Genomic DNA, 57671 nt, shown 5'->3' on the forward strand with positions numbered 1-57671 from the left:
GACCTAGTTAAATAAGAGGGCAATTAATTAACGCTCACTTCGCCTTTCAGTAGTAATCAAGCCTCGCAATGATTATAGTGTGCTCAATTGTCCTCGATAGATAAAAGTCAAAATGTTTCAAGATAATCCTCTACTCGCTCAGCTCAAACAGCAAATCCAAGAAACCCTCCCTAAAAAGGAAGGGACAATCAAAGCCACTGAAAAAGGATTTGGTTTTCTCGAAGTCGATAACAAAACCAGCTTCTTTATTCCGCCGCCATACATGAAGAAATGTGTACACGGTGACAAAGTGATTGCCATCATTCGCACCGAGAAAGATCGCGAAGTAGCAGAGCCTGAGGAATTGATTGAACAAGGCCTTACTCGTTTTATTGCACGAGTGAAGTTGTTTAAAGGTCGTTTGAATGTAGTTCCTGATCACCCGCAACTGAAAAAGCTGCAACTTAAAGCGAAAGCCAAAAAGGGGCTAAACCCTGAAACGCTTAAAGAAGGCGACTGGGTTGTTGCTCATATCGTTCAACACCCGTTAAAAGGTGACAACGGCTTCTTGGCTGAGATCTCTGAAAAAATTACAGACGCCGACGACAAGATCGCTCCTTGGTGGGTGACGCTTGCACAAAACGACCTACCAAACAGCGAACCTGAAGGCATCGACGACTGGCAGATCAAAGACGACGCTGATCTTGAACGTATCGACATGACTCACGTCCCTTTTGTGACTATCGATGGCGAAAGCACAAAAGATATGGACGATGCGCTTTACGCTAAGAAGAAAGAGAACGGTGATTTTGAACTGACTATCGCGATTGCTGACCCTACGGCTTACATCTCTCCAGATGATGCTATGGATAAAGTAGCTCGCGAGCGTGGTTTCACTATTTACTTGCCTGGCCGTAACATTCCTATGTTACCTCGCGACTTGGCTGACAACTTATGTTCACTAATTGAGAACGAAGTTCGCCCGGCACTTTGCTGCACAGTAACGGTATCTAAAGATGGTGTTATCGGTGATGACATTAACTTCTTCGCTGCAAACATCAAATCTCACGCTCGTCTTGCTTACGACAATGTATCTGACTGGCTAGAGACAGGTTCATCAAAGAAATGGCAACCATCAGAAGAGATCGCTGCAATTGTTTCTGACCTTCACCAATTTGCTCAAGCGCGTTCAGCGTGGCGTTCAGCGAATGCGGTTGTATTCCCAGATCGCCCTGACTACCGCTTTGAACTTAGCGAAGATAACGATGTTGTCGCTATCCACGCGGACATGCGTCGTAGCGCAAACAAGTTGGTTGAAGAGTCGATGATCAGCGCGAACATCTGTGCGGGCCGAGTACTAAAAGAAAGCTTTAACCAAGGCGTCTTTAACTGTCACTCTGGTTTTAAAGCTGAGAAATTAGCAGACGTCCTGGAGCTGGTTAACCCAGAAGCAGAAACACCGTTTACAGAAGAGCAGATCGTCTCTCTGGAAGGATTCGCTACGCTACGCCGTTGGTTAGGTTCTTTAGACAACAGCTACTACGACAACCGTATTCGTAAGTTCCAAGCGTACAGCGAGATCAGCAATGAACCTGCACCACACTACGCGATGGGACTAGACATTTACGCGACGTGGACTTCACCAATTCGTAAATACGGTGACATGATTAACCACCGTATGCTTAAAGCACACATCTTAGGTAAAGCGCCAATTCAAACACCAGACGAGACTATTGGTGATGAACTTGCCCTGCACCGCCGTCATCACGGTATGGCTGAGCGCAATGTTGGCGATTGGTTGTACGCTCGTACTCTCGCGAATGCTCCAGCTGAAGAAACTCGCTTCCAAGCAGAGATCTTCGACATTAACCGTGCTGGTATGCGCGTGCGTTTACTTGATAATGGTGCAGCAGCGTTTATCCCTGGCTCTCTCATTCTTAATAATAAAGAAAGAATAGAGTGCAACGGTGATATGGGCACTGTATCTATCGATAAAGAAATGGTATACAAACTGGGAGACGTTTTAGAAGTAGTTCTCTTCGAAGTTAATCAGGAAAACCGTAACTTGGTAGCAAAACCTACACAAGTATTTGCGGACTTGCCTAGCGAGCCTGAAACAACAAATGAAACCGAAGTTTAAGAGCTTTAACGGTTACGGCTGTCAAGGTTAAAGCTTTCAAGATTACGGCTTTCAAGGTCAAAAGCTTCAAAGTTTTACTTCTTAAAGGCGCTAATTATTAGCGCCTTTTTTGTAAATGCCTCATGCTTAAACAATACTTAAAAAAGCAATTAATCTACAACGCCAAAGAAGCTCACTATGTCATCAATCACTGTAACTCAATTCAGAAACTTTATTCCCAGGAAACGCGAACGCTACCCCGCCTCTAAAAATGGTATCTTTATGGTATCGAAAGGAAGCATATCTTTTGTGCTACCTAATGGCACTCAAGCCTCGTTAAAAGCGGGTGATTTCACGCTTTATAATTCTGGTCAGATTAAAGACATCATGGTCGACACTGAAAATGGTGAGTTTAGTGCGATCTGCTTAGATTTTGATTTGGCAATTTTCCAAAAGTTCATAAATCAGTTCAGTGATCTAGAACCGATTCGAACTCCAGATAAGTACATTAAGTTCAATCAAACTGATACCGAAATCTACCAATTGAAAGAGCTCATCATATCTCTAACCAATTCATCGACTCAGAATGATTACGCACTCACCCAACTAGGCTTAGGTTTGCTGTCTTTGATGGTCGAGCAGTACCCTGAACTATTAGCCATTATTAACCGAATTTCTAGATTGACCGTGACACAAAAGGTCATCCATTACATTGAACAGAACATAGAAAATAACATCTCACTCGACACCCTAGCCAACTATATGGGGATGTCACCAGCCACACTTAAACGCCGTTTATCGGCAGAAGACCTTTCGTTTTCAAACCTCTTGAAGATAAAGCGAATCGCCCACGCAGCCACACAGCTCAGAACATCGAACAAATCGATTACTCAAATTGCTTATGAATCCGGATTTAAAAGTGCGGCGCATTTTAGTACCGCCTTTAAAACCTATCACGGTAAAACACCAAAAGATTTCCGGTCTTTGGTTGCACAGTCTTATTAGATGCACAATCTTAATGGCATAACTTGAAGTAACATAAATCGTTTATAGTCACGTAGATAAGCTTTTAGTTATGCAGATAAGCGCAGATCTAAGCAAATGAGCTTGTAGTTAAGCAAATAAGCTTTAGTAACATAGACCGTTTTGGTGACGCAGAAGGTTGCAATGTGGTGAGTTTACGAAGGTTATTCGTTTAAGGTGTCAAGCCAATCGCGAACGTCTATCGAGTAGGATAATCACGACCAGAAGTACGATTTAGGGTCTTTTTCTATTTCAGACAAAATAGCATCAAGATCCTTCGATTGTGGTAGATAGGGATAAGGCCCCCAATTTACTGAGTCGGTTTCTACATCGCCTTCAAGCGGCACCATCACCAACCAACATGATAGTGACTCATCAAAGCTAACGCAGGCGATCTCATTTGTGTAATCGCTATGAGATGAGTCGAGTAGATAATGCGCCTGAGAAAACAGCACACCACCCTCACACTCTTCATAAAGGGATTTGCCTAGCTCGACAGGTAAACTGCGATTTCGAGATGTACAGAGCTTCTCAGCTCCAATTAAAAGACGATTCAGTTCGATATGAATGACGGACATAACACCCCTTGTAAATTCATAGAAACTTCTAAGTAGTGAATTCCTCTACTTAGCTTAGGACTCAACCAACATTTTAGCGAACAAGCACAAACAAAATACCCGTCCGGCTCCCAGAAACTAACCCTGATTTTGTAAACCAAGCTCACTTTCACTCATCAAGCTAATCGCGACACATTGAGCGGATAGAATTTCACAAAATTGTCATATAACCGACCTATCATAGCCGGCAAATGTTATTAACTAGGAGTTGTTTATGTTACGAGTCGCGCTTGCCTCTCTTTTATCCTTAGCCCTGTCTTCTCACGCTGCTTTTGCACAAGAAACTAATATTTCGGGCTCCACTTCGGTATCACGAGTGATGGATGTATTAGCAGAGGAGTACAACAAGACTCACCCTGATAACTACATTGCAGTTCAGGGCATTGGTTCTACAGCAGGTATTACCATGGTTAATAAAGGTGTCGCTGATATTGGTATGAGCTCACGTTACTTAACCAACCTAGAGCAGGACGAGAAATTAAAGGTATTTCCAATTGCCTTTGACGGTCTAGCTGTCGTAACCAATCGTTCAAACGGTGTAAGCAACGTTACACGTGAACAGTTATTCGATATTTACAAAGGTAATATTACCAACTGGAAAGCCATAGGCGGTGCAGATCAACCTATCGCAGTTGTCACTCGTGAAGCGTCTTCTGGTTCACGCTATAGCTTCGAAAGCTTGCTTGGTTTAACGAAAATCATTAATGACCGTCTGGTTTCTGACATCAACCCAAATAACTTGGTTGTAAACAGCAACAGCATGGTAAAAACGATTGTGAACCATAACCCACACGCGATTGGATTCATCTCTGTAGGTTCTATCGACCACTCGATTAAGGCAATCACATTTGAAGGTGTAGAACCGACATCTAAGAACATTGCCAACCACAACTATGAACTGGCTCGCCCATTCTTATTGCTGCACAAGACAGACTCTGTTTCTGAGGAAAGCAAAGACTTCATCAAATTCGTGAAGTCAAAACAAGGGCAAGATCTTATTGAAGAGTACGGCTATACGCGTATTAAGTAATTGGCGTACTTTATCGATGTTATTAGCGGTGACGGTGATATCGATTTGAGATGACACAAACAAAAAGAGAGAGCACTTAGCTCTCTCTTTTTTTGAATCTATAATCTTCGCTAAAAAGCAGCTCCACTTACAAGAAGCTCTAGAAGTGAAGTTGGATAACCGAGACAATCACCGCACCAGGACGACGGATGCCTTCGATTTCTACTCGAATTTCGCGTTCAATCTCTAGGCCTTTCTTAATTGGCGTTACTTTTGTTAGCGTACTTTTAGCGCGAACGTTACTGCCTGATTTTACAGGATATGGGAAACGTACTTGGTTAAGACCAATGTTGACAACCATCTTCGCCGTTGGGAATTGAGATTTATCGGGATCAACACTGTCTGTAAGTCGAGGAAGCAGAGACAAAGTCAAAAAACCATGTGCAATGGTTGTTTTGAACGGAGAATCTGTTTCAGCCTTAGAAGGCTCAGTATGAATCCACTGCATGTCTTCAGTCACGAGACCGAACTGGTTAATGCGCTCTTGGCTTACATTGATCCAGTCCCCAGTATGGATGACTTCACCGATCTGCTGTTGAAGCTCATCAAACACAAGTTGTGCTTCTGGCTTAAGTACGATCTGTGGTTCAACAGGCATCTCTGGTGCATCTTCATTGACCGCTGGTTTGTGGTGATCACGAACCCACGCAAAGAAATGACTATTTTGCGTGCGATTCAGAAAGTCTCCCCAGTAATCTCTAAGAGCTGGAGACATCCATTGCATAAACTCTGAGTGTTGCGAAGACACGCTGTCGCCTCGGTGTTTAAATAAATCAATGACTTTCATAAGAACCTCAATGCACAAAATATTTCAATATAACTTGGTAATTTTGAAACACTTCACACTATTGTGCAAATACTTTCGAGCATACAAGTGTTAGCCGAACACTTACATGTCCAATAAAAACAACAACCTAAGAATAAAACACCATTTTATTGGAGAGCTCCAATTGGAGTATTAGCTCTACCTTATAATAAACATTTCATTATATAAACAGATTCTTTATTCACAAGTGGAATAAAAAAAGGCTTAGCACAATGCTAAGCCTTCGTTTTTACAAGAAATTAATTACCAAGGAGAAGCCTTGTAAAGGGCTCATCCTACAAGACACTAACTTCCCTATTCATCATCCAGTGGAATCAGCTTGGTATTGCCTCCGTGTGCCTTCTCACGCTTACGTTGCACGAATGCATAGAAGCCAGGGATTAGGAACGTACCCGCTAACAACACACATAGCAGACCACCAATCAGAGAAATACCCAGAGAGTTCTGGCTCACGTGACCAGCACCCGCAGCGAAGATAAGCGGGAAGATACCCAATATGAATGACCAAGACGTCATGTTCACAGCACGAAAACGGAGCGTACCGCCCTTTACTGCCGCATCTTCGATTGATGCGTCTTTGTCTTCACGCTCCACCTTAGCAAACTCCACAATCAAAATTGCGTTCTTCGCGGCCAAGGCTATCAAGAGAACCAAGCCAATTTGTGCATAGAGGTTCAACGGTGTACCAGTTAAGTTCAACGCTAAGAAGGAACCTAAGGTTGCAACCGGTACCACTAAGATAATCGCGATCGGAATTGTCCAGCTCTCGTACTGAGCCACCATAAACAGGTAGATAAATATCAGCGCCAATGCAAAAGCAAAGATCGCTTGATTGCCTGCCAAGACTTCTTGGTAAGCCATGCCTGTCCATTCGTACTGATACCCCTGAGGTAATACTTCTGCGGCTACACGCTCCATTGCTGCAATCGCATCACCACTTGAGTAACCCGGCGCAGGTTGGCCTTGAATCACGGCACTACGGTACATGTTGTAACGCCATGCTACGTCCGGCTCGAAGATCTGGTCATAAGTCACCAATGTGCTTAACGGGATCATCTCGCCATTAGACGAACGTACGTGGAATCGTTGTAGGTCATCCATGCTGCTACGGTGGTCACTGTCAGCTTGCATGGTGACACGGAAGTTCTTACCAAACATGGTGAAGTCATTCACGTACATTGACCCAAGATTGCCTTGTAGCGTTTGGAATATTTCCGACAGCGGAATACCTAGCTGTTGCGCTTTCTCACGGTCAATATCGACATAGTAGTGAGGTACATTCGCACGGAAGGTACTGAAGGTATGTGAAATCTCAGGCTGTTTGTTCGCCTCAGCAATCACGTCATTCATTACCATCGCCAGATCAGTACGGCTACGACCTAATGTATCTTCAAGAACAAATTCGAAACCAGATGCTGCGCCCATGCCCGGAACGGCTGGTGGTCCCATTGCAAATACAATAGCCTGAGGCAGTTCTGTTGCTGCTCGACCATTAATACGCTGTGAGATAGCTTGCGCTGAATGTTGACCGTCCAATGCGTTACGCATGTCCCAATCATGGAGCTTGATGAACATCGACGCTCCATTCGAAGCTGAAGCGCCCGTCATGAATGCATAGCCGTTAACCAGTGTCACACCATCAACGCCCGGCTCTTGCTCAACCATCTCTAGCAATTGCTCAGTCACATCTTCTGTACGAGACAGTGATGCCGCGTCAGGAAGCTGCACGTTAACCAGCAAGATGCCTTTATCTTCTTGAGGTACGAAAGCCGTAGACGTGGTTTTTGCGAAGTAAGTTACCGCTGCTAACGCCACAACAAAGAAGGTAAATAACAGAACACCCTTTTTCACAAGGAAGCCTGCTATTTGACCATATTTGTTGGTGACAGATTCAAGACCACGGTTAAACGCTTGGTACCAACGTGCTGTGTTACCACCGCCCTGCTTAAGAACCAATGAACACAATGCTGGTGACAGCGTTAGAGCGTTAATAGAAGAGATCACAACCGCAATACAGATGGTCAGAGCGAACTGACGATACATGATGCCGGTAATACCTGGCAGCATCGCTACTGGGATGAATACCGCTAACAGAACCAAGGTTGAGGTAACAATTGGACCCGTTACTTCTTTCATTGCGATAAGCGTTGCTTTTCGCGGTGAAATAGTAGGGTCTTTGGCCATCGTAGTATCGACGTTCTCGATAACCAAAATCGCATCATCTACTACGATACCAATCGCCAAAATCAAACCAAACAAGGTTACCGTATTTACGGTAAAGCCGGTCATCTGCATGACCGCAAAAGTACCAATCAAAGATACCGGAATCGCAACCACAGGAATCAAGGTCGCACGGGCACTGCCCAAGAATAAGTACGTTACCGCGATAACCAATAAAATAGCTTCGATTAGCGTTTTTACTACCCCTTTGATCGATTCAGCAACAAAGAGTGTGGTGTCATAACTCGCTTCATAAGCAACGCCTTCAGGGAAGTTTGTGCTTAGGTTTTCGAGCATCGCCATGACCGCTTTGCCACTTTCCAACGCGTTTGCATCAGATTGAAGGGACAGCGTTACGATTGAAGCGTCTTGACCGCGGTATTTACCGTTACCATCGTAGAACTTTTTACCTAGCTCAACACGTGCAACGTCTTTTAAGTAAACCGTTGAACCATCTTGATTTGCACGAAGCACTACATTCTCAAACTCATCAGCCGTTTCTAATCGGCCTTTTGTTACCAAGTTGAACTGCACTTCTTGCGCGTCATTATAAGGCGCTGCGCCAATACGGCCAGCAGCGACTTGCACGTTCTGTTCCGCCAATGCGCGATTCACGTCAGGGGTAGTTATATTGAGGTTAGCCATTTTTTCAGGATCTAACCAAACACGCATCGCGTATTCACCACCACCCAACACGTTAACTTCACTAATGCCCTTTACACGAGCCAATTGGTCTTTAATGTTCAAGTTCACGTAGTTGATCAGGAATTGGTCGTTGTACTCTCCGTTCGGCGAGTAGAAGTTCAATACCATCAATAGGTCAGGTGAACGCTTCTTGACCGTTACACCCACCATTCTTACTTCTTGTGGAAGTTTCGATTCGATCTGGGCAACGCGGTTCTGAACGTTGACCTGAGCCATATCAGCATCAGTACCGACATCAAAGGTCACGTTAAGGTTGTATGAACCATCATTAGCACTTTTAGAAGACATGTAGATCATATCTTCTACGCCATTCACCGATGTCTCTATGGGGTCGGCTATCGCCTGTTCCACCACTTCAGCACTGGCACCCGTGTAGAATGCCGACACACTGACCGATGGTGGGCTAATTTTTGGATATTCGGCCACTGGTAAGATAGCGAGAGAGATCGCACCCGCCAGCGTTAATATTATGGATATGACAAGGGCAAACTTAGGCCTTTGAATAAAGAAACGACTTAACATAAATAGCCCCCTTACTCAGCTTGTTCAGCAGAAGCTTGAATACGAACAGACATACCATTACGTACACGCTGTAGGCCTTGAGTGATCACCGCGTCGTCCTTCTCTAATCCAGATTGAACAATCACACCACCTTCAACCTGACGCCCCATCACGATGTTTCTGCGTTCAGCAACGGGGGCGGCTTCACCTTCAACCAATACCATCACAAAGTCACCTTCTAGGTCGGTTTGAACTGCACGGCGCGGAATAGTCACAACATCAATAGATTGCTTTTCACGTAGATCCACGCGAACGTGTTGACCCGGAAGCAGTTGTTGATTTGGGTTGTCGGCAATCGCACGCATTGCGATCGTACCTGTATTAAGGTTGATGCGGTTACCCAAGAAATCGAGCTGGCCAAGATGTTCGAACGCTTCGCCATTTTCAAGCATGATCTGAACTTCAACACCTGCAGAGTCGCTGCTGCCGTCACCTTCAATACGATCCATACCTAATTCAATCCGCTCGCGCTCGCTGATACTAAACGAAGCATGGATTGGGTCTAGGCTAACCAACGTAGTTAATACACCTGAAGACGGTGAAACCAGATCACCCGTACTCACTTTGGTGTCGCTGATTCTTCCAGAAAAAGGGGCAATAATTTTGGTATGAGAAAGCTGAACGTTGGCTGCATTTAGCTGAGCTTGGCTTGCTTCAAGCTGTGCTTGAGAACCGAGTAAGTTTGCCGTCAATGCATCAAATTCCGATTGAGAAATGCTGCCCTTAGGGAGAAGATTCTTACCACGATTAAAATCAAGTTCGGCTTTTTTAAGGTTGGCATTCGCTTGAGCAACCGACGCTTTTGCGCTTGCTACTTCAGCTTCAAATGAGGATGGCTCAATTGAGTAAAGCAATTGACCCTTTTCGACCATTTGACCTTCATTGAAATGACGGCTTTGCAGATAGCCCGAAACTTGCGCTGTGATAGCCGTGTCTTCAACGGCTTCAATACGACCGATGTACGACTTACTTTGCTGGTGAGAAACAACGCTAACATCCTGTACAGCTACGAGAGGTAGAGGCGCTTGCTTGGCATTTTGAGCATCTTGCCCACATCCAGCAAGAATAAGAGAGCTTGCAAGAGCCGTAAGGATCAACTTTTTACGCATGGTTATACCGTCACTTGTTAGTATTTGAACAGTATAAAATTTACGTAACACATCCGTCACCATTGTCCGAGGAATATCAATTATAACGAACCAAAGTGTATCAATATGTTAATTGAAACCAAGTGCTTATAAAGTAATTACAAACGCGTTACAATTCTTAAGTAAATCAACCTCTCAGCTTTTGTTCTCTATGGATATTGTCTAACATCATGTATTGTCAGACAGATAAGCATTCACATTTAATTGTTAAGGAATTCTCATGATTTCAAAATGGGCTAAGCGTTTCTATCAAATGGCGGAATTGGTCGGTTCTTGGAGTAAAGATCCTTCAACTCAAGTCGGCGCCGTCATCACTAAGCACAACCGTATTGTTTCCGTTGGTTTTAATGGCTACCCACATGGTGTGTCTGATAGTGCGGATACTGATGACAGAGAAATGAAGTACCTCAAGACACTTCACGCTGAAGAAAATGCAATCTTGTTTGCTAAACGTGATTTAGACAGTTGTGAAGTTTGGGTAACTCACTTCCCTTGCCCGAACTGTGCGGCAAAGATCATCCAAACGGGGATTTCAGCAGTACATTGCCCAGAGCAAAGTGAAGACTTCCTTTCTCGCTGGGGAGACAAGATCAAAATAAGCCAAGATATGTTTGAGCAAGCAGGTGTGGAAATCGATTGGTTACCACTCGCTGACCTAGACTAATATCCAAGCTAAATTTCAAATATAAAAAAGCCGAGAGTCGATGTTATCGTTCTCGGCTTTCTTTTTTTTCTTTTCAGAGCCTTACGTTTCGAACATGAAATGTGTAAACAACATAAAGCTTTAGTTAGGATTAAGCGTTAATTGGGGTTAAACGCTAGTTGGAAAGGCTTCTGCGTACGCTTCCATAAAATCTTTGCGAATATCTTGCTCTAAATGAATCGCTTTTTCTGTCGGGCAGAAGATCATAAAGTGAACTTCTTGCTCACCCGTTGAGCTACTCGTGATATGAATATGCGGTTCAGAGCCAGGAAGGTCAACGCCAGCGTGCTTTTCGATCACACCGTTGTAACGGCGAGCAACATCGATAAACTCTTCACTGTGCTCTTCAATTTTCACGATAAGACCCGGCACCATAGGATATAGGTTTACGAAGTCTTTTACCGTCACAAAAAAGTTATGATAAACGTAGCGTTTCATGAAATTAAGGTTCTTTACCGGGTAAGTGAAGAACATGCTATTGGGCAGCGTAGCGGTCTTGCCTGTGAAATGGTATTGCCCGTGATACAAATCGATTTCTTGAATCACAGTCGCCATCAAATTGTGCTCAATCACCTCGCCGCTGATTTTGCCCACTTCAATCCAGTCACCAATTCTAAATGAGCGAGAACTCGCACGTTGAATAGAACCTGTGAAACACAAAATGATCTCTTTAGATGCGACGACTATAGCAACAGCAATGGCAGTTACAGACAGTGCAAACTCGCTGATTTCGGATTTCCACAGCACAAATAACGTCACAACAATAATCGCGAATGTGCCATTTTTGGTACGTGACATCCAGTTACGTTGATCTTCACTGAGAAAAGCGACGTCACCACGAATTCGAGACAAAGTAATTCGTCGGATTATTAAAATAGTGCAGATGATCAGTACACTAAAAATAAACTTATTAGCGAGTAAGAAATCTATTACTTGCCACACTTTTTCCATTACTTATTCCTTTAGCATTAAAACATTGAGCTCTATAACAATGAGCTTTACAGCGACTAACTCAACCATATTTAGGTCGATACAACACATTATAAAAAAGCGCTCAAAAATAGAGCGCTCCTTTTCATGCCTAAATCAGCTTAGGTAAGGCTATCATTTTATCTTGGCAGAAGTAATAAATTGACCAAAAGTTTCACACCAAATCACAACCGTATTAAATCGATTAAGATCAATACCTTCAGGCAGCTCAACCATAAATCGGTCGAATGTTTTCACATCTCCGACTCTTAGTAACTCGCTCTTGCTGTCATTAAATGCCTGTTCGGTTTCAATAAACTTAGGTGATAGGTAAACTTTATAATCCGGTCCCGGTGCCAGTTCACCTTCAAAAGCTATCGCACTTTCAGAAACAGAAACGATGCCTTCTCCCCAATGCAAAAAGTCACTGTCTTGTCGGTCTTTAGTGAACTCGCCTGTGTAGATAGCCTGCTGACTGATCGCTTCAACAGAACTTGAGGAAGGAGAATCAGGCTCAATCAAGATAGGTAGTGCATAGACACCAAGCCCAAAACCAAAAGCACCCACGGCTAAGTGGGTGCAAAGTAAAACTAACTTTTTCATCGCGTACTCCCTTATGCTTAAAGAGAGTATTAATGAATACTCTCAAAAATACAAAGAGATATCGCGTTGGAAGTCGCTATTTTTGGTAGTGAGTTGCTGTACGTTGAGACAGCTCAACAATCACTTCTACCGCTTGCTCCATACCTTGAATGGTAATGAACTCATGAATACCGTGGAAGTTGTAGCCACCAGTAAAGATATTCGGACATGGTAGCCCCATGAAAGATAAGCGAGCGCCGTCTGTACCACCTCGGATCGGTTTGATCATTGGCTCAACATCGCACTCAATCATCGCTTGCTTGGCCAACTCGATAATGTGCTGATGCGGTTCAACCATCTCTTTCATATTGAAGTAGCTATCGGTTAGCACCAACTCAACACGGCCTTTCTCTAGGCGCTCATTCAGTTCGTCCACTTTCTGTTGCATGAATGTCTTACGCGCTTCTGCACCCTCACGTTCAAAATCACGGATGATGTAACCCAATTCAGACCGCGCAACACCCATTTCAGCCGATTTCAGGTGGTAGAAACCTTCATAACCTTCTGTGCACTCTGGTGTCTCTTGCGCTGGCATCATCAATTGGAATTGCGCCGCGATGTTCATCGAGTTCACCATCTTACCCTTTGCGGTACCCGGGTGAACATTTACGCCATGGCAGATCACATCAGCGCTCGTGGCATTAAAGTTCTCAAATTCCAACTCCCCTACTGGCCCACCATCGATGGTGTACGCCCACTCGGCGCCAAATTTTTCAACGTCAAACAGGTTCGCACCGCGGCCAATCTCTTCATCCGGTGTGAAACCAATGCAGATGTCGCCGTGTTTGATGTCTGGATTCGCTTTCAGGTAAGCAATCGCACTGATGATTTCAGCGATGCCCGCTTTGTTATCGGCACCAAGCAGAGTTGTGCCGTCAGTCGTAATAAGGTCATGGCCATGTAAAGAATCAAGGTCTGGGTATTGGCTTGGGTTCAAACTCTCGCCACTTGTACCCAATTCAATCGTTCCACCTCGGTAATCTTTAATCACCTGAGGTTTCACGTTCGCGCCTGATGCGTCAGGAGCGGTATCCATATGCGCCACAAAGCCAATAGCAGGCACTGGATAATCAACATTCGACGGCAGTTTCGCCATCAAATAGCCATTTTCATCTAAAGAAACATCAACTAAGTCTAATGCGATCAATTCTAACTTTAAGGCTTCAGCAAACGTAATTTGACCCGGTGAACTTGGGCAATGCTGATTAGAAGGATCGGATTTGGTATCAAAAGTAACGTAATTCAGAAAACGTTCTACAAGCTTTTCCATAATTCATCTCACCATGGATTAAGTAATTGATTTACTGACTTTGTTCTTCATGTAGATAAGCGAGGCATTGCTAAGTTAATACGTACGCAGAGTCAGTCGCGAGGCTTTTCATCTTACGCCCCTGACCATGTATGTAATTGCTCTACATCATTATTGTGCGAAATTAGACGAGCTTCCTATACTTGAAAACAGAGGGTTTCGTCAGTTCAATATTGCATACGGATGATAAGCGATCGCTTTGTACGCACTCTACGCCCTTCGCTCTCAGCCTAAAAAAAGTACAAAGCGGATGAGGATCACAATTTATCCTTGATGCAGAATCTGTCATACGTTACATGGAGACACAGTTATGACGATTAATAAGTATTACATTTTCTCTCCTCAAGCCTCTGAGGAAACACTTCAACCAGTATTAACTGAGAAAGAAGTTCAAAGGCAGGAAGCTCTAAGACAGGCGCAATCTCAAGGTGGTTTTGATACCAACGCGACCTCGTAACTCAATGAATACCTAGCAATATTATGAACCCCTATTAAAGGCTCTACTTCTCTCTGATGTAGAGCTTTTTTCCTTAAGCTCTTTTCTTCTCTATTTCTGTGGCGTCCTATTCAAGCGTCGAACCCATTCAAGCGTCGAACCTAGTCACGCTTTGTGCCCCTCAGGCAGCCTCTCTATAATGTTTCGAATATACCGTTAGCTAATTCGCTACGCAGAGAAATCACCCACTAAACTTTCCCCAGCCATACCTTGTCGTGTCATTTTGTGCTAATAATTCATATTCGTTTTCATTCCTCACTCGCCCTCTTTTCAAATACTTTTATGCGAGTACCAGAGAACTTAACCACAGGAATCCCGAATTCAATGGAATATTCAAAGCTAGGAAGTAGTCAAATTCCCGTTTCCCGCATCTGTCTTGGTAGCATGACTTGGGGGCTGCAAAATACGCAACAACAAGCCGACCAACAGATCGAATACTCGCTAAGCCAAGGTATTAACTTTATTGATACGGCAGAAATGTACGCAGTGCCGCCTTCGCCTGATACCTATGGCAAAACAGAAGCAATCATCGGCAACTGGTTGTCTCGCAATCCGCAACGCCGCCAAGAACTGATCATAGCGAGTAAAATTGCAGGGCCCGGGCTTCCTTGGGTTCGAGATGGAGGCCCTATAACAGGTGAAGCCGTAATTTCAGCAGTTGACGCATCATTAATACGTCTACAAACAGACTATATCGATCTTTACCAACTGCATTGGCCAAACCGAACAACGCCTCACTTTGGCAAACATTTCCCGAATCATATTCGATTCAGTGACATCGACCGAAAACAGCATGAAGCGGAGATGCTAGAGATCCTGCAAGCACTGGCAAGCTGTATTAAAGCAGGGAAAATCCGCCATGTGGGTTTGTCTGATGACACCACTTGGGGTATTAACACCTATCTCAAACTGAGCGAAAAACACGATTTGCCGCGAATGGTCTCTATTCAGAATGAATTTAGCCTGCTGCACGCAAAAGACTGGCCATATTTGATTGAGAACTGTGTGCATGAAGATGTCGCTTATCTGCCATGGTCACCTTTAGCTGCAGGCATGTTAAGTGGAAAGTACATCGATGGCGCAAGACCGGAAGGCAGCCGTTGGACTTACATGCAACGCAAAGGCATTTTCCGCGACACTGAGTCTGCCAATGAAGCCGTAAAAGGATATGTCGAAGTGGCGAACGCTCACGGTTTTACACCGAGCCAACTGGCATTAGCTTGGTGTAATCAAGTTGATGGAGTGACCTCCACTATTATTGGCGCAACCACCATGGAACAGTTGAAAGAGAACGTAGCAGCGTTCAGCAAACCGTTGTCAGAAGAGATCCTTACCGATATCAACACAGTGTTTAAGCGCTACCCTGCCCCATATTAAATAATCGGTTTAGCCTAGCTCTTCTCAGTTCGCCTAACCTTCTCGGTTCAGCGAAACTTAGGCAAGTAAATCACATAAGAGCGCACTATTTAGTGCGCTTTTCTTTTTTAAGTGGGTTGCTTTTGCTTTTTATGTGGATCGCATTGAGCCATCACGCTTTTGGTTCTCCAACCTTTGCTCTATAATGCGCGGGCTTATATCTAGGATAAAAACATGATTTCAAAAAACCAATTAAAACTCCTTCGTGCTTTGGGCCAAAAGAAACAACGTAAAGCCCTTGGCTTGTTTCTAGTTCAAGGTGAAAAGAACGTTCTTGAGCTGTTCAATAGTGACTTAGTCGTAAAGAACGTCTTTGCTACGGCTGATTTCCTATCTGAAAATCACGCGTCACTGTTTGAGTTTGATTGTGTTGAAGCCTCGTTGGATGACCTAACCAAAGCAAGTACTTTGGTGAGTAACAACGCGGCGATTGCGGTTGTTGAGATCCCAACATTTGAACTACCAAAAGCTACTGGGTTAATGATTGCACTAGATGGTGTATCTGATCCGGGCAACCTAGGTACGATTATTCGCGTGGCAGACTGGTATGGCATTAAGCATATCGTTGCAAGTAGCGATTGTGCAGACCCATACAACCCGAAAACGATCAGCGCGACCATGGGCAGCTTTGGACGAGTACACGTAAGCCAAACAGACTTACCTGAATACTTAGAGCAAGCGAATCTGCCTGTTTACGGAGCGTTCTTAGAAGGCGAAAGTGTTCATAAGACGGAATTTACTGCCAACGGTATTTTACTGATGGGCAGTGAGTCTCACGGAATTCGTGAACACGCCGCTAAATACGTGACTGATAAGATTACGATTCCAGCATTCGGTGGCGCAGAGTCTCTGAATGTAGCAATGGCGACAGGTATTATTCTCGACAACATGCGTCGTCAGCATAGCTAATCGATTCAAAAGTAAACGACTAAATAGAACTCGCGGATATGAAGAGCAAGATTCCCTATCTTGCTCGTCCCTCGCTGCAGGGAATGACGTAACTTAGAGATAGAGACAAAACCAACCACCAGCTCTCACCGCACAAAGCATCAAGTAGATTTTGAAATATAACGTTGGCAAGTAGGTCAATAATTAACTGAATCATCAGCCGTCATCCTCAAGAAGGAGGGACGACTGAGTTGGGGATCTTTTTTGGGAAAGTTTATTTCAAGTAGCAGAATTACTTTTCTAGCATTGCCAACTTATCAGCGACACCATTCCACTTTTCAGCGTCATCCATCGGTGCTTTTACTTCAGTTTGCACTGGCCAAATCTCAGCAAGTTCGGCATTCACTTCAATAAAGATCTTTTGATCTTCTGGCAGTTCATCTTCTTGGAAGATCGCTTGAGCGTCGCATTCAGGAACACACAAACCACAATCAATGCATTCGATTGGGTTGATTACCATGAAATTAGGGCCTTCATGGAACGCATCTGCGGGGCATACCGCCACACAGTCTGTGTATTTACATTGAATACAGTTATCGCCTACGACAAATGCCATGATGCTCTGCTCTATAAGTTAGTCAAAATTGAAGAATGGAGGATAATACTCATCCCAAGGCAAAATTCAACATCATACGGCTCTAATATCGTGTCTATTTGCTCCATGTTTCCAAATTAGTATGACAGATAAATCAATTTCTCGTAAAATGCGCGCCATTGTGAGCTTATCGCTTCTTTCAACATCAGTGTTTACATAAAGCGCTGCGTTTTGAAGTGGTCTAGCTAAGACACCTATAAAAACGAGACATCAAAATGATACGTTTAACCGAAATTAAACTCCCCCTAGACCACGAAGAGTCTGCCATTCAAGACGCTATTGAAGCGAAGCTTGGTATTAACTCTGATCAGGTACTTTCTTTTAATATCTTTAAACGTGGCTACGATGCTCGTAAGAAATCAAAAATCTTACTTATCTACACGCTTGATGTTCTCGTTGAAAACGAAGCTGAGTTGTTAGAGCAATTCATTAGCGACCCACACGTAAAAGTGACTCCTGACATGGAGTACAAATTCGTGGCTAAAGCGGTTGAGAACCAAACTGAGCGCCCTGTCGTTATCGGCTTTGGCCCTTGTGGTCTGTTCGCTGGCCTAGTGCTTGCTCAAATGGGCTTCAACCCAATCATCGTTGAGCGTGGTAAAGAAGTTCGTGAACGTACTAAAGATACCTTCGGTTTCTGGCGTAAGCGTACTCTGAACACTGAATCAAACGTTCAGTTTGGTGAAGGCGGCGCAGGTACATTCTCTGACGGTAAACTATACAGCCAAGTTAAAGATCCAAAGCACTACGGCCGTAAAGTAATCGAAGAATTCGTAGCTGCTGGCGCACCAGAAGAAATTCTATACGTAAGTAAGCCACACATCGGTACCTTTAAACTGGTTACCATGATCGAAAAAATGCGCGCTTCTATCATTGAACTCGGCGGTGAAATCCGTTTCAGCACTCGCGTAGACGACGTTCATATGGAAGACGGTCAAATCACTGGCCTAACGCTTTCTAACGGTGAAGAGATTAAATCTCGTCACGTAGTACTGGCTGTTGGCCACAGTGCTCGTGATACGTTTGAAATGCTGCACGAACGTGGCGTTTACATGGAAGCTAAGCCCTTCTCTGTTGGTTTCCGTATCGAACACAAGCAAGCAATGATTGATGAAGCTCGCTTCGGTAAGAACGCAGGCAACCCTATCCTAGGTGCTGCGGACTACAAGCTGGTTCACCACTGTAAGAATGGCCGCACTGTATACAGCTTCTGTATGTGCCCAGGTGGCACTGTGGTTGCAGCGACTTCTGAAGAAGGCCGCGTAGTAACCAACGGCATGAGCCAATACTCTCGTGCAGAGCGCAACGCAAACAGTGCAATCGTTGTGGGTATCGACCCAGAGCGTGATTACCCAGGTGACGCACTAGCAGGTATCCGCTTACAACGTGAATTAGAAAGTGCGGCTTATGTTCTAGGTGGCGAGAACTACGACGCCCCTGCACAAAAAATCGGTGACTTCCTGAAAGGTCGCGATCCAAGTGCAATTGGTGAAGTACAGCCGTCTTTCACGCCGGGTATCCACCTGACAGACATTTCAAAAGCGCTGCCTGATTTTGCTATCGAAGCGATTCGTGAAGCAATCCCAGCGTTCGAGAAGAAGATCAAAGGCTTCTCTACGCCAGACGGTCTATTAACAGGCGTTGAGACTCGTACGTCTTCTCCTGTCTGCATCAAACGTGGCAAAGACTACCAAAGCATCAACTTAAAGGGCTTCTTCCCTGCTGGTGAAGGCGCAGGCTACGCGGGTGGTATCCTATCTGCTGGTATCGATGGTATTAAAGTTGCTGAAGCTCTGGCGCTGTCTATGGCAGAACAGAACCAAGCTGAGAAGATTGAAATCGCTTAGGCTCTTTCGATAAACCAAAGCTAAATAACGGTCAGCCAAAACTAAAAATCCAGTGCCTTATAGACACTGGATTTTTTATTGCATACGGATTATCTAGATTTACTCGGTATCGACTCTGGCTTTACTTACAAGTGTCTTTTGACCAGTTAACACCATCATTTGAACACTCCAACAGACTTGTTCCATTCTGGTAGTAATAACCTCTAGTCCAGTTCCCTTGAGAATATTTAGACGTTATCGTCTGAGTATAATCAAACGGTGTATTTTCAATTTGCGCATATTTATGACGAGTCCAGCTATCTGAACCGTGAGAAGTGTTCTCATTGAAATCAACTGATAGATAGTTTAATACATCAAAGTCGCTTCGTGAGATATTAGATAAAGTATCACCTAAATTGACCCACTCAGGGTAAGGAGCATTTGAACCATAATGGTACTTCACCTGAGTTTGAGTAAACTGGTCTTTATAATCACCAACAACATCTGACGTTAAAGTTTGGTTAAATCCATTACCCACACTTTGAGTGGAACAGCTTTCCCAATCAGGCTGTTGAGACCAAACACTATTCTTTACACCAAAGGTGGTTAGTGAATTGGGTTGCACCTGTTGTTTAATTGTTTCCTTAACTGAACACGAGTGCTGCGTTCCATCACTGCTCAATGAAAACCAAGCTTCCTTGTCATATTCCAAACCATTTTTCTTCTGGCTATTACGCTCAATGTGCTTATTTAATTCTAGTTCTGTTTGTAGATCAGCTGACACTTCATGTTCAATAACAATCAGCTTATCAGCGGTCATCACTGTTTTAACTTTATACCACTTATTAATTTCGTTCTTTTTAGAATAGTCCCAATGCTCCCAATAATAATCAACATAGGCTTGCTGAGCTTTGGGGTTTTCTTTTTGAATATCTTTAGTCTCTTGATACGACTTTTTAATGGCTGGCATCATTTTCTGCGCTAATTCATAAAGCTCAGTGTTTTGGGTTTTGACGAAGTCGCCATACAAGTCTTTCACTGCAATGTTATATCGATTCGCAATTCGGAAATCATGTTCCTTCACATTTTGGATAATGCTATTTTGAGTGTTTACAGCTTGCTTCAAAGCGGAACAACTGTTTAAACCACCTTTATATAGGTCGGCTTGGATCTGATTCCATAAAACGGTAGTAAGTGGCGTAGTAGATTTAATTTCTTGGTCAGAACTCACTGTCATTACTGGTGGGAAGACTAATTGATAAGGTTCAGTAATCGGCGAATTAGGGCTATCCGCATCAATAGCACCGACCGGAACGTTCACTACAATTGGGGCATAGTCCATACAGTCAGAGTTAGAACCAGTTAAAGACAATTGATAACTGCCTTCATCGTCCGTGATACTACTTGGCTCTCCCTCATCCAATACACCATTATAATTGATGTCTAGAAACGCGGTCGCACCGGAAATATACCCGTCAATGGCAACACCTTGTAAGGTTTTTGTTTGAGGAGCGGGTGCACTTGTACTGCTGCTACCACCGCCTCCTCCCCCGCCACAAGCAGCAAGACCACCAGCTATAAGTGCGATAGAAATAAGCTTAAGTTTCATTCGATGAGATCCTAATAAAATACATTAATAAGTAGGGTTGCCATTGGGGGGATGACCGAGAATGACTGTGATAGTCATGACCAGCCATAATAACGATTGGTATTCAAAAGAAACATGAAAGAGTGCTAGCCGATTCGTGCATGTTTTCATTTTGACCGAGAAGCTAGAAAGGGGAATACACTTAAAAATGGACTACTTCTCGCTTGAAGAGATCCAAAGCTTATAAAAATCACTATAACCGGTTTGGTTAACCTCTACGCCATGAACCTCAACACTATTAAAAACCTTCTCTTTACCGTGAAATAACGGACAAAGTAACTTCTGTTGATAAAGCGAATCTTCAATCTCTTTCAAGTCGCTCATTAGGTTCTCGCCACTCACAGCGGCTCTAACTCTCTCGCAATGCGCCTTCATCTCAGAACTGTTGAAAATGAATCTAAGCCCAGATGAAGCAAGTAGCCAATCGTAAAGGCCATAATCGGCTGGCTGTTCGATAACTTCTTCAATGAATAACAAGTCTGCCGACTCACTCATGGAGCTAGGGTCACTGATGTTGGGAAGCTCAACAACTTCAATAGCAACACCTGTCTTTACAATAGTTTGTTGTAGCCAATCAGCCATCTCTTGAAGTAAAGGAATCGTCATTCTAGGTCGTGTTAGGACAACAGTGCCCGTCAAATTAGGAATTGGATTACTGGACGCTAGTTCGCTAAGCGAGAAAGACAAGTCATCGGCCACCATATCAGCATCGAACTCTTTACTACTGGACTTAATAAACGATACCAGCCTGTCGAGTTCTTTAGGGGTTATACCTGATTTTTCTCTACGATTAACCGCAAGATACGAAAGTGCATTGATGGTGGTTTCTTCAGCGACGCCAGATTGATTAAAACTCAGAGTGTGGTCATTTAAACCTTCTATGTCGGTAAGCGTTATTTGTTCTAACAAGGCATTTTGAGCAAAGTAACCTCGGTGACGTTTAAGAACCAAGCGCTCTTCGCTCCAATCGTCCAATGAGAAAGGTCCTGTTCCGATATAGGCACTGCGGCCACTCGAAAAATAAGTACGCTTGCGACGATAAATAGACGCGTGTGGACTAGTCAAAGCATGGAGCAACATTGGGTTTGCGTATGTCAGCTCAATAGTCAGTTGTTTATCACCCAACACTTGAACATCACTGACCTGATCAAATAAAGACTGTACCGGACCTTCAATATTTTTTAGCTGCAACAAACATTGAGCAACATCTTTGGCCGTTAAAGTTTCACCGTCATGGAATAACACATTCGGTCTCAACCAAAAATGCAGAAAGCGCCCTTCCATCTTCCAATGGTGCGCGAGGCTCGCTTGGGGATTTCCATCATGATCTTGGACGAGTAGCGTATTGTAGAGGCTTCTTAAGATGTGATGTTCAGCAGTTCGGTATGTTTTTGCTGGCTCAAGGTTATCAACCCACGGATATTGAGTGATCAGTAAATGGTCATGTTGTTGATTGAACAGACTATGTTTTTCAGTCGCTAGCGTCAGTGCCTTTATTGCCGCATCACCATAGCTTTCTAGAAGACGGGGAATAACATTAAAGCCCCCCTGTTCTAACTGAAGCGCTAACACTTGTTCTAATGCTTCGGGAAAGCTGACCAAAATTCTAAATTGGCTAAGCTTCCCTCTTCCTTTAGACGGAATCCAACAAATCCAGCGATATTCCGATAAGCATTTAAGAATGATCGAAGTGTTTCTGCGAGAAGTCGATAGCGAGTGTTCGAGATCATCGATCGTTAGATGATACTCTTCACCTATTTCATACTTTGCAATAAGTTGTTGAAGTCTACGTAAGTTAGCGTCGTTCATTGAATTCCAGACTAGAGCAGTATGTCAAATATCATTAATATCAGTATGGCTTTATAAATTCAACTTTATACTGAAATATCTATAACGAGTTTTGACAGTCAATATTAATAATATTACATAGATACAAGAGACTTTAGTCACTCAGGTTGACTAGAGTCTTACTTATCGTCTTATCGAGCCAGTATTATCCAACTAAAGTGTCTATGTTACTAGCGGTACACAAGCAACATGGTAGAATGCCGCCATTAATCTTATCCTTGTATAAGATTGTTGAACCTTTCCATCGCTATTTAGCCAAATCATACCGAGAAACTTATGCCATTTTCCAAGCTTGGATTAAGCTCACCTATTGTTAAAGCCGTTGCAAAACAAGGCTATGAAAAGCCAACCTCTATTCAAGAAAAAGCAATTCCGATTGTGCTTTCTGGTAAGAACCTTATTGCTGCTGCACAAACAGGTACAGGTAAAACTGCGAGCTTTGTTCTCCCTATCTTAGAAATGCTAAGTAAAGGTGAAACACAACGTAAAAAACGTATTCGTGCTGTTATTCTGACACCAACTCGTGAGCTTGCGATTCAGGTTGAACAGAACATTACTAAGTACGCGAAGTTCCTAAACCTAACATCATTAGCGATGTACGGTGGTGTTTCGTACCAACACCAAAAAGACCGCTTGATCGAAGGTGTCGATATTCTTGTGGCAACACCAGGTCGTTTGATCGACATGTACGGACAACGTGCCGTTCACTTTGATGAAGTCGAAGTACTGGTTCTTGATGAGGCCGATCGCATGCTAGACATGGGTTTCATCGAAGACATCAACAAGATCATCGCGCGTTTGCCACAAAACATTCAAAACCTGTTGTTCTCAGCAACGCTATCAACGCCAGTTCGTGCGCTAGCGAAAAGCGCAATCAGTGAAGCAGAAGAGATTTCAATTGCCAAAACTGACGCTTCTAAAGCGAACATTGAGCAATGGCTTGTTACTGTAGATAAAGACCGTAAATCTGCGCTATTAAGCCACATGATCACTGACGGTGAGTGGGACCAAGCGCTTATCTTTATCGAGACTAAGCACGGCGCGGCTAAGTTGGTTGCTCAACTTGAAAAGCGTGGTATCGAAGCTGAAGCTTTCCACAGTGGACGTAGCCAAGCGATTCGTGAAAAGATTCTGGCTGATTTCAAAAAAGGTCGTCTAAAGTATCTAGTTGCGACCGGTGTTGCTGCTCGTGGTATCGATATCGATAATCTAAGCCGCGTAGTGAACTACGACATCCCATTCCCAGCTGATGATTATGTTCACCGTATTGGTCGTACTGGCCGTGCTGATGCGTCTGGTGAAGCGATCTCTTTCCTATCGAAAGATAACTTCAAGAACCTGTGCATCATTGAAAAACGTCTTGGCCACTTGATTGAACGTCGCGTTGTTGAAGGTTTCGAACCACGCAAAGAAGTGCCAATCTCTGTATTGAACTTCGTTCCTAAGAAGAAAAGAGAACAGCAACAAGACTAAGTAATTTCAGCGACAGAAAATGCAAAAGTCGCGTTAGCCAAAATGAAAATAAAACGAAGCCCTATGGCTTCGTTTTGTTCTTTGAAATACAAATAAAACTGAGGCCATAAGATGATCACTCCTATCGCAACGAGATTGACCCGAGGCCAAGATCTAAAACTTGAACTCCAAAAGCTTGTGACAGCGCACAATATCTCAGCGGGCTCTGTCGCGTCTTGTGTCGGATGTGTTTCTCAACTCAAGATTCGTCTGGCTAATGCAAACAACACCAAGCTAATGACAGCTCCGTTCGAAATTGTGTCTGTAATGGCGACACTAACCCCGAACCACCAGCATGTTCATATATCCGTTGCTGATGAAAATGGCGATGTGATTGGTGGGCATTTGCTTGAAGGGACGATCATCGCGACCACGGCTGAATTGATAGTTCATCGCTACGAGACTTTGACCTTCAACAGAGAGCATGACGATTCAACGGGTTACACTGAGCTCACGATAAGCAGCAACACGCAATAGAACAACACACGCAATAAATCGCCCCGTAGCAACACTAAGCGCTCCATATAAAGCGATACAACCCAATAGTAATTAGGAAACACGATGGCTCCAAACTCCGCAGACTCCGTTATCGTTCTCGATTTCGAAACCACAGGCTTATCACCAAACATGGGTGACCGAGCGATCGAAATCGGTGCGGTTAAATTAGTTAACGGCGAAGTCGTCGACACCTTCCAGCAACTCATGAACCCAGGATTTCGTGTTAGCGGGTTCATTGAAAGCTATACTGGGATCAGTAACCGTATGTTAAGCACGGCGGCCAGTTGCAGTGAAGTAATGGATGAGTTTGCAGACTTTATCCAAGGCAGCCAGCTTGTTGCTCACAATGCATCGTTTGATAAGCGCTTTCTTGATGCGGAATTAGACTTTATTGGCAGAGACTACACAGGCAAGTTCGCTTGCTCAATGTTGATTGCTCGCCGTCTCATCCAAGACGCACCGACTCATAAGCTAGGCGACCTTGTGCGTTTTAAAAATATCGACAACGACGGTACTTTCCACAGAGCGTTAGCCGATTCAGAAATGACAGCACGGTTATGGTTATTGATGATTGATGAGCTTCAAAAGAACCACGGCATTCAACAGCCGAGCTTTCAACTGATGCAGAAAATATCTAAGACGGCAAAAGGCTCGATTCCAAAGCTGCTGATGAGCAACAGAGGCTAACTCTCTGCGTTCGGCTTTGGGTTTATCAGAAGGCTAGTAGCAAACAGTCACTAGCCTTAATATAACGACCCTACTCCTGCAGTGATTCAAACGTTCCTTTAAGGCTTGCTAATTCACTCAAGAAATAAGCCCACTGCTTATTACTGCTACTTTCTACGATATCGACTAAAAAAATGGCTGACGTTTCCATGTTCTTGTTAAGCTCAGACTCAAGTCTTTCAGGGTAATAAGCTTCATTGTTCAGAAGCAAATTCATGATAATCGGCTGGGCGATGCGTAAGTCGCTTTTCTTTTCCATCAGTGTCGATAAATCTTGATAAGTATTATTTTGATATTGACGCCAGTTATCGTTGGTATTTACCCACTCTTGGGACCAATCCAAAAGAATCTGTTTTTGCTCTTCCGATACCGACCCTAACCACCGCTCTAGCCTATCTTCTATTCGACTTCGATATCGCTCTCTCGAATCTTTATCATTCAATGACAATCTTTCTTGGTAATACTCTTGCTGCTTTTCTCTAAAGTTCTTTAAAAATTCGTTATCTTGTTCAGGATTAAGCTGCATGCTTAACGCATAAATATCGGGAGAGAACTTATTAACGATTGAGCGAATATGATCTTTAATTTGGTCACTTTGTTCAGTGATAAAAGCAGAACTCATATCAGAACGGTCTGTGTTTAAGATCACTTCTAATTGCGATATATACAGCGGTAGTTGAGTTTCTTTATGCCATTGCTGTAATAAGTCGAGACGCTCTTCGAGCTCTGATTCTTGACTATTGGATAGAGAAACAAAGTCTTCAATATAGCTAACCGCAAACCAGCTTATATTGTTATAGGCAAATTTAGTCCCGCAGCCAGAGAATAGAAAACAGCTTAATAAGACTAACCAACGACACTTTCTCATTACACCCTCTCACAAAATTTTACTCAACAACGAACCTCAAGACGATCTTATAACATTAGCTACAAAATCGGGTTCTCGTAAAAACTTTCGGATAAATTGAGACTCAGACTTGCTAATCTAACTATTTCGGCAAATGATTAAACTAAAAATAATTAATAGCAGTGATGTAACTTGATTTTTATTACTCATTTGACGCAATACGAACCCTATAAATGAGTTGGGTTGGCGTATTTCAAATGATTGATATTTGGGAGGGGAGCTATGGCCGCTATTCCTGATCATCCAAGCGATTTAGAATATGAGCTTTGTTATTTTGACGATGGATCAATAACCACAACCATGATATTGGTTCACAATCGAAAGGAAGCGATGACTTGGTATCTTAGCGAGGGGAAACATATCAACGATCTTTACTCGATAAGACCCGATGAATAATGCTTTGGTATAGAGAACTAGGTCGATCATCCTAAGAGAGTAAACTTGAGTGGCATTTTGTGGAACACCCTTTACTGCAATGTCATTAAGTAACAATCTCGTTAATTAGACATATCGCAGCAAAGGGATTCAATCTCGAATTATTTCAGAATTCGGGCGCGGAATTGACGCCCCTTCATCTTACCTGATTCGATTTTTCCTAATGCTTTCTTAGCCATTGATCTTTCTACAGCAACGTAAGCACGCATCGCGAACAAGTTGATCTTACCTACTGATTTACCATCAATACCGCCTTGGCCTGTCAACGCACCAAGAATATCACCTGCACGAAGTTTAGCCTTCTTACCACCATCAATTTGGATAGTTACCATGTTTGAGTAGTACGGCTTAGCAATTGGTTTAGCTGGTAACTGAGACGGTTCGATTGGCATATCCATGTACTCATCAATTTGAGCAACACGGTGCATCTCTTTTTCGCTAAAGAAGCTAATTGCGACACCTTTGCTTCCTGCACGACCAGTACGACCGATGCGGTGCACGTGTACTTCAGGGTCGCGAGACAATTCAAAGTTGAACACAGCATCTAGGTTATCAACATCAAGACCACGAGCGGCAACATCTGTTGCAACCAAGATAGAGATAGTTTTGTTAGAGAACTGAACCAAAGCTTGGTCACGTTCACGCTGTTCCATGTCGCCATGAAGCTCGATAACACTGAAACCACGGTGGCTTAGCTCATCATTTACGTTCTGAACTTCTTTCTTAGTATTACAGAACACAACCGCTGACTCTGGTTGATGATGAAGAAGCATTAGCTCTAGTGCGTCATCACGAGCTTCAGTACCTTCAACCTTATAAAAGTGTTGCTGGATGCTTGAGTGATCGTGCGTTGATTCAACCTTCACCATTTCAGGGTTATTCATGATGCGGTCTGCAACAGATTTAATCTGTTTAGGGAAAGTTGCACTGAACAATAATGTTTGACGATCTTTTGGTGCTGCTTCAATAACAGCATCTAGTGCATCTTGGAAACCCATTTCCAGCATGCGATCGGCTTCATCTAACACAAGTGTGTTCAACCCAGACAGGTCAATACGATCTCTCTCTAGGTGGTCCAAAATACGACCAGGAGTGCCCACTAGAATGTGTGCGCCATGCTCTAATGAACCAATTTGTGGGCCCATTGGCATACCGCCACATAGTGTCAGCACTTTAATATTGTGAATGCCACGAGCAAGAGTACGGATCTCTTTTGCTACTTGGTCTGCAAGCTCACGAGTCGGACATAACACTAAAGACTGAACACGAAAACGCTTAACGCGTAGGTTTTGCAGCACGCCTAAACCAAAGGCAGCTGTTTTACCTGAACCCGTTTTACCCTGACCGATAACATCCTTGCCATCCAGAATAGTAGGAAGACTTAACGCTTGAATAGGCGTCATTTCAGTATAACCAAGAGAATCTAACGTATTTAGAAGCTCTGGCTTAAGGGCGATTGAAGAGAATTTTGAAGTGCTCAATGGAAATATCCAACTGGTGAAAAACAGAGTGCATTATGAGTGTTTTTGAAAATTATTCCACCTTAATCACAGTTTTGAAGAAATAGGTTAGGCGAACACAAAAAAGCCAGCTTTGTTAGCTGGCTTATCGTCATTTTCGAATTGCTTCTTATGGCACACCGTGACCTTTAGATGCAACCCATACGCGATACCACTGCTCGCGAGTCAGTTCGATTTTCAGTGCATCAACGGCCGTCTTCACACGCTCAATCTTACCAGAACCAATAATAGTGATCGGATTAGACGGTAAACGACGAACCCAAGCGTAAATCACTTGATCAATACTGTCCGCACCCACTTCTTGGCGAATCGCTTCTAGTTCATCACGAACACGAATCGCTTGTGCTGAATCGCCACTGAAGATGCTACCACCACCGAGGCAAGACCACGCCATTGGACGAATGCGATTCATCTGCAATTGATCCAAAGTGCCATCGTGTGCGACTTCGAAGTTCAATGGGTTGATTTCAACTTGGTTGGTCACCAGCGGCTTACCTAGTCGAGATTGCAGCAGTTCGAACTGACGCGGTGAGAAATTAGAGACACCGAAGTGCTTAACTTTACCCACTTTGTGTAGCTCTGCGAACGCTTCTGCCACTTCATCCGCATCCATCAGTACATCTGGGCGGTGAATCAGTAATACATCGAGTTCGGTTACACCCAAACGCTCTAGAGAATTATTTACTGATTGATAAATATGCTGCGCGCTGGTGTCATAGTGATTGATCTTGCGATCAGGAGTATGGTCACCACACAAGTTGATGTCGCACTTGGTGACGATTTGAATATCATCACGAAGGCTTGGTTCAAGTGCCAATGCTTCACCAAATAACTTTTCACATTGGTAGTTACCGTAAATATCTGCGTGGTCAACCGTTGTGATGCCAAGATCAATATGCTGTTTCAGGAAAGTCAGACGTTGTTGCGGGGTCATACCCCACTCTGCTATACGCCAGTATCCTTGCACCAACTCAGAAAGTTCTGGGCCTTGTGGCGCTACCGTTACTTTTGCAACCATGGGTTGTCTCCTTTATCAATACTGAACGTATCCTAAGCGCGTTTTACCAAAGGCTCAACGCATAACAAATGGCAAAGGTAAACGCTTGCTAAAAATGTGAGTGCTACAGAAAAACGAACACTTAAATGAATAATAGCTTGCTGTCTGCCCGTCAGCCGTTCTCCTGAAAGGCTTGTTTACTCTGATGAATTACGAAGCCATCTATAGATTTGAGCAATTAAAAGCGATTTAGTTCAACCGTTAGGTTGTCACCATCACTATGTAACTGAATCCAAGGGGCTGAAGAACTAGAAGAAGATGAGGAAGAGCTAGGCACATTCCATACACTCATTTGCTCAGAGGAATGATGTGGTGAGTTGATGAATTCTACGAGTTGTTTATCTACCTTGTCGTAACCAACTCCCTCACGTTTCGCTTGTTCGAGTTGAGCAACGACATCAAAATCATCCTCTCCAATGCGAATTGAACTGAGAGCAAAGCCATCTTGACGAAGATATGCCTGAAGCTTGGTGTAACTTAGGTTCGAATATGGCAGATTAAGGCGAACCACTTCGACGCTTGAGTCACCCAACTCCAGTTCAACATAAACATCCAAATCGTAATATTGGGTTAAGTCACTGCACAACAGAGTGCCTTCAACTTCGCCACAATCCATAAGATCGATATCGTTAATATAGTCTTGGGAACTCGGTTGAGTTGGGTCGCTATTGAATACCGTTCGCAACCACCAGCTTTCACTCGCTTGCGCAGAAAATGAAAAGGTACTCAGAGCCAATAACAAAGGTAGGATTAAGACAGGAAGAGTTCTCATTATTTGTGCTTATTTCACGCGGTATGAAGCGTCCATTATACGTGACCAATCGACAAACAACTGCTCGATTTACATCTATAAAACTAAAAATATTGCTCAAAGATAAGATTAACAAACTTGATACTAAGAAGAGTTGCACTCTGTTATATCTGTCGTCACACAATACACCCCATGAATGTGTCATAATGTTGAAATTAATGAATAATTTACAAGGAACGTCCATGACTGCAACGAACTATCTCAACCAATTGAACCAAAAGTATCTTGCGACTCATAAAGCGAAAGAAGACTTCTTTTGGGATACTTATATGGGGATCAGTGACGACCATGATGGCTCGACACTCGCGCAGACCCAATGGACTGAATTTCTTAGCTCTGCCGAGCAAATTGCTGCTATCGAAACGCAGCTAGCTACTATCGAAGAAATTCAAGACCCTCAAGAAAAAGAGAGCACGCTAACAGGCTTGAATGGTTGGTTAGCGACCTTTAGATCTCACGCTATTGAGTCTGAGCAGTCACAGAAGCTTAAAGCCGAACTCATAAAGTTTGAGGCTGAACTGTTTGAGAAAAAACAGAATCATGTAATGACTTACGTGAATGAAGCGGGCGACGACACTGAAGGGTCGTTACCGGTTCTAGGTTCAACAATAAGAACCAATAGTAATGAAAAAGTTAGGCTTTCAGCTCACCAAACACTACTAGGTTTAGAGCAGTGGCTGCTGGCTAACGGCTTCATTGAACTCATCAAAAAACGCAACCAGTTTGCTCAATCGCTGGGTTTCAAAACCTTTTTTGACTATTCCGTCGTTAAAACCGAGCAGATGACAACTGAGCAACTGTTTACAATTCTGGATGACTTTGAAGTTCGCACGCGAGATAACCATCAACAAAGCCTAGAGAGCTTAACTCAGAAAAAAGGTCAGAGCGCTCTAGAAGCCCATAATTTCACCTACTCTTTCGCAGGTGACGTCATGAATGACTTAGACCCTTATGTTCCATTTTCAAAGTCACTAAGGCGTTGGGTTGAGTCTTTTGGTCGTCTTAATATCGAATACTCACAAGCAACATTGAAATTAGATTTGCTTGATCGTAAAGGAAAGTATCCAAACGGTTTCTGTCATGGGCCCGTTCCTTCTTTCTACGATCAAGATACTTGGGTAGCTGCACAGGTCAACTTCACGAGCAACGCCAAGCCCGACCAAATCGGCAGCGGCTATGATGGTATCAACACACTATTTCACGAGGGCGGCCACGCTGCGCATTTCGCTAATGTTAAAATGAACGCGCCTTGTTTCTCTCAAGAATTTGCACCAACATCGATGGCTTATGCCGAAACTCAATCCATGTTCTGTGACAGCTTATTGAATGACGCCGATTGGCTAAAACAATATGCCCTGGATTCAGAAGGCCAAGCAGTACCTGATGAGCTAATCAAAGCCATCATAGATAACAAACAACCGTTCAGAGCCTACCAAGAACGAAGCATTCTTGTTGTTCCCTATTTCGAACGAGCACTTTACGAATTGGCGGATGAAGATCTGACACCTGAAAAGATCACCGCGCTTGCTCGTAGCAGTGAGAAAACGATTCTTGGATTGTCTTGTAGCCCTCGCCCATTAATGGCGATCCCACACCTGTTGTCGGATGAAGCCTCATGCGCATATCAGGGTTACTTATTAGCTCATATGGCCGTGTATCAAACTCGTGCATATTTCACCGATAAGTTTGGCTACTTAACGGATAACCCAGAGATCGGCCCTTTGTTAGCTAAGCACTATTGGCACCAAGGCAATAGCGTCAATCATAATGGGACAATCGAAAGCCTGACAGGGGAAGGTTTTAATGCCAAATACCTCGCTGACGAGTGTAACTTATCGCCGGAGCAAGCTTGGGCTATTGAGGAGCAAAAAATCACACAACTGTCGACAAGAGAACGTGCACCAGTCACTGATTTGAACGCGAAGATATCGATCGTTGATGGAGCAACTGAATTAGCGAATAATGCAAAGTCGAATGACCAAATGTGTGATGATTTTGAGCACTTTATCGTTGAGCAATACGGCCGGTAGATTGTGTTTTCAGACTAATGAAAAAGCAAAATGAGACAGAATATGAAAAAAGAGGCTGATAATTCAGCCTCTAACTCGCGCTTGTATTCTTCAATATGCTCTTAGCCACTATCACGATAATGCACTCATGAAATTTATAAATTTTCAGCAACCAGATGTGGCCGCTCTCAATAGGCTCCCTCTACGTAAAAAATCACCCTCGTAAACCAAAACAACCCCTGCATCAACAAATGGCTTCAAAAGGGCTGTCGTTAATTCAGTGCAGTACAACATACTACGCATATCTTCATCTATATAACGGTAAGTTGTCTAGTTCAGAATGGGGAAGTACCGTTGATGCACTCCCACTTCCTTGATAAAGGCACGACCAAGAGCTGTGATAGAATTATATTCACCTTCTTTGTAACCATCCACCAATTCAGCAAACAAGCAACAGACATATACATGCCAACCACCAAAAGCCCAGTAAGGTAACGAATCGAAATAATCTTGTTTAAATAGAGCTGGAATCGAAGGGTTTTCCTTCCACACTGTCGAACTAAACAAACCTCTCTTAGTCAACCAGACTTTCCAGACATGGTAGTGCTTCCTAAAATATTGCTCCTCAGAAAAGATGTATTCAGAAAGCAGATCGCCCAACTCCTTCAATAAGTATTCAGTTTTAGTTTGACGTTGATACTCAAAGTAACAATGAGTCTTAAATTGCTCTTCGCCACGCTTTATTGCTTTGTCAACACTGGGGTGATGCAACCACTCCCACTCAGACTGTTTGCGAGAATTGGAAGCTGGGTAACGTATGACAATACTTCCATCTAAACTGGAAACGTCAGGGTGGGGCTTATCAGTTAGCAGGTAGGCGATCCAGAGGTGGCGTTCTCTTATTGTTCCTTTAAACAGCAGATAATCCTGACAGGCATAGACTTCTCTAACTTCATGAAACAAACATTCACTCTTTGGTTTCAGTGTAATGATTTTTTCGTAGTGCTTACCTCGATAATCAGCACGAAAAGTCTTGGTTATGGATGGGAGAGTAAACTTCTTCTTATTCAAGAGCTTCTTAGCATGCGTTCGAGCATTACTACACCTCTTGGTAAGAATACGGTTCCGGTCTTGTTTTGCAGCTTCCTGCAACTTAAGCCTACGCTGATCGGTTAGCCTTTCATACTCGACGATCAACTCCTCTTCACACCATGAATAGAGCCATTTCGAAGGAGCTTTATTACTCCCTAATAAGAATAAGGCATCTTGCAATTCTATTGATCGTAGCTTACTTAAATCAAACTCAATAGAGGGGAGTTGCCTCTCTCTATAGAACTCTACTTTTTCAGGTTCGGTGGCATGAGTTACCATTATTTCAACTACAAGTCGGCCGATATCTGTATCTAAAAATACATCTGCTTTCCACTTACCGTCATCAAACTCTTTTTCTAATTCAGCGCTGATAATTCGTGTACTTGTGGGGCCTCTATATAGCCACTCTCCTTTATATAGAAACTTAACGCTGGGCAATGTTATAAATGAAGTTTCTAGAAAATAGTACTGGGCTAACAAATGAAGTTGTGTCATGCGACATTCTCTAGTCTCACCCCCACCGTCATGAGCAAAGTGATTAGCCTTGTCAACACACCTATTCTTTGCTACCAACGCATTACCACAATTAGGGCAGACACAATTACATTCTTTACCATTTAAGACAGCATTAATATGTACAGGTGTATTCGTTCCTTTCAAGTAAGCATATTCAAGCACAACAATTTCGTTGGAAGTTCTTTGCCACGTTGTTTTTTCCTTGTGCCACCTAATACTCAGAACATACCACAATCACCACCTAGCGGCTGATTTAATGGGACTCGAACCCTTCAGTATTTGCCGAAGATTACTCCTAAAAACCTCAAAGAACCCACTTAAACAACGGTCTTGATCTAGTTACGCACTGAGCAAGATTCTAAGTCAAGAGTATCCGATATGGTTATCTTTTGTGATTTATGCTCTGCACACAATGGAGATAACACGCTACATAGGAAATTTTTTCGGCTTAGTTATTCGTTACCTTCACTCAAAGCAAATTTGATTTCATCCGACGAAAAGCCTTTTCGACTTAACATTGCATAGGCCTTTGAACGTTCCTTGTGATCGTTAAGGTCATAAGGTTTCTTTTGCAATTGTTCTAAACACGAAGAATAAAAGTCTAACTGCTCTTCATTGATCAATCGTTCGATCAACGGTGACAACTCGCTCGTGTCTATTTGTCGCTGTCTAAGCTCCTGCTGAATAGCAGTCAGACCTTTGCCTTTACGAGCATACTTAAGCACCTCTTTTTCCAAATCGGCTTTCTCTGCCTTAATTTGAATATTACTCTTCAGTTCATGTGCTTGTGGGTGCTGGTCAATCGCCACTTTCACTTGTTGATAACTAAAACCACGCTTTTGTAGTGCTGCGACAAGCTTTTCACGGCTCATGGTAAAGCTTGTGTAATAATGGTTGATTCTGTCTATCAAGATGGTCTGTTCATCAATAGACTTTTCGAAAGACACCTTGTGAATCGCATCTGCAATAATCGAATCCGTAAGCCCTTTCTTCTTAAGTTTTTCGACAATGTATCGAGAGCCAAATTCACCAGAGAAAGCTTGTTCCACAAATTGTTCTGCGAACACTTGGTCGGATTTTAGATACCCAAAACCTTTCAGGGTGCCTAAGGTTTCATCGATCCATTCTTGATTATCGGTTTTCACTTTCAGCTTCGCAATCAGCTCACTTTCCGTCATATCTCTCTGGGTTAAATGCCACATCGCAGAGTTCATAACACTTTCAATTCGTGTCGCTTTTCTTACCGTAGTGTTTCTACTATTCGTTTTTTGCTGTGAATCATCCATTCGATTTCAACTGTCCAGATTAAGCCTACCCCATGATAACGTAATTCTAATGCGGGTGGCGTGACATAAAAGAATGAAGCTCAATATAAACGGCAGCCAATAAAAATGGACGCTGATTCAGCGTCCATTTGATATCACCTTAAGAGTTCGACTTAGATCTGAACTTAACTTTTTTCGTAATAGCTCTTTTCTAAATTGCTTTTCGTATTAGCTTTTTCGCTTAGCTCTCTTCGTGATTGTAAATATGTACATCTCGTTGAGGGAATGGAATCGTGATACCTTCTTCATCAAAGCGTTTCTTCACGGTTTCCGTCACATCCCAATACACATCCCAGTAATCCTCAGTCTTAACCCAAGGTCGTACGACGAAATCTACAGAAGACGTATTTAAGGTATGAAGCTTTATCATATGCTCTGGTTTTTTAAGTACGAGAGGATGCGCAATAATAATCTCGTTCAACACCGCTTTTGCTTTATCAATATCATCTGAGTAACCAATCCCAAAGACCATATCAACACGTCTCACTCGTTCTGCTGTGATGTTGTTGATCACGTCACCCCAGATCTTGTTATTTGGGATCACCAAGCGTTGGTTATCGATGGTTTGAACGGTCGTTGAAACTAAGCTCATGTCTTTAACTGTGCCTTGAACCCCTGCCACTTTAACCATGTCACCCACATCATAAGGGCGATAGATCAAAATCATCAAACCCGATGCAAAGTTAGACAGTGTGTCTTGCAGTGCAAAACCAATAATGACACCCGCAACACCGAAACCAGTAAGTAATGGTGCAAGCTCTATTCCTATCTGAGATAGGGCGATAAGCAAACCGATAAACACAACCGCTTTCGATGCGATGGATACAAAGAAGTCTTGCATCAATACACTGAAGTCCATCTTAGAGTGCGAGACACTCTTACGAACGGTCTTGCGAGCCACATTAGCAATCAGGCGAGTTACATACAAAATCCCGAGAAACAGAGCGAGTTTAACGATAAAAGATGGGGTGTTTTCAAAAGCCCATGAGCGGAACGAACGTAACCAACCATCCAATAGATCTAACGCAACATCGATATCCAATACATCAGCGTTAATGTCGCCTGTCGTCGCTAATAAAATACGCTTATAAGAGGTAACATCAACACCAAACGGGGCCATCATAGAGATACTTGTCTCTAAACTGGCTACCATTACACTGGTTCGTTCGCTGAAACGTATTAACTCAGTTTTTATCGTCGCCTTTTCGTCTTCACTAACAAAAGACAAACGGCGCTCTAGATCTTGACGCTGCGTGTCTGTATATAAAATCGCATTGGTCAGATATTGAGAACGAGAAACTAATGCGGCTTTTAACTGACTTTCCGCAGCTGACACATCAACACCTCGACCTTTTGACCAACTTAAGGTCTTAGAGAGTTGCTGATAGTAGTCATCCATCATGCCAATACGTTTTTGAATCAACAGCTCAAGACGTTTCTTAGCATCTCCATCAGCCGAGCGGTTTTCCTTACTCATAGAAACAATCTTAACGTCATTCAATGACAATAAGTGCTGTAAAAGCTCAACCTGCTGGGCAAGAACAGCATCCAAGCCTTCCTTCTTATCGGATGATAATTGGGAGGAAATCTCTTTACGTAGTGCTTGGTTTTTACGCCTTAATATATCTTCTAAAAACGGCTTTTCAGCATCGTGGGCTGTTTCTAATGTGGCTAGATCCAACATTAGCTGGTCTTGTACTTCTGCTATTTTATCGACACTTTGCGCAAAACTTCCAAATGCGACAAACGCCAACATTAACAATAGACAACGCCAAACCTTCATCATACTAATTCCTATTATTGTCTAAATCGACCCTATAAATAGTAGTAAAAAGAAGATGGATAACAAGCATTTAAACGTATGTTGTGTTAAAACTTTGCAAAATATCAGTCCGTATCTAATATTTGAGAGTTCCAATCCCCGCTTATGACCTGTAGAGTACGCAACCAACAAAAAACAACGGTCAATATCTTCACTTAGGCATATCCACTAATCGCCTTAAACTCGATGTTGCCACACAGCAAGAGAGCAAAAAATGAACGACGAACTTGATATTATTGAGTCTCTAGAAGAACTAGAGCGATTCCTAATTTCAGTAGAAGATGGCGGTTTAGGACTTGAAGGTGTTGAAGGCGTAGGCATGGCGACCAACAATTCAGATGGTCGTCATTTCGTTGCAGTATTTAACAGCAGCCACAAAGTTTTACTTGCTCGCTGGATCACTAAAGAAATCTTTGAAAATGGTAAAGACCTTGTGCGTAACGGCCCTCGCCGTACTCACTAAGCCTTTCCAATTGCACCAATGATTAAAGCCCAATACGTCATCTGCGATCTGTTGGGCTTTTTTGTATCGCCTCATCGAAACTAGACAACTCAATACAGAATAAATGAGCGATAACCTCCAGTTGTTGTGAACTTTAGTAATAGCTCAATGTCGTATTCGCGTGAATTAGTGTTTATGCGTCGTTTATCGTGTGTCTACCATTTACCGCGTTTCTGTAGTCTCTCTCGTTTATACAGTTTCTCTAATTTATATAGTTGCTCTAGTTTATACATAGTTTCACTTTAACAATCTTATGACTTGTGGCACGAAGAGAACTTATCTAAGCTAGCCACAATTCAATAAGCTCGCTTTAGCTATTAACTATTAACTATTAACTATTAACTATTAACTGATTAGATTACTGACTGATTTGCTGAACACACCACTGCTTTTCTTATCCACACAGAATCGCCAACAAAAGCACTCGCTTTGGGCGCTATTCCTTACCGGACTGGTTATCGTAACTTGTCTGGCGAGTACTCTGGCCGTAAAGAAAGTCTCGTTATCTGCATCCGATAATGGTCAATCAATTCTAGTTAACGCACAACCTCACACAGAAACCAGCAAGCCACATACTGTCATCGCATCATTAGATAAAATGTCTGAGCTTTATGCCAGCGTTTTTGGTTCACAAGCATCTAAAGCCCTGACAACACCAAATTCAAGTTCATGCAGCCTGAGTTCGACAATGCTGACCTTTGCCGCCCCGAAAACCGGCTGGTTGATCCCATTCGTACTTATTATTGCTGTTGCATTTAACTTGCCTCCTCACATCTCGAGATTATCTAGAGACAATCATCGTTCTACTCGACCTACAAAACGCCGCTTACACCTAAAGCACTGTATATTTAGAGAGTAAATAACCGGGCTATTCCACCCTTTTATTTATTTTTTGGAGATACATTTGTGTACAAAACACTACTAACTCAGTTTGTCGATTCATTGGCATTCTCTATGCGCACAGGCGCGAAAACCTTAGTCACAGCCCTATTGGTAATGGCATCATTTAACGCCTTGGCACAAACTACGGGCTGGCTGAGCGTGCCTGAGCATCCGCCTGTAAAATTGCGAATGATATCGACAGGTGAACAGTCAGATAACGGTGGTACCGTTCAAACTGTATTGGACGTTACACTCGACGGCGACTGGAAAACCTATTGGCGCAGCCCAGGCGAAGGTGGCATTCCACCAAGCTGGGATTGGTCTGATTCGACCAATATAAAGTCTGTAAATTGGCATTGGCCGATCCCTAAATACTACGAACAGCTTGAAGTAATGACGCTAGGTTACAAAAAGCACGTTAGCTTTCCTGTCACCCTAACGTTGAAAGATAACACTCAGCCAGCGGTATTCAGAGCCTCCCTCTCCTTTCCGTCGTGCACCAATATCTGTGTGTTAACCGATTACGACATCAAATTGCCGATTGATCCGCAAACATTAGAGCTCGATGAAGAAGCGATGTTCTTGTTCAATCAAGGCATGAGCCAATCTCCACGAGAAGCTCACCGTACTTCTGTGAACGGTCTGTTCTGGGATAAGAGCAAGCAACAACTGGTGACTCAGCTAACAAGTAAAGAAGGCTGGGATAAACCGATGGTGTTGATTGACGGGCAAGAAGTGGTTGATGACTTCTTTGCTCAACCAACCGTCCATATCACCGGCAATACGATGACCGCGGTATTCGATGTGAGTAACTGGATCGGCGAAGTCGACTTAACGGATCGCACAGTTAGTGTCACAGTTTCAGACACTAATTTTGCCGAAGAGATGACGGCTCAAGTCGGCTCAGAACCTATTGCTTATCAAGCAAGTAACAGCGGTTTTCTTGCAATGATCGGCTTTGCTTTGATTGGCGGTTTGATCCTCAATATTATGCCATGTGTGTTGCCTGTATTAGGAATGAAGTTAAATAGCATCATTCAAAATCAAGGTGCATCCAATCGACATATCCGACTCTCATTCCTAGCGTCTGCTGCAGGTGTTATCACTTCGTTTGCGCTGTTAGCCCTTGGCATGACCGTTCTAAAAATGGGTGGCAATGCGATTGGTTGGGGAATCCAGTTCCAAAATGTTTGGTTCATCGGATTCATGCTGATCATCACTTTGCTGTTCTCGATTAACCTACTCGGTCTATTCGAATTCAGACTACCATCAGGTTTAAACACTTGGATGACAACCAAAGGCGATGACTCCCATTCTGGTCACTTCATCCAAGGTATGTTTGCGACCTTGTTAGCAACGCCGTGTAGTGCTCCGTTCTTAGGAACTGCAGTCGCTTATGCACTTGGGGCAAGTTACCAAGAGTTGTGGGCTATCTTTATCGCACTCGGCATTGGTATGAGCGCACCTTGGTTGATCTTCGCGTTATTCCCAAGCCTAACTAAATTACTGCCAAAACCGGGCGCGTGGATGTTCAAAGTTAAGTTGGTATTCGGCTTAATGATGTTCATCACCAGTCTGTGGTTAACAAGCCTACTGAGCCCATTCATTGGTAAATTCGCGACGATCCTGTTGTCACTGTTTATTGTGATATCAGTCTTGATTTGGATTGGCCGTAAGTTAGGTCGCAAGGTGCTTATTCCTATCGTCGCAACCACAACCTTAGTGTTTGGTGCTGCATTGATCGTCGGTAGTGTCACCGCTGATAACTGGGCGACACCGATTGTTGACGATCTCGATTGGCAAAAGCTGGATGCGGAACAAATTCCTCAATTGGTTGAGCAAGGCAAAACGGTATTTGTTGATGTGACCGCCGATTGGTGTATTACCTGTAAGGCCAACAAGATTGGCGTCATTCTCCAAGACCCTGTCTACAGCCACCTACAGAAAGAAGATATTGTTTTAATGAAAGGCGATTGGACAACACCAAGTGAAAGTGTCACTCAATACCTACAAAGTAATGGTCGATTTGGTGTGCCATTTAATATCGTCTACGGCCCAAGCTATAAAAGCGGTATTCCACTGCCTGTCATTCTAGACAGTGACATTGTCGTTCAAGCCATCGACGCTGCGAGATAATTGATGAAGACTCCCAACAATGAAGAGAAATCTAGCACGACTGAAGACAGCGCTGTAAAGGGTGAAACCAAAAAGCCAAGTCGTCTTAAGAAGTGGGGAAAGGAACTCGTTTCAATGATACTGATCGTTGGCGTAGTTTCATTTGCGATGGACTTTTATCACAGCAGAAGCATGCCTCAAGGAAACGCGATTCCAATCGTGGGTCAGTCGATCCAAGGTGAAGATATTGATGCTATCGAGCTAAGCAAAAATGGTAAGCCAGTCATTGTCTATTTTTGGGCAACTTGGTGTGGCGCCTGCAAATTTGTGAGCCCAACCGTCAATAGCTTCAACGACTCCCATCAAGTAGTTTCGGTCGCTCTGTCATCAGGCCCAGACGAACGTGTTCAGCGCTACTTAGAGGCGAAAGAGTATGACTTCCCTGTGATCAATGATCTCTCTGGGTCGATCAGCAAAAGTTGGGGCATTGATGTCACTCCAAGTATTGTCATCATCAAAGATGGAAAGATCAGCAATATCGCAACAGGCGTTACTTCCCCGATAGGGCTTTGGTTAAGAACCTACTTTGCATAACTCGATTTAGCTCATTTAACGAACAAGATTACCGTGAGTGCGATCCAATGCGCGTTCACGATAATTAAGAACTCGAGAATGAAATAGAAGAGATTAAGACCCGAAATTGAACTCAATGAAAGCCTATTCGCACCAATTTGCAGTAGGCTTTTCCATTATTTTGCGTTATTTGAGACATCGTCTATTAACTTTCAGCCTTTATTAAAAGGTGCATCGCATCTAGAAAACCACCAAAGCTAAAAAGCGTACATTCTTTTATCCGTTGATAACTCAAAACAGTACTCCGCATGCTCTTTAAGGCACTCAAACACTTCTCGATCCAACTTATAATTATCAACTTGGTCCGTTAAAATCGCTAGAGTTTCTTCCAATGTCATACCCTTACGATAGGGGCGAGACTGGGTTAACGCCTGAAACACATCCACCACAGCAACAATTCGACTAGGTTGGTCTAAGTCTTCAGCCGTTTTACCCATAGGATACCCAGAACCATCTAACCTTTCATGGTGATCGGAAGCCCACTGACATACCTGAGACGACTTAAACAACTCCTGCAGCGCGAATCGCGTATCCGTCGCATGACGTTTAATACAACAGTACTCTTCTTCAGTGAGCAAATCTGGTTTATGAAGAATGTCTCCAGGGGTTTGCAGTTTACCAATATCGTGAACCAGCCCAGCTATATAGAGCTTTCGCTGCGTTGTGTGTGAATAACCAAGTTGTTTAGCTAGATATTCAGAAATTTGCCCGACCTTCAACGAGTGCTTGAAAGTAAACGAACTTTTGGTATCAACGACATTAGCGATAAATTCAGCAAAGGCAACAGTCTCGTCCAGCGACATTTGTTGAGAAAAAAACGGCACAGCCTCGAAGTTATCTCTCATATTCTCGATGTAAGGGATCTCCATCGAGAACCAAAAGTCATCCAGGTCGACCAACTCACACATGTGCTGCACAAGGTTAGTTTCGAACATCTCACCCGCTTGCTCAGTCAAACGCTCAATAATGTTCGCTTTACCATCTGGAGTTAAGTTTCCATAACGATCAGAAGCGGTTATGCCGTATAGATAGTCGACTCTGTCAGCAAGCATTATGATTGCGGCTAGATCCTTCTCTAATTCACTAATATGCACACTCTTTAGATCTAACCAAGAAGTATGATGATAAAGCACGGGTTTAGCGAATATAGAAAGAACAGGGCACTCCTTTAAAATTTGGTAGCCCTTTTGACAATGGTAATAAGTTGCGTCGGGGAAAAATCCCGAATTTAGTCGACGTTGCTCATCAATTTGCGACACTCCACAGTCGTGAATGAGTCCTAACGAAAATGCGAGTTGCGCTTGTTCCTCTTCCCATCCCACGCTCAAAGCACACCGATATGCGATGTAACCGACCCTCTGCCCATGATTTTTGCTTTCAAAACCGACGTTATCAAGCGCCTTTGCAATACCAAATAGAGCCTTTCTTAGGTCTACTGTTACCTCTTGGCAATGTTGATTCATTAATTAAGCCTAGAATTATATAGTTTTTATATATTTTGGCTGCTAATACTAATGCATGACTAACGATCATACCCGCAATTATTATAAGGTTTAATATATTTCGTGATAGATCTAACGTATCACGAAAAATCCGTGCCACAAGTGGTTGCATATTAAAATTTGTGCGACATTATAACCTGCCGACCAAAAAGACACTTAAATCATCAGCCAAAAGAAAAGGGAAAACATGTTTAAAACAGTTATCGATGAAGAGTTATCCATCGCTCTGGTTGAAGAGAACTTCGCTTCTCATTACGCGGAAATTTCACAAAGTCAGAATGAGTATCTAAGCCAATGGCTAGCTTGGCCGCCACATTGTCAAACTGAGCAGGACTTTAGGATCTTCATCCAGCGATCGCTACATGATTACGCGGAAGGCAAAAGCATGACCTGTGCGATAGTGTATAAAGGCAACATCGTCGGAAACTGTAGCTTTAACACCATTGACCACAGCAAGCAGAAGGTCACGATCGGCTATTGGTTGTCTGAGACTTACCAAGGTAAAGGGATCGTTACACGCGTAGTTGAGAAGCTCATTGATATTGCTTTCAATGAGTTAGACATGGAAAAGGTGGAGATATCAGCTGCAACTGGCAATCAGAGCAGTCGAAAGGTTTGTGAGCGCTTACATTTCACATTAGAAGGTATCATTACTCGCAATGAGAACTTGAATGGTCGTATCGTAGACCATGCTATTTATGGCCTGCATCGTTTAAGCGGCAATAACGCTTAGGCCTGAGTTTTTACTTAGTAAGTTTTGCTCATCGGCAAGTGAATATGATAATAAGCCACGGCATTCAACCGTGGCTTTCATTTTTCATGAGCTTAGCAAGCCCTTTATAGAACCAATTTACGCGGTCTTTGGAATCAAGATACAGAACTTAGCACCACCTTGTTTACTATCGCAAATCCTAATATCCCAAGATAATTTTTTAGCGGCTGAAAGAGCAATCGCTAGCCCTAATCCTAAACCACCCGTTTTCGATGCTCTGCTAGAATCTAAGCGAGAAAACGGAAGAAATACTTCGTCACGCCTATCCTCTGGTATTCCGGGACCATTATCTTCAACAAGAACCAGCCAGTTTTCTGAGTTGTCGTCCAAAGTAACCCACACTTGGTCTTGTGTGTAATTTCCTGCGTTCTTAATCACGTTATCAAAAACCAAACGTGCCATCGAACAATCACACTTAATCTTGCACTCTAGCTGAACTTTGGACTCAAAAGTAACATTGTCTAGCTTAGAGTAACGAATCCTATCTAAACAATACTCACGAAGGTCCGCTTTCACTTTAACAAGCTCGAAGAAAGAGTTGTCCATAACATTCAATTTCGACAGCATGATAATTTCAGACGTGAGATCGTTGATATCCTCAATGTAGGTATCAATATCATCGAAAAAGACCTGTTGATGCTCTTTAGCTTCTCTTCTTAAGAGATCGGTCGCTAATTGAATGCGACTTAGCGGCGTGCGTACTTCATGAGGAATCGCTTGAGCAAATATATGACTTTGTTTTACTTTGCTCTCAATTTCCTCGGCCATGAAATTGAAACTTTTGGCTAACTCAGACACTGGGTGTATCTCATCTACCCCAGAGCGAGTACTCAGCTTCCCTCTACCAAACTGCTTCTGTTTCTCAACTAATAACTCTATTCTTTCTTGAAAACGCCTCACAGGTAAGTAAACACTTGCACCAATAGCGAAAATAACGGCCAATAAAAGCCCGATAAAAAAGTTCCTTTCTGAATCTTCATACCATTCAATTTCTGGTGAGAAGAAATTGCCTACCTCACTAAACACAAAGCTAAACTTAGAATTTGGAAGCTGAAATACTGCCGAATAGAGATTGTTTCCAGTTAGATATATCGGTACACCGTTTAAGGTGGTAAACAACTCGCATTTTTGACAAGGAGCTTCTCCCGACCAATTCTCCAACAGGCGTAAATTGAATATATAAAATTGTTGGTAGCCTGTTCTATCGAGTTCTTTATAGAGCGAATTTTCTCGATTATGTTGACGCACATACTGCTCAGAAAAGTAGACACCATCATTAAGGAAGGTTTCGATTTCTGTTCGTCGCATGTGCCCTTCACCAAGGTTCCAAAACAAAAACATCGTTGCCGACATTCCAGTCACAATCCCAAAGTACAGACGAGTAAACATAGAAACAGATTTAAGTTTCACAACAATAGACTTATACAACCAGCATATACCCCTTATTGCGAACCGTACGGATCAATTGTTTGTCTTGCGCGTGTATACGCAGCTTTCGGCGTAACCCTGAAACGCGCATATCTATAGAGCGGTCGTTGAATGCGTAATCAATGCCTCTAAATAGCTGGCAACATTGATCTCGAGTAACAACTTGACAGATGTTACTCACAAGAAGATTTAAGATTTCAAATTCAGCAGAAGTAAGCTTAAGGTTCTGTCCATATAACGTAGCACTTTGAGTTGTACTGTTGATCACAATTTCACCTTGCTTTTCAACAGTCGTGTCAGGTTCAGCAGTAACAGGGGCTGCTCGACGCAACAGTGCTTCAATTCGCGCCAATAAAGCGTGACCACGAATGGGCTTTGCAACGTAATCATCCGCACCAAACTTAAACAGACTGACTTCACTCATTTCATCGGCAGAGGCCGTCAATACTAAGATAATTCCATTGTAAAATTCACGAGCCTGTCGGCAAATCTGTGCACCGCTCAACCCCGGAAGCATCAAGTCCAACAGAACGAGATCGGGTTCAATATTGCGGATCGCTTCAATTGCCAAATCTCCCTCATGAACAACGCTAACGTTGTAACCTTCAGCTTCGAGGTAAAGCGTAGTTAAACGCGCTATCGCCTGGTCATCTTCGACAATCAGTACTTTGGTTTTCGACATTTCTATCACCAGCATTTATTAAAAGCGAGGGCAGTATATATACTGTTCATATATCATCAATATTGTTATTAAAGTCACCCACTTACCGTACGCAAAACATATTAATCGTTTTTGTACATACACGTTTACAAAAACCGTCGTTTGACAACCAAAACGTTCATGTTGTGATTAATTAGCAGTTAAAGCTGGGTCACTTTAGGCGTTTAAACGCTTACATTTGCTTTACTTTCTTACGCACACTTACATTTAAATAATTTACAAATTCCAATCAAATCAACTCACCACTCATTAATAACACAACAGTCAGTAAAACTGCAAATCAATAGAATGGAAGTTTTTTTAACCATAATGATGATTTGAAAATTCAACGAAATCGTTCACCTCACCCTACCGCCAGTATTTCTCATCCTTAGGCATGGGGTAACCCCTATGAAGATAAATCTTCTTCAAGTAACATTTATTCCACTATTGAACCGATTCGACAATAACCAATAACCAATAACCAATAACCAATAGTCACTTTCTGATTAAACAATAGTCACTTTTTACTCAAGGCCATTTTAAGATGAATAAAACGCTTTTGATGCTACTAACCACAACTGCTTTATTTTCTGAGCAAGTAAACGCTGAACTCAATAAAAATGAAGTGGTGAATCAAATTCAAGCGCAAGTAAGTTCTTGGATAAATATTCAGGTCACGCCGCAAAGTAGCATTATTCAAAAAATGGTTTTCAACTGTAAATTCTATAGCGCAATCCCTAGCATTAAGTCACCAGATGGCAACGAGATTAGCTCCGGTTCATATCGCTTTTATTCACACAATGGTGTACTTGGTGCGATGACGGAACCTTTTACAACTCAGCCCCTTCCAGAGTTAACGATGTGCCTTAAAGAAGAATTCAAGGTGACGAATCAAGATCAAGCTCAGTTGTTATTTGAAGCGATTGAAACAGTATACCCAGACAATTCGATGTTCGATGAGAGGTTTCCGAAAGAAATCATCAAGAATTCATATGGTTGGCACTTCATCAACGGTGAGATTTTTGGTGACAAGAAAGGTTATGTCGTCGAAAGCACCTCTGAAGGAAAAGTGACCAAAATCATCCGTTCACTCAACCTTTAAACGCTGTTTTAAGCACTTTATTTTTCTTTAACACAACTTCCTCGTTGCAGTTAAAAGTTCGTGTTCAATTTGCTAAACGATCTACCGAAGCATAAGCCCGGTATCGGTAAATCAACCAAAGTATGAGTCTCTCGAGTTCAATATGATGACCAGTTACCAACCTTTCGAATATCTAAAATGTCCTATCTGGATATATGACATTGATAAAAAAAGAATAACTTGGGCAAACAGCAGTGCTCTCCCCCTTTGGGAATCAGAGTCTCTATTTGAGCTGACTTCTCGTGATTTTAGTCTTGAGATGTCAAAGGCAATCGAAGCTACGCTTGAAGAATATCAAAGACAATTTCAACGAAATCAAAGTGTAAAGACCTGGTGGAACTTCACCCCAAAACACGTAGCTAAACTAGCCTTATGTTTGTTTTCTGGGATCCCATTACCCGATGGCCGAACAGGGATGTTGGCGCAAGTCATCGCTGAAGAAGAGAGTTTAAAGCACGATCTCACTAACTCCGATGGTTCGAACCTCTCTCTTTTATTTAATAAATCAGGAGACGTAGTGAGTGCTAACTCTACCTTTTCTCAAAACTATGGTTCACCGTTTAATAACCTAGCCGATTTTGTTTCAAGCCAAGAAATAGCGGATCAGTGGCTATTTTCGGCTAGCAAAGGTAGAGAAATCTTAGAGGAAGTTAGCTGTAAAATTGAGAGTCAAACCCACCATTTCGATGTCCATGGAAAATGGTTATTTGACAAGAGTGAGTTACTTCTAAATCTGACTTGTACAACCGAACAAAAAGAGAGGTTAATAAAAGCCAGATTCAACGCCGAACACGATTGTTTAACTGAGCTTTATAACCGCCGAGGGATCACTAAGAAATTGGAAAGCAGTATTTCTGAACGCTCTCCTTTTGAGTTAATGTTTGTTGATCTTGATGACTTCAAATTGATTAACGATAGATATGGACACAGTGTCGGTGATCAACTGCTCAAGCAAGTAGGTGAACGTCTTAAACAACTCCTCGACGAAACATGTACAGTCGGCCGATTTGGTGGTGATGAATTCATTGTAATAGCTCACGTTAATCGAAATCAAAATATCCCGTTACTCTGTTCTCGTATCATTGATTCCTTAAACAAAAGCTTCTCTGTAAAAGGGATTGGCGCACTGTCTATCGGTTGCAGTATCGGTACAGCACATTTCCCCAATAATGCCTCGGATAAAGAATCATTATTAAAGCGAGCTGGAATCGCAATGCATATTGCTAAAGCAAATGGTAGAAATCGCTTCCAAACTTTTACTCCATGCCTCGCACAAACACTCCACCGCAAAGTTGATATTCGCCACAGGTTGGCTCAAGCACTAGAAAATGATGACCTGAATCTACATTACCAGCCAATAATAGACACCAGCACCAACAAGGTAAAAGGGTTTGAAGCCTTGCTGAGATGGTCGGATAAAGACCTAGGTGAGATTAAGCCCGATGAGTTTATTGTCCTAGCAGAAGAAACCGGACAAATTATACCGCTAGGAAAATGGGTTCTGAATTCTGCACTTAAACAGTTATCGTTATGGCACCGAGAATTTGATGGTGAACTGATGATGAGTATCAATATCTCGTGTATTCAGATGCACAATACCTTTGCAGAACAGCTATTCGCAATGCTCAATTTCTACAATATACAGCCTAAAAGTATCGCCCTCGAAATCACCGAATCATCAATGATTTTCAAACACGGTGAAGTCAGAAAAGCGTTGGATGATATTTCGGCGCTAGGTGTTGATCTACACCTCGACGACTTTGGCACTGGCTACTCGTCTCTCTCTATGTTGCATGATTTACCAATTAGTACCGTTAAGCTTGACCGAAGCTTCGTCCATGGCACGTATAAAGGGAGCAAAGCGATTGTCCAAGCCACCTATGCTATCTGTGACAAATTAGGGCTAAAACTGGTTGCAGAAGGTGTCGAGACCGAAACGCAAAAAGATTTTTTAACCAGTTGCGGATATCAATATTTACAAGGATTCTTGTTCAGCAAACCTATCCCACCAAACGAAGTCGAAAGCCGTTTTTTATCTAGTAGGGAACCTGAATCATAAAGGTTTACTTATCAAACATGACGATGATTTATGAAGGTGCAGAAACGCGCAGGCAAATACGTCTTGTGTCCGTTAAGCTACGACTTGATAGCCCACAAGGACGTAGGCTTCAAGTCCCCTCCCCGCCAAACATGCTTTATCCAAATATAAATATATCCAATCCATTTTCATAAAACCCTTGCCAATTCGAATAAAAAGGTTAGTGTTATACACATATATATCACCATGCAGTTTTAATTATGACCGAATGGAAAGACGACCAACCGATCTTTAGGCAGCTTGCCGCAAAGATCAGTGACCAAATTCTTCAAGGTGTTTGGTTAGAGCAACAAGCATTACCCTCTGTGCGTGCGGTTGCTGCCGATCTCAAGATCAACCACCTTACTGTCATGAAAAGCTATCAGTTACTGGTGGATGAAGACTTGGTAGAGAAAAAACGCGGCCAAGGCATGTATGTGGCCGAAGGGGCACTTCAAAAATTGAAAGAGTCTGCACACCAATCATTCATCAACACACAGATCCCAGCCATCGCTGAGACGCTAGGCATCATTGATATGAGTGTCGAAGAACTCGTGAAACAGCTAGCACAACATATAAAGGACAAGTCATGAGTACTTTACTTTCCGTGAAAAACGTAACCAAAACCTATTCAAATCAAGTGGGTGTCGAGAACATCAGCTTTGAGTTAAAGCCAGGGCAAGTACTTGGTCTGCTTGGCCACAATGGCGCGGGTAAATCGACTCTGATCAAATCACTGCTTGGCGGGCACAACTATCAAGGTGAGATTGAAGTAAATGGCTACCACCCTATTCACCAGCATGCAGAACTCATGCTGCACTTGTCGTACATCTCCGACGTTAACGTATTACCCGAGTGGATGACGGTTAAACAACTGCTTCGATACACACAAGGCGTGCACCCTAGCTTCAACAAGCAGAAAGCAGAGCAAACATTAAGCAGCACCAACATCAAACTCTCTTCAACGATCAAACAGCTTTCTAAAGGAATGAAGGTCCAACTTCACCTTGCGATCATCATCGCGACTGACACTCAAGTGTTGATCTTAGATGAGCCTACACTGGGCTTAGATTTGCTGTACCGCGATACTTTTTATCGCCATCTACTAGAGTGGTTCCACGACGGTGAACGCGCGATGATCATCGCTAGCCATGAGGTTTCAGAGATTGAACACCTATTAACGGACGTCTTGATTCTGAAACAAGGCCACTGTGTGTTGCAAAAGAGTATGGAAGACATCGAGAGCGACTATTTCATTATCGAAGTCGCAAATAACCATTCAAGCGAGATTCAGAAACTCAACCCACTAACCTCACAGCCTGGGCTAGGAACGACTAAATGGTTACTGGAAGGCCAATACAAAGCGCAAGTTGAATCACTGGGTAACATCTACAACGTGGGTCTCGCAGACCTATTCCTTGCAACACAGACGGAGAAGGCATAATGCATCCAAGTTTTTACATGCTAGAAAAAGAACTGATCGAGCACAAAATTAACACTCGATTGCCTCTGTTTGTCGCGTTATGTGGTTTCTTACTGTTCGTTAGTCTGTTTTTCAATGGCGCAGCGCAACATGAGTTTTTCTTTGAAATGCAAGTGAATGGTGACGTGAGCGATATCCATAGAGAGTTCGCACAAGACCTCAACTCCGTGATCTACTTTGGCGCGGGCCTTATTTCACTGATCCTGTCGACGCTATATATCCCTAAAACGCTGCGTAAAGAACGCCAAGAAGGCAGTTCAATGTTTTGGAGAAGTATGCCGGTATCCAATGCAATGACTCACGGCGTAAAGCTAGGCTTCGGTTTAGTGGCTATTCCGGCAATCTGTGCGTTGCTCGTGCTATTCGCCGATTTCCTATTCTGGATATTGAACGTCTCAAGCGAACAACAACTGGCGCTATTGGTTGAGCAGCAATCTCTGTTTTATGTGCTGAGCAACTGGGTCGTGTTTTTTGGACGAATGATGTTAGTTGCACTGGTTTTATTGCCACTGGCAACTGTCACTCTAGCGATTTCGCAGCTGGTGAACTCTCCATTGCTTGTCATTTTCATCTCAAGCTATGCGATTAAGTTCCTCTCTGTCGCCGTGTTTGGGTTCTATGGCATCAATGACTTCCTATCTCTCATCGCGTCATTACCAATGAATGTGCTCATAGCAAGCAACCCATTAAGTGCGATTGCAGAAGCGCCGATTTTATCTCTAGGTATTTACGCACTGATCGGTGTTGGTGGCTATCTGCTGAGCCTTAAATTGAATAGAACGGACGATGTAAGCTTGAAGACGTTGTTCCAACGATAGAGTCATCTATCCTGATCGGATAACATCAGATATCAAAATCTAAAATCAAAGCTTCTGAGAAATCGGGAGCTTTTTTATTGGCTGCTGTTTTACTGTTAGGTGCTTTGAATTCTAACAACGGCTTTCGTGATAGAGGCAAAGATACGGATTGGTGGTTGGTTTTGGTTTTGCTTCAGAGAGCTGAGTACTGAGTGAGGTAAGGATAATCTAGGAGGTACTAATGAGCTGACATTGAATTGCATTATTGTTAATGCCTGCCAGCTCTTTGGGGGATGATTTCTTTAGTCGCCGACCAGATGAAGGCCCTTGAGGTCCCTGTAAATAATTTTGTACTAATGAAATCGATTTGTTGCGTTTTACATTTGATTAAGCTTTTCAGCTTTTTTATTTGAAAGCTTTACGATTTAAAGCTTATTTCTTTGAAGCTTCTTTCGCCGTGTCTTTCCAGTATTGGATGCGAACGCGATGAAGCTGTGCTCTTCTCATTTTTTTCATAAGGGATATTTCCTTTTCTTTAACTGCTCTTCATGAGCTATTTTTATTGCCAACCATTCGAATCTAATGGTGTTTGATGGCTAGTTCAATGATACAAGTCACAAAATTTATAGAGTTTCGAGTACCATTTACATCAAAGTATGACCTAGTTATCAACTATGACTCTGTTCAATCCTATGAGCCGCTGTTCGAAATTAAGGTTAGTTCTCTAAGATGACAAATTCATTTCAGTATCAATACAGTTCAATGATACTAATTTAATAGACCGGACCAACGCTGATTTAGTTCCAGCATCTTATCTTTTATTACTCACCCCATCCATAAAGTTACAGCGTAACCAGCCCTATATTCAATGTGAACAATTAATCGCCACATTAGCCTATACGTCACAACATCAAAATGGGATTATGTTTGTAACGGGTAGAGCTTTTTATAGAAGAAAGCCGTAGTGGACAAAATTAAATAGACGTAATTAAATGGACGTAATCATGAGTAAATTCATTCTGCAAGGGCATATTCTAGTGCCAGACAACGACCTCGAAGCAGTAACCCAAGCGCTGGTTGTACACAAAGAACTGACACTGGAAGAGCCTGGCTGTATTGTATTTCGAGTCAGCCAAAGTTCACTTCAGCCTAATCGATTTGAAATTTATGAAGAGTTTACGAATCGAGAAGCATTTGAAGCGCACCAACAGCGAGTCAAAGCTTCTGAGTGGGGTGACATTTCGAAGAACGCAACACGTCACTATCAAATCACCGATGTTCCGACATCATAATGATTGACCCGCTAGCCAACCGTATCATCACATTGATCAAACAAGATCCCTTACGAATGCAGGTTTTAGACTGTGTCTCTCAGTTGGATTTACCGCAGTGTTATGTCGCTGCGGGCTTTGTGAGAAACCTAGTTTGGGACGACCTACATGGTTATGCCTCCCCGACTCCACTCAATGATATTGATGTGATCTACTTTGATCCTATTGATACCTTCTACGAATCGGGTCTTAGATACGAGGCTCTACTTCAACAACGGTTGCCTGAATTAAATTGGCAAGTTCGCAATCAAGCCAACATGCATACTCGAAACGAGGATGAGCCCTATCAAAGCTCATTGGATGCGATGCGTTACTGGCCAGAGAAAGAAACCGCAGTCGCCGTAAAGCAAAGCCTCAATGGAGACATCGAATGTATTTCGTGTTTTGGTTTAGAGAGTTTGTTTGATTTGCATATCACACCGAATCCCAATCGCAGCAGAGACGTGTTTGATCAACGAGTTCAGTCTAAAAACTGGTTAACTCATTGGCCGAAGTTAACTATTGGTTGTTTGAGTCTCAAAGGGTCCTTTGTCGCTCGTACTAATTAGTCGCAAACTTTTTACATTAATATGTTTAATATAAACTATGGTTAAAATTAACTCACATCCATATAAGGTAGCTGTTATGTCGATTTTACGTGCGTTACTGATACTTATAAGCTTAGTTATCATTGGGTGTGCTGATACACATAAACTTCAGGTTACGGATGTAAACTCGACAGCTAAATTTGAAACAAGTGATTCAGTTTTAATCGGCCGCTCAAAAAATGGGGAATATGGGAAGCACTATTATTCAGGCTCAGGACTAATGGTGAGTAAAGCTCTTCAATCAGAGTTATTCACAAAACTAAACAACGTCGCAATCGCTAACCAAGCAGCTGATTACAATTTTGTCCTTGAATATGCGAAAAGCAATGAGTTCGACTACTTAATTTTTCCTACCATATTACACTGGGAAGATCGCGCGACTGAATGGTCAGCAAAGCCAGATAAAGTAAGCGTAAAAATTACAGTTGTTGATGTTAAAACAAAAGTAATTATTAAGTCTGGCATAATCGAAGGAAAAAGCGGGCTAGCTACCTTTGGCGGTGACCACCCACAAGATTTATTGTCAGAGCCGGTCAGCGAATTTATGGCGAGCCTATTAAATTAATTATCGTGGTGATTCAATAATTGAGTTCTATTGCGTAGACAGCATCAACTCTACCTTGTGACACCGTAGTTAGCATGGTTAACCTATGTCGAATCAAACTTTGCCTCTGTACTAAAACCATTGACTAAAAGCCCAATCAGATCGAACATGCCCCCACTTGCTTAGCTTAATAATTTATTAGCTTAGTAAGTTAGTAACTAACTCATCATCCGCGCCTGGCGACTAACTGCTGCGCGCTCTCGTCATACTGAGTAACGACCATGAACCAACAATACATGCTGCAAGCTCTTGAAGCTTCGCGCCAAGCCCTACCCGATTGCCAACCAAACCCGCCAGTGGGTTGTGTTTTGGTGAAGAACGATAAGGTGGTGTCTGTTGGATATACGCAAAAGGTCGGTGGAAACCACGCTGAGGTTGAAGCACTGAATGACTATGACAACGAAACGGACGGAGAAATGGAAGGCGTTACCGCTTACGTAACTTTAGAGCCATGTTCATTTGTAGGCAGAACACCCGCTTGCGCCAATACATTGGTTAAAGCAGGTGTAAAACACGTAGTAGTGGCGATGCTAGACCCAGACCCTCGTAATAATGGCCGTGGTGTGGCGATCCTTGAATCGCATGGCGTAAAGGTGGATGTAGGGCTATGCCAAGAACAAGTGAGCGCTTTTCTAACCCTGTATCTTGGTAAGTCTTAGCTCTTAAACAGCCAACGCTAGCTCAATTTGACTCGGTAAAGCGGATTGACTGGCTTATCGACAAAATACGACCAGATATGATCGTAGACGGCATGTTGGTTGGGGAACGGCGCAAGTGCTTTCGCTTCCTCTAAATCGCACCAGCGGTACTCTGTGTGTTCATCATTCAGTTCAATCGCTTGGTTGGGTGGGCATAGCACCGCAAACACAGGGATTAGCTGAATCACATTAACGTGCGCCTCGTAAAACTGTTCCAGAAACTGCGCGTTATACAGAGCTTCCACTTTAATTTGGGTCTCTTCTTCAAACTCGCGCACGATAGCCTGCCAGCCTGTTTCACCCGCTTCAATCGAGCCTGCGACATGGCACCAAAACTCGCCCTTCACACGCTTCATTAGTAGCATTTTCATTTGTCCGTCGATCTCCGAAATAGCGACACCGGAGACAATCGAAGTATTGAGTGGAATCATAACGTTACCTTAGGTTGAACAAGAGGGCAGCAAGGCTACCACCCTTCGTTTGTGAAGTTACCTTCTATGATTAAAAACGAGAAGTTACTCATCAATTAATGAAGTTCAAGCCATAACTCATGGGTTCCGTGTTAGCCGTCTCGCTTAGCTATCCAGTAATAGAACCATTTCTTATTTGAGGCGCTTTTCGATAAAGAGTAGAATCGCCGCCTCGTACTGTGTTTAAAGTCTCTAAACATACACAGTAGACTCACAACCATTTATCACCACGATATAAGTATTAAGACGACTATGCACTCATCCAAACCAACGCACGACTCAGAAAACAGCCACACACCTGAGCATTGCTTCACTCGTTTCCAACAGCCGATCGAGTCATATTCGTTGCCTGAACGTTTCACATTCCCGTTCTACTACGAACCGCACCTATTGTGTGAAATTGCCTCCCACCAGCTTCAACAATATCTAGAAACTCAAACCGATTGGCAGCATGACTTCGGACTGGATTCTGACGCAGGCCGTGGCAAAATGTTTGGTGTGTTACTGGTGAAAAGCCCAGAAGGTGAATTGGGTTACTTCTCTGCTTTCTCTGGAAAAGTCGCCGACCAAAACCTACTGCCCCATTTTGTGCCCCCCGTATTCGACATGTTGAGCAGCGACAGCTTTTTCCATCAAGACACAGCCGACATGATGGCTGTGAATGCGAAATTTAAAGCGCTGCAAGCAAACGCTGATTACCTTGAACTGTGTGAACAATTAGCACAACAAAAAGCACAAGCTGAACAAGAGATTGAAACTCAGCGTTTATTAATTATCGAAGGCCGAAAAACACGTAAAGAACAACGCGAACAAGGCAAAGAGAACCTTGATGAGAAAGCCTTCGAACAACTAAATAACGAGCTAAACAAAGCCAGTGTTGCCGACAAGAATCAGCAGAAATATCTTAAGCTCAACTGGGAACAGATCCTAAATGAGTTACAAATCAAAGTTGATGTGTTCACTAATCAATTAGTTGAACTCAAAGAGCAAAGAGCACACCTTTCTCATCAGCTTCAACACAAGTTGTTCTCACAATACGCTTTCCAAAATGCGGAAGGAAACATTGAGGATCTGAACCAGATCTTTGAAGACACGCCAAATAAGATACCACCAGCAGGTTCTGGCGAATGCGCTGCACCTAAGTTGCTGCAATACGCGTACTTGAATGGTTACACGCCATTGGCATTGGCTGAGTTTTGGTGGGGCCGTTCACCGAAATCGGAGATCCGAAAGCACAAGAAATACTACGCCTCTTGCCAAAGTAAGTGTGTACCGATTTTAGGCCATATGATGAAAGGCCTTGAAGTCGATCCCAACCCATTGCTAGAAAACCCAGCAGAAGGCAAAGACCTCGATATCTTATTCCAAGACGATCACATCGTTGTGGTACACAAACCAGCAGGTTTTCTATCTGTGCCGGGCAAAACAATTAAAGACTCGGCCTACACTCGCGTTCAAGAAATGCATCAAAATGTTGAAGGACCATTTGTTATCCATCGCTTAGATATGGCGACCTCTGGCATTCTGATATTTGCTCTTACACGACGTGCGAACAAAAGCTTGCAGAAGCAGTTCATTACTCGTGAAGTTGAGAAGCGATACGTGGCAATGATCGAAGGCGTTCTAGAGCAAGATGAAGGTTATGTTCGCTTGCCACTGCGTGGCGATTTGTACGATCGTCCACGTCAGATTGTCTGCTTCGAACACGGCAAGCCAGCTGAAACTAAGTGGGAAGTCATTGAGCGAAACCAAGACACCACCAAGGTTTATCTGCACCCGAAAACTGGCCGCACTCACCAGTTACGTGTTCACTGTTCACACCAAGAGGGGCTAGATATGCCTATCTTGGGTGATGGCTTATACGGCAACAAAGCCGACCGACTACACCTACACGCAGAAAGGCTAGCACTACATCACCCAGTCACCAAAGAGTGGATGGAGTTCCAGTTCGACGCTGAATTCTAAGCGTTAAGCCTATTTTCTGCGTTAAGACTATTTTTTGCGTTAAGCCTAAGGGATAAACCAGAGTCACAAAACGTTTGTGACTCTGACTCACTCTTTCTCCTACCCCTTTCGGGTAATTCTCCACGCTTATTGCACTACATCAATGTCCACTTTTTTGTGACGAGTAGCATTCGCCTCTTCTTCTTTCCTTGAGGCCTTTGATATGTCATCAGCTGCTTTGAATATACAACCCAACACAACGACTTCTTCCGTGATCGCTTCGCAAGCACTAAGCTTGAAACCACTCACAGACAAAAAGCCTGATCTAAACTCGGCAATGCTGAGCCTAATTGAAGAAGTTAAAAACGAACTCCCACTTTACGAGTCAGAGACGTTTATCTGTGGGCCAAAAGGAAACTGCTCTGGTTGCTCTAAGAAATTATTGGAGATGGTCGATAGTGAGTTGATGTACTGGGAACACAGTATTTCAATCGGCCAAGGCCCTAACTTCGAAGAACTCCGCCGTTTTGGTAAGCTATGCAGCAGTGTTAGACGCGGCTTAGAGCGAAACGGGTTGGTAGAAAAACGTCCAAGAAACCGATAGCACCGCTTTATATGCTTAGTTATTTGCTTAGTTAAGTTCAATTACACGATTAAGGTCGTCCTCGATCGTGTTTGAGGTCTCACCCTCATTGGCTTTAGCGCATATTAGCTCCAATTATCTCAATTGGAGTAAACCTCATGAAATGGACACACTTACTGTTCGCATCCCTACTTTCTATTTGTACTTCTGCCATCGCCTCAAATGTCGGATTCACTCAAATCATCCTAACAGGCCTCTCAGTTGACCAAGATCAGCCTAAGCGCCCACTAGAAACAACAATTTGGTACCCTACTCAAGACACGTCAAAGACAGTTCTTGTTGGAGATAACCCAGCCTTTATCGGCACTAGAGTCATCACAGATGCCAAGATCCAATCAGGTAAGTTTCCGGTTGTACTCATATCGCATGGTTATCGTGGTAACTGGCGAAACCAGAATTGGTTAGCGACAGAACTCGCACATCGCGGATACATAGTCGCCGCAGTCAATCACCCGGGAACTA

The 57671-nt window shown here is 43.0% G+C and carries 51 protein-coding genes (1 of these 51 cut by a window edge); 30 read left to right on the forward strand and 21 right to left on the reverse strand.

Annotated features, from left to right (window positions below):
• The first annotated feature begins 112 nt into the window (after positions 1-112).
• Together rnb and K08M4_RS20230 are read left to right on the forward strand one after the other, a co-directional pair.
• Positions 113-2119, forward strand: a complete 2007-nt coding sequence (gene rnb, locus K08M4_RS20225) for an exoribonuclease II (protein WP_086051221.1) — start codon at positions 113-115, stop codon at positions 2117-2119.
• A gap of 177 nt (positions 2120-2296) precedes the next feature.
• Positions 2297-3103, forward strand: coding sequence for a helix-turn-helix domain-containing protein (locus K08M4_RS20230; protein WP_086051222.1), 807 nt, complete (start codon positions 2297-2299; stop codon positions 3101-3103).
• 233 nt (positions 3104-3336) lie between these two features.
• Here the strand turns inward: K08M4_RS20230 and K08M4_RS20235 are convergent, their stop codons facing one another.
• A complete protein-coding gene (locus tag K08M4_RS20235; RefSeq protein WP_012600988.1) occupies positions 3337-3699 on the reverse strand; it encodes a DUF3024 domain-containing protein in 363 nt (120 codons plus the stop codon).
• Positions 3700-3952: 253 nt separating this feature from the next.
• Between K08M4_RS20235 and K08M4_RS20240 the strand changes: the two genes are divergently transcribed.
• Positions 3953-4768 (forward strand): phosphate ABC transporter substrate-binding protein, encoded by an 816-nt coding sequence (locus K08M4_RS20240; protein ID WP_086051223.1) that lies wholly within the window; start codon positions 3953-3955, stop codon positions 4766-4768.
• 139 nt (positions 4769-4907) lie between these two features.
• Here K08M4_RS20240 and K08M4_RS20245 read toward each other — a convergent pair whose 3' ends face one another.
• The 3 genes from K08M4_RS20245 to K08M4_RS20255 form a co-directional block, all read right to left on the reverse strand.
• Positions 4908-5594, reverse strand: coding sequence for a MaoC family dehydratase (locus tag K08M4_RS20245; RefSeq protein ID WP_086051224.1), 687 nt, complete (start codon positions 5592-5594; stop codon positions 4908-4910).
• Positions 5595-5927: 333 nt separating this feature from the next.
• A complete protein-coding gene (locus K08M4_RS20250) occupies positions 5928-9080 on the reverse strand; it encodes an efflux RND transporter permease subunit (protein WP_086051225.1) in 3153 nt (1050 codons plus the stop codon).
• Between the two features lie 11 nt (positions 9081-9091).
• Entirely contained in the window at positions 9092-10228 is a 1137-nt protein-coding gene (locus K08M4_RS20255; protein WP_086051226.1) for an efflux RND transporter periplasmic adaptor subunit, read from the reverse strand.
• Positions 10229-10487: 259 nt separating this feature from the next.
• Here K08M4_RS20255 and K08M4_RS20260 point away from each other — a divergent pair, with 259 nt between their 5' ends.
• The gene (locus tag K08M4_RS20260) at positions 10488-10931 is read left to right on the forward strand and encodes a dCMP deaminase family protein (RefSeq protein ID WP_054541800.1); all 444 of its coding nucleotides are present in this window, start codon (positions 10488-10490) and stop codon (positions 10929-10931) included.
• Positions 10932-11078: 147 nt separating this feature from the next.
• Here the strand turns inward: K08M4_RS20260 and K08M4_RS20265 are convergent, their stop codons facing one another.
• From K08M4_RS20265 to pepT, 3 genes are all read right to left on the reverse strand, one after another.
• Entirely contained in the window at positions 11079-11921 is an 843-nt protein-coding gene (locus K08M4_RS20265) for a mechanosensitive ion channel family protein (protein WP_086051227.1), read from the reverse strand.
• Between the two features lie 153 nt (positions 11922-12074).
• Positions 12075-12542, reverse strand: a complete 468-nt coding sequence (locus tag K08M4_RS20270; RefSeq protein WP_017087316.1) for a DM13 domain-containing protein — start codon at positions 12540-12542, stop codon at positions 12075-12077.
• Between the two features lie 76 nt (positions 12543-12618).
• On the reverse strand, positions 12619-13851 hold the full coding sequence (pepT, locus tag K08M4_RS20275) for a peptidase T (RefSeq protein WP_086051228.1): 1233 nt from the start codon (positions 13849-13851) through the stop codon (positions 12619-12621).
• A 349-nt stretch (positions 13852-14200) separates the two neighbouring features.
• On the opposite strand from pepT, the gene K08M4_RS22190 reads away from it, so the two are divergent.
• The 3 genes from K08M4_RS22190 (at position 14201) to K08M4_RS20285 (ending at position 16711) form a co-directional block, all read left to right on the forward strand.
• Positions 14201-14347, forward strand: a complete 147-nt coding sequence (locus K08M4_RS22190) for a hypothetical protein (protein ID WP_198299337.1) — start codon at positions 14201-14203, stop codon at positions 14345-14347.
• Positions 14348-14710: 363 nt separating this feature from the next.
• On the forward strand, positions 14711-15763 hold the full coding sequence (locus K08M4_RS20280; protein ID WP_086051229.1) for an aldo/keto reductase: 1053 nt from the start codon (positions 14711-14713) through the stop codon (positions 15761-15763).
• A gap of 213 nt (positions 15764-15976) precedes the next feature.
• A complete protein-coding gene (locus K08M4_RS20285; RefSeq protein WP_065104570.1) occupies positions 15977-16711 on the forward strand; it encodes an RNA methyltransferase in 735 nt (244 codons plus the stop codon).
• Between the two features lie 271 nt (positions 16712-16982).
• Here K08M4_RS20285 and fdxA read toward each other — a convergent pair whose 3' ends face one another.
• A complete protein-coding gene (fdxA, locus tag K08M4_RS20290) occupies positions 16983-17306 on the reverse strand; it encodes a ferredoxin FdxA (protein WP_010431058.1) in 324 nt (107 codons plus the stop codon).
• Between the two features lie 254 nt (positions 17307-17560).
• Between fdxA and K08M4_RS20295 the strand changes: the two genes are divergently transcribed.
• A complete protein-coding gene (locus K08M4_RS20295) occupies positions 17561-19192 on the forward strand; it encodes an NAD(P)/FAD-dependent oxidoreductase (protein WP_086051230.1) in 1632 nt (543 codons plus the stop codon).
• 121 nt (positions 19193-19313) lie between these two features.
• Here K08M4_RS20295 and K08M4_RS20300 read toward each other — a convergent pair whose 3' ends face one another.
• Both K08M4_RS20300 and K08M4_RS20305 read right to left on the reverse strand, forming a co-directional pair.
• Positions 19314-20780, reverse strand: coding sequence for a hypothetical protein (locus K08M4_RS20300; protein ID WP_086051231.1), 1467 nt, complete (start codon positions 20778-20780; stop codon positions 19314-19316).
• 192 nt (positions 20781-20972) lie between these two features.
• Positions 20973-22628 (reverse strand): ABC transporter substrate-binding protein, encoded by a 1656-nt coding sequence (locus tag K08M4_RS20305; RefSeq protein WP_086051232.1) that lies wholly within the window; start codon positions 22626-22628, stop codon positions 20973-20975.
• Between the two features lie 315 nt (positions 22629-22943).
• Between K08M4_RS20305 and K08M4_RS20310 the strand changes: the two genes are divergently transcribed.
• The 3 genes from K08M4_RS20310 (at position 22944) to K08M4_RS20320 (ending at position 25364) form a co-directional block, all read left to right on the forward strand.
• Positions 22944-24140 (forward strand): DEAD/DEAH box helicase, encoded by a 1197-nt coding sequence (locus tag K08M4_RS20310; RefSeq protein ID WP_017109066.1) that lies wholly within the window; start codon positions 22944-22946, stop codon positions 24138-24140.
• Between the two features lie 111 nt (positions 24141-24251).
• Positions 24252-24656: a PPC domain-containing DNA-binding protein gene (locus K08M4_RS20315; protein ID WP_086051233.1), complete on the forward strand. Its 405-nt coding sequence runs from the start codon at positions 24252-24254 to the stop codon at positions 24654-24656.
• Positions 24657-24740: 84 nt separating this feature from the next.
• Positions 24741-25364 carry a 3'-5' exonuclease gene (locus K08M4_RS20320; protein WP_086051234.1) on the forward strand — a complete coding sequence of 208 codons (624 nt, stop codon included), beginning with the start codon at positions 24741-24743 and terminating at the stop codon, positions 25362-25364.
• A 70-nt stretch (positions 25365-25434) separates the two neighbouring features.
• Here the strand turns inward: K08M4_RS20320 and K08M4_RS20325 are convergent, their stop codons facing one another.
• Positions 25435-26271, reverse strand: a complete 837-nt coding sequence (locus K08M4_RS20325) for a DUF6279 family lipoprotein (RefSeq protein WP_086051235.1) — start codon at positions 26269-26271, stop codon at positions 25435-25437.
• A 261-nt stretch (positions 26272-26532) separates the two neighbouring features.
• Here K08M4_RS20325 and K08M4_RS20330 point away from each other — a divergent pair, with 261 nt between their 5' ends.
• Positions 26533-26706, forward strand: a complete 174-nt coding sequence (locus K08M4_RS20330; protein ID WP_086051236.1) for an RNA helicase — start codon at positions 26533-26535, stop codon at positions 26704-26706.
• Positions 26707-26846: 140 nt separating this feature from the next.
• Here the strand turns inward: K08M4_RS20330 and dbpA are convergent, their stop codons facing one another.
• From dbpA to K08M4_RS20345, 3 genes are all read right to left on the reverse strand, one after another.
• A complete protein-coding gene (dbpA, locus tag K08M4_RS20335) occupies positions 26847-28226 on the reverse strand; it encodes an ATP-dependent RNA helicase DbpA (protein ID WP_086051237.1) in 1380 nt (459 codons plus the stop codon).
• Positions 28227-28374: 148 nt separating this feature from the next.
• On the reverse strand, positions 28375-29283 hold the full coding sequence (locus K08M4_RS20340; protein ID WP_086051238.1) for an aldo/keto reductase: 909 nt from the start codon (positions 29281-29283) through the stop codon (positions 28375-28377).
• A 217-nt stretch (positions 29284-29500) separates the two neighbouring features.
• Positions 29501-30094: a hypothetical protein gene (locus tag K08M4_RS20345; protein WP_086051239.1), complete on the reverse strand. Its 594-nt coding sequence runs from the start codon at positions 30092-30094 to the stop codon at positions 29501-29503.
• A gap of 221 nt (positions 30095-30315) precedes the next feature.
• On the opposite strand from K08M4_RS20345, the gene K08M4_RS20350 reads away from it, so the two are divergent.
• Complete coding sequence (locus tag K08M4_RS20350) at positions 30316-32163, forward strand: M3 family metallopeptidase (RefSeq protein ID WP_086051240.1); 1848 nt, start codon at positions 30316-30318, stop codon at positions 32161-32163.
• Positions 32164-32472: 309 nt separating this feature from the next.
• Here the strand turns inward: K08M4_RS20350 and K08M4_RS20355 are convergent, their stop codons facing one another.
• The 3 genes from K08M4_RS20355 to K08M4_RS20365 all read right to left on the reverse strand — a co-directional run bounded on the left by K08M4_RS20355 (position 32473) and on the right by K08M4_RS20365 (position 36861).
• Complete coding sequence (locus K08M4_RS20355; protein WP_157665765.1) at positions 32473-33729, reverse strand: hypothetical protein; 1257 nt, start codon at positions 33727-33729, stop codon at positions 32473-32475.
• A gap of 473 nt (positions 33730-34202) precedes the next feature.
• Positions 34203-35036, reverse strand: a complete 834-nt coding sequence (locus K08M4_RS20360) for a RecX family transcriptional regulator (protein ID WP_086051242.1) — start codon at positions 35034-35036, stop codon at positions 34203-34205.
• A 220-nt stretch (positions 35037-35256) separates the two neighbouring features.
• Positions 35257-36861 carry a mechanosensitive ion channel family protein gene (locus K08M4_RS20365; RefSeq protein ID WP_086051243.1) on the reverse strand — a complete coding sequence of 535 codons (1605 nt, stop codon included), beginning with the start codon at positions 36859-36861 and terminating at the stop codon, positions 35257-35259.
• 250 nt (positions 36862-37111) lie between these two features.
• On the opposite strand from K08M4_RS20365, the gene K08M4_RS20370 reads away from it, so the two are divergent.
• The 4 genes from K08M4_RS20370 to K08M4_RS20380 all read left to right on the forward strand — a co-directional run bounded on the left by K08M4_RS20370 (position 37112) and on the right by K08M4_RS20380 (position 40990).
• On the forward strand, positions 37112-37360 hold the full coding sequence (locus tag K08M4_RS20370; RefSeq protein WP_086051244.1) for a hypothetical protein: 249 nt from the start codon (positions 37112-37114) through the stop codon (positions 37358-37360).
• Between the two features lie 409 nt (positions 37361-37769).
• Positions 37770-38258 (forward strand): hypothetical protein, encoded by a 489-nt coding sequence (locus tag K08M4_RS22040; protein WP_157665766.1) that lies wholly within the window; start codon positions 37770-37772, stop codon positions 38256-38258.
• 95 nt (positions 38259-38353) lie between these two features.
• Complete coding sequence (locus tag K08M4_RS20375) at positions 38354-40417, forward strand: protein-disulfide reductase DsbD family protein (protein ID WP_086051523.1); 2064 nt, start codon at positions 38354-38356, stop codon at positions 40415-40417.
• Between the two features lie 3 nt (positions 40418-40420).
• Positions 40421-40990: a protein disulfide oxidoreductase gene (locus K08M4_RS20380; RefSeq protein ID WP_086051245.1), complete on the forward strand. Its 570-nt coding sequence runs from the start codon at positions 40421-40423 to the stop codon at positions 40988-40990.
• Between the two features lie 236 nt (positions 40991-41226).
• Here the strand turns inward: K08M4_RS20380 and K08M4_RS20385 are convergent, their stop codons facing one another.
• Positions 41227-42492 (reverse strand): HD-GYP domain-containing protein, encoded by a 1266-nt coding sequence (locus K08M4_RS20385; protein WP_086051246.1) that lies wholly within the window; start codon positions 42490-42492, stop codon positions 41227-41229.
• Between the two features lie 226 nt (positions 42493-42718).
• Here K08M4_RS20385 and K08M4_RS20390 point away from each other — a divergent pair, with 226 nt between their 5' ends.
• Entirely contained in the window at positions 42719-43264 is a 546-nt protein-coding gene (locus tag K08M4_RS20390) for a GNAT family N-acetyltransferase (RefSeq protein ID WP_086051247.1), read from the forward strand.
• A gap of 117 nt (positions 43265-43381) precedes the next feature.
• Here the strand turns inward: K08M4_RS20390 and K08M4_RS20395 are convergent, their stop codons facing one another.
• Entirely contained in the window at positions 43382-44692 is a 1311-nt protein-coding gene (locus tag K08M4_RS20395) for a sensor histidine kinase (RefSeq protein ID WP_086051524.1), read from the reverse strand.
• 31 nt (positions 44693-44723) lie between these two features.
• Positions 44724-45413, reverse strand: a complete 690-nt coding sequence (locus K08M4_RS20400; RefSeq protein ID WP_086051248.1) for a response regulator transcription factor — start codon at positions 45411-45413, stop codon at positions 44724-44726.
• 565 nt (positions 45414-45978) lie between these two features.
• On the opposite strand from K08M4_RS20400, the gene K08M4_RS20405 reads away from it, so the two are divergent.
• From K08M4_RS20405 to K08M4_RS20445, 9 genes are all read left to right on the forward strand, one after another.
• Positions 45979-46536, forward strand: coding sequence for a hypothetical protein (locus tag K08M4_RS20405; protein ID WP_086051249.1), 558 nt, complete (start codon positions 45979-45981; stop codon positions 46534-46536).
• Between the two features lie 142 nt (positions 46537-46678).
• Positions 46679-48634, forward strand: a complete 1956-nt coding sequence (locus tag K08M4_RS20410; protein WP_086051250.1) for a putative bifunctional diguanylate cyclase/phosphodiesterase — start codon at positions 46679-46681, stop codon at positions 48632-48634.
• A 239-nt stretch (positions 48635-48873) separates the two neighbouring features.
• On the forward strand, positions 48874-49245 hold the full coding sequence (locus K08M4_RS20415) for a GntR family transcriptional regulator (protein ID WP_004729948.1): 372 nt from the start codon (positions 48874-48876) through the stop codon (positions 49243-49245).
• The gene (locus tag K08M4_RS20420; protein ID WP_086051251.1) at positions 49242-50096 is read left to right on the forward strand and encodes an ABC transporter ATP-binding protein; all 855 of its coding nucleotides are present in this window, start codon (positions 49242-49244) and stop codon (positions 50094-50096) included. The genes K08M4_RS20415 and K08M4_RS20420 overlap by 4 nt, the downstream gene beginning before the upstream one ends.
• A complete protein-coding gene (locus K08M4_RS20425; RefSeq protein WP_086051252.1) occupies positions 50096-50953 on the forward strand; it encodes a hypothetical protein in 858 nt (285 codons plus the stop codon). Before K08M4_RS20420 ends, K08M4_RS20425 begins: the two co-directional genes overlap by 1 nt.
• Before the next feature lie 983 nt (positions 50954-51936).
• Positions 51937-52224 (forward strand): putative quinol monooxygenase, encoded by a 288-nt coding sequence (locus K08M4_RS20430; RefSeq protein WP_086051253.1) that lies wholly within the window; start codon positions 51937-51939, stop codon positions 52222-52224.
• A complete protein-coding gene (locus K08M4_RS20435; RefSeq protein WP_086051254.1) occupies positions 52224-52811 on the forward strand; it encodes a nucleotidyltransferase family protein in 588 nt (195 codons plus the stop codon). The genes K08M4_RS20430 and K08M4_RS20435 overlap by 1 nt, the downstream gene beginning before the upstream one ends.
• Positions 52812-52887: 76 nt before the next feature.
• Positions 52888-53415: a DUF4823 domain-containing protein gene (locus tag K08M4_RS20440; protein WP_009844743.1), complete on the forward strand. Its 528-nt coding sequence runs from the start codon at positions 52888-52890 to the stop codon at positions 53413-53415.
• A 260-nt stretch (positions 53416-53675) separates the two neighbouring features.
• The gene (locus K08M4_RS20445; protein WP_086051255.1) at positions 53676-54113 is read left to right on the forward strand and encodes a bifunctional diaminohydroxyphosphoribosylaminopyrimidine deaminase/5-amino-6-(5-phosphoribosylamino)uracil reductase RibD; all 438 of its coding nucleotides are present in this window, start codon (positions 53676-53678) and stop codon (positions 54111-54113) included.
• 17 nt (positions 54114-54130) lie between these two features.
• On the opposite strand, the gene K08M4_RS20450 is transcribed toward K08M4_RS20445, so the two are convergent.
• A complete protein-coding gene (locus K08M4_RS20450; RefSeq protein WP_086051256.1) occupies positions 54131-54583 on the reverse strand; it encodes an NUDIX hydrolase in 453 nt (150 codons plus the stop codon).
• A 291-nt stretch (positions 54584-54874) separates the two neighbouring features.
• Between K08M4_RS20450 and K08M4_RS20455 the strand changes: the two genes are divergently transcribed.
• The 3 genes from K08M4_RS20455 to K08M4_RS20465 form a co-directional block, all read left to right on the forward strand.
• Complete coding sequence (locus K08M4_RS20455) at positions 54875-56587, forward strand: RluA family pseudouridine synthase (protein ID WP_086051257.1); 1713 nt, start codon at positions 54875-54877, stop codon at positions 56585-56587.
• 202 nt (positions 56588-56789) lie between these two features.
• Entirely contained in the window at positions 56790-57170 is a 381-nt protein-coding gene (locus K08M4_RS20460; protein ID WP_086051258.1) for a hypothetical protein, read from the forward strand.
• A gap of 137 nt (positions 57171-57307) precedes the next feature.
• On the forward strand, positions 57308-57671 hold the 5' portion of the coding sequence (locus K08M4_RS20465; RefSeq protein ID WP_086051259.1) for an alpha/beta hydrolase family protein. Its footprint extends 671 nt past the window's final position; 364 of the gene's 1035 nt are visible here — the first part of the coding sequence; the start codon lies at positions 57308-57310; the stop codon falls past the right edge of the window.

It is taken from the genome of Vibrio syngnathi (assembly GCF_002119525.1).
Lineage (GTDB): Bacteria > Pseudomonadota > Gammaproteobacteria > Enterobacterales > Vibrionaceae > Vibrio > Vibrio syngnathi.

Excerpts from the sequence above, each read along its gene's own strand:
- rnb (WP_086051221.1), top strand. The coding sequence starts at position 113 with ATGTTTCAAGATAATCCTCTACTCGCTCAGCTCAAACAGCAAATCCAA.
- K08M4_RS20230 (WP_086051222.1), top strand. The coding sequence starts at position 2,297 with ATGTCATCAATCACTGTAACTCAATTCAGAAACTTTATTCCCAGGAAA.
- K08M4_RS20235 (WP_012600988.1), bottom strand. The coding sequence starts at position 3,699 with ATGTCCGTCATTCATATCGAACTGAATCGTCTTTTAATTGGAGCTGAG.
- K08M4_RS20240 (WP_086051223.1), top strand. The coding sequence starts at position 3,953 with ATGTTACGAGTCGCGCTTGCCTCTCTTTTATCCTTAGCCCTGTCTTCT.
- K08M4_RS20245 (WP_086051224.1), bottom strand. The coding sequence starts at position 5,594 with ATGAAAGTCATTGATTTATTTAAACACCGAGGCGACAGCGTGTCTTCG.
- K08M4_RS20250 (WP_086051225.1), bottom strand. The coding sequence starts at position 9,080 with ATGTTAAGTCGTTTCTTTATTCAAAGGCCTAAGTTTGCCCTTGTCATA.
- K08M4_RS20255 (WP_086051226.1), bottom strand. The coding sequence starts at position 10,228 with ATGCGTAAAAAGTTGATCCTTACGGCTCTTGCAAGCTCTCTTATTCTT.
- K08M4_RS20260 (WP_054541800.1), top strand. The coding sequence starts at position 10,488 with ATGATTTCAAAATGGGCTAAGCGTTTCTATCAAATGGCGGAATTGGTC.
- K08M4_RS20265 (WP_086051227.1), bottom strand. The coding sequence starts at position 11,921 with ATGGAAAAAGTGTGGCAAGTAATAGATTTCTTACTCGCTAATAAGTTT.
- K08M4_RS20270 (WP_017087316.1), bottom strand. The coding sequence starts at position 12,542 with ATGAAAAAGTTAGTTTTACTTTGCACCCACTTAGCCGTGGGTGCTTTT.
- pepT (WP_086051228.1), bottom strand. The coding sequence starts at position 13,851 with ATGGAAAAGCTTGTAGAACGTTTTCTGAATTACGTTACTTTTGATACC.
- K08M4_RS22190 (WP_198299337.1), top strand. The coding sequence starts at position 14,201 with ATGACGATTAATAAGTATTACATTTTCTCTCCTCAAGCCTCTGAGGAA.
- K08M4_RS20280 (WP_086051229.1), top strand. The coding sequence starts at position 14,711 with ATGGAATATTCAAAGCTAGGAAGTAGTCAAATTCCCGTTTCCCGCATC.
- K08M4_RS20285 (WP_065104570.1), top strand. The coding sequence starts at position 15,977 with ATGATTTCAAAAAACCAATTAAAACTCCTTCGTGCTTTGGGCCAAAAG.
- fdxA (WP_010431058.1), bottom strand. The coding sequence starts at position 17,306 with ATGGCATTTGTCGTAGGCGATAACTGTATTCAATGTAAATACACAGAC.
- K08M4_RS20295 (WP_086051230.1), top strand. The coding sequence starts at position 17,561 with ATGATACGTTTAACCGAAATTAAACTCCCCCTAGACCACGAAGAGTCT.
- K08M4_RS20300 (WP_086051231.1), bottom strand. The coding sequence starts at position 20,780 with ATGAAACTTAAGCTTATTTCTATCGCACTTATAGCTGGTGGTCTTGCT.
- K08M4_RS20305 (WP_086051232.1), bottom strand. The coding sequence starts at position 22,628 with ATGAACGACGCTAACTTACGTAGACTTCAACAACTTATTGCAAAGTAT.
- K08M4_RS20310 (WP_017109066.1), top strand. The coding sequence starts at position 22,944 with ATGCCATTTTCCAAGCTTGGATTAAGCTCACCTATTGTTAAAGCCGTT.
- K08M4_RS20315 (WP_086051233.1), top strand. The coding sequence starts at position 24,252 with ATGATCACTCCTATCGCAACGAGATTGACCCGAGGCCAAGATCTAAAA.
- K08M4_RS20320 (WP_086051234.1), top strand. The coding sequence starts at position 24,741 with ATGGCTCCAAACTCCGCAGACTCCGTTATCGTTCTCGATTTCGAAACC.
- K08M4_RS20325 (WP_086051235.1), bottom strand. The coding sequence starts at position 26,271 with ATGAGAAAGTGTCGTTGGTTAGTCTTATTAAGCTGTTTTCTATTCTCT.
- K08M4_RS20330 (WP_086051236.1), top strand. The coding sequence starts at position 26,533 with ATGGCCGCTATTCCTGATCATCCAAGCGATTTAGAATATGAGCTTTGT.
- K08M4_RS20340 (WP_086051238.1), bottom strand. The coding sequence starts at position 29,283 with ATGGTTGCAAAAGTAACGGTAGCGCCACAAGGCCCAGAACTTTCTGAG.
- K08M4_RS20345 (WP_086051239.1), bottom strand. The coding sequence starts at position 30,094 with ATGAGAACTCTTCCTGTCTTAATCCTACCTTTGTTATTGGCTCTGAGT.
- K08M4_RS20350 (WP_086051240.1), top strand. The coding sequence starts at position 30,316 with ATGACTGCAACGAACTATCTCAACCAATTGAACCAAAAGTATCTTGCG.
- K08M4_RS20355 (WP_157665765.1), bottom strand. The coding sequence starts at position 33,729 with ATGACACAACTTCATTTGTTAGCCCAGTACTATTTTCTAGAAACTTCA.
- K08M4_RS20360 (WP_086051242.1), bottom strand. The coding sequence starts at position 35,036 with ATGGATGATTCACAGCAAAAAACGAATAGTAGAAACACTACGGTAAGA.
- K08M4_RS20365 (WP_086051243.1), bottom strand. The coding sequence starts at position 36,861 with ATGATGAAGGTTTGGCGTTGTCTATTGTTAATGTTGGCGTTTGTCGCA.
- K08M4_RS20370 (WP_086051244.1), top strand. The coding sequence starts at position 37,112 with ATGAACGACGAACTTGATATTATTGAGTCTCTAGAAGAACTAGAGCGA.
- K08M4_RS20375 (WP_086051523.1), top strand. The coding sequence starts at position 38,354 with ATGCGCACAGGCGCGAAAACCTTAGTCACAGCCCTATTGGTAATGGCA.
- K08M4_RS20380 (WP_086051245.1), top strand. The coding sequence starts at position 40,421 with ATGAAGACTCCCAACAATGAAGAGAAATCTAGCACGACTGAAGACAGC.
- K08M4_RS20385 (WP_086051246.1), bottom strand. The coding sequence starts at position 42,492 with ATGAATCAACATTGCCAAGAGGTAACAGTAGACCTAAGAAAGGCTCTA.
- K08M4_RS20390 (WP_086051247.1), top strand. The coding sequence starts at position 42,719 with ATGTTTAAAACAGTTATCGATGAAGAGTTATCCATCGCTCTGGTTGAA.
- K08M4_RS20395 (WP_086051524.1), bottom strand. The coding sequence starts at position 44,692 with ATGTTTACTCGTCTGTACTTTGGGATTGTGACTGGAATGTCGGCAACG.
- K08M4_RS20400 (WP_086051248.1), bottom strand. The coding sequence starts at position 45,413 with ATGTCGAAAACCAAAGTACTGATTGTCGAAGATGACCAGGCGATAGCG.
- K08M4_RS20405 (WP_086051249.1), top strand. The coding sequence starts at position 45,979 with ATGAATAAAACGCTTTTGATGCTACTAACCACAACTGCTTTATTTTCT.
- K08M4_RS20410 (WP_086051250.1), top strand. The coding sequence starts at position 46,679 with ATGATGACCAGTTACCAACCTTTCGAATATCTAAAATGTCCTATCTGG.
- K08M4_RS20415 (WP_004729948.1), top strand. The coding sequence starts at position 48,874 with ATGACCGAATGGAAAGACGACCAACCGATCTTTAGGCAGCTTGCCGCA.
- K08M4_RS20420 (WP_086051251.1), top strand. The coding sequence starts at position 49,242 with ATGAGTACTTTACTTTCCGTGAAAAACGTAACCAAAACCTATTCAAAT.
- K08M4_RS20425 (WP_086051252.1), top strand. The coding sequence starts at position 50,096 with ATGCATCCAAGTTTTTACATGCTAGAAAAAGAACTGATCGAGCACAAA.
- K08M4_RS20430 (WP_086051253.1), top strand. The coding sequence starts at position 51,937 with ATGAGTAAATTCATTCTGCAAGGGCATATTCTAGTGCCAGACAACGAC.
- K08M4_RS20435 (WP_086051254.1), top strand. The coding sequence starts at position 52,224 with ATGATTGACCCGCTAGCCAACCGTATCATCACATTGATCAAACAAGAT.
- K08M4_RS20440 (WP_009844743.1), top strand. The coding sequence starts at position 52,888 with ATGTCGATTTTACGTGCGTTACTGATACTTATAAGCTTAGTTATCATT.
- K08M4_RS20445 (WP_086051255.1), top strand. The coding sequence starts at position 53,676 with ATGAACCAACAATACATGCTGCAAGCTCTTGAAGCTTCGCGCCAAGCC.
- K08M4_RS20450 (WP_086051256.1), bottom strand. The coding sequence starts at position 54,583 with ATGATTCCACTCAATACTTCGATTGTCTCCGGTGTCGCTATTTCGGAG.
- K08M4_RS20455 (WP_086051257.1), top strand. The coding sequence starts at position 54,875 with ATGCACTCATCCAAACCAACGCACGACTCAGAAAACAGCCACACACCT.
- K08M4_RS20460 (WP_086051258.1), top strand. The coding sequence starts at position 56,790 with ATGTCATCAGCTGCTTTGAATATACAACCCAACACAACGACTTCTTCC.